Here is a 55,410-nt window from a genome sequence, read left to right as displayed (position 1 = left end):
GGTACGCGACGCGGTCGCCGGACGCGGCGGGGTGCCCGCCGGCTCGGCGCTCCTCGTACGCATCCCCGGCCCGGCCGGGGGGCGGGGCGGGGCGCTGGTATCCGCGGGGCTCCGCACCGGGGTACGCGACGCGGTCGCCGGACGCGGCGGGGTGCCCGCCGGCTCGGCGCTCCTCGTACGCATCCCCGGCCCGGCCGGGGGGCGGGGCGGGGCGCCGGTATCCGCGGGGTTCCGCACCGGGGTACGCGGCGCGGTCGCCGGACGTGGCGGAACGGTCGTCCTCGGCTCGGTGCCGGGGCGTGGGGGGACAGTCGTTGCCTTCGCCCGCGGCTCGGTGCCGCTCACGGGCGGTGGTGTGTCCGGAAAACGTGCCGAAGCGGCCGGAGGAGGCGGCATGTCCGGAGCCTGTCTCTGGTCGCCGGTCGGGCGGAGGTTCGGGAAGCGGGGCGCCGGCGGAGCGCCCGGGGCCGTCTCCCTGGGGCCGGAGCCGTCGGACGCTCGCGGACGGGGCGGTGCGCTCGCGGCGCCGGGTCCCGGCCGGGACCCGGCGATGCCGCGTCTGAACCACGCGCTGTCGGCGTCGCGCCTCGGCAGCGGCCCCGCGGTGTCGGAGTCGGAGTCGGAGTCGGAGTCTGTCCTCTCAGGGGCACGGTCGTTGTCGCGCCCGGGCAGCCCGCCCGCGCCGGCGCTTCTCCGTGAAGTACTCGCAGCACTCCCGGAGCCCTCAGCACCCTCAGAGCCGCTGGAGCCCTCAAAGCCACGAGAATCTCCCGAGCCACGCTCCAGCAAAGATTCCGCGCCCTCGGCCCGCTCGGCGGCGGTCTCGCCGTCGGGTCCCGACAACTCGCCCGTATCCGCCGGGTCCTCGGAGGGCCCTCGCTCCGCCGCGGCGGACGCCTGCGCCGAAGACGGCTCAGGCGCCGAACCGGGAGGCATCGGCGGGCGTGGAGGGATGGAGGCGCGGCGCGCTTCCGTGCTCATGCACCCCCCGTTTCCTCGACCCCGGGCGACCGGCCCGCCGAAGGAACCCTCCGGGACCGTCCCTGCTTGCGTGCGCGTCACTCTACGGGTTGACGCTGTGCGAGTGGGAACCAGTCGGCAGGCCCGGGGCATCTGCCCGGAACGTCCCCCTACCCTGCGGTAATCAGGTCTGGCAGGCTTCGCCCATGACAGCCCGTGCCGCAGACCGAGCCCGCTACGACCGGGCCACCGCTCACCTGGACGCACCCGTCGCGATCGTGGACCTGGAGGCCTTCGACGCCAACGCGGCGGACCTCGTACGGAGGGCGGCCGGCAAACCCGTACGGGTCGCCAGCAAGTCCGTACGCTGCCGGACGCTGCTCGAACGCGTCCTCGCCCGGGACGGTTTCGCCGGGATCATGTCCTACACGCTCGCCGAATCGCTGTGGCTGGCCCGCTCCGGGTTCGACGACGTGCTGCTCGCCTACCCGTCCGCCGACCGGAAGGCGTACGCGGAACTGACCGCCGACCCCAAGCTCGCGGCCGCCGTGACCGTGATGGTCGACGACCCGGCGCAGCTGAAGCTGATCGACGAGGCCCGCGACGGCGGACGCGAAGTGGTGCGCGTCTGCCTGGAGTTGGACACCTCGCTGAAGCTGCTCGGCGGCCGGGTCAGGATCGGCGCCCTCCGTTCGCCGCTGCACTCCCCGGCCCAACTCGCCGAGATGGCACGTACGGTGGCCCGCCGGCCCGGTTTCCGGCTCGTCGGGATCATGGCGTACGAGGGTCACATCGCGGGCGTCGGGGACGCGCTGCGAGGGCGGCCGCTGCGGTCGCGGGCGATCCGGCTGATGCAGGCCACCGCGCGCAAGGAGCTGGCCCAGCGCCGTGCGGACGTGGTCCGTGCGGTACGGGCCGTGGCGCCGGACCTGGAGTTCGTCAACGGCGGCGGCACGGGCAGCGTCCAGCACACCGCGGCCGAGGACTCCGTGACCGAGATCGCGGCCGGGTCGGGGCTGTACCAGCCGCGCCTCTTCGACAACTACACGTCGTTCAGCGGGCGTCCGGCCGCGCTCTTCGCGCAGCCCGTCGTGCGCAGGCCGGGCGTGGGTGTCGTGACCGTCCTCGGCGGCGGCTACCCGGCGTCGGGTGCCGCGGGCCCCGACCGGTCGCCCGTGCCGTACCTCCCCGAGGGGCTGCGGTACGACGTCCAGGAGGGGGCCGGCGAGGTGCAGACGCCGCTGCTCGGCTCGCCCGCCGACGATCTGCTGATCGGCGACAAGGTGTGGTTCCGGCACGCCAAGGCCGGGGAGCTGTGCGAGCGGTTCGAGGTGCTGCACCTCGTGGAGGGCGAGACCGTGACGGCGACGGTCCCGACGTACCGAGGGGAAGGGCACACCTTCCTGTAGCCCACGACTTCCTGTAGCCCACACCTTCCCGCAGCGGCAGGCTTTCGGGCCCTCGGTCCGCTAGGACGTGGGCCCGATGCTGCTGCCCACTCCGCCGCCCGTGCCCTCGTCGCCCACCGGCCGGATGCCCTTGGTGATCCGGTCCATGTCGGCGAGCGGCGGCCCGTCCTCACCCGCGTCGAAGACGAACCGCACCATGACCGGTGCCTCCGAGCCGACGCTGGACGGGAACGCCAGCGACTGGACGTAACCCCCGGGCCCCGCCTCGGTCCTGACCTGCCAGCGCACGAAGTACCCGGTGCGTCCGGCGACCGCGACCGGTCCCTGCTTGACGAGCTTGTGGGACGTGATGCCGTTGTACGGGCGGCGGTCGAGGCTGTCCCGGTCGTACGCCAGGTCCGCCGCGTCGGAGATGTCGCTCTTCGCGAGGGCCTCGGGGGACTTCTCGTCGTTCGCGGTGACCGTGCGCGAGATGACCTTGCCGTGGCGGCAGAGGCCGCTGTCGCCCGGGCAGTCGTAGGTGCCGGGCGTGGTCATCACGACGTCGTCCTCAGCGACGTACTTGGGCCGGGCCCAGCCGTCGAGGAGCGGCAGGGTGATGCCGTTGAGCTCGTCCACGACGACGGACGGGTCGTCGGCCGACGGCTCGGAGGTGGACTCCGCGGGCGAGGCCGGCGGCGCGGTCGGGGCAGTGCTGGTGGGCGCGGACGACGTGGGCGCCGGGTCGGTCTTCGCCGCCGGGTCGCCGTCGTCCCGGTTCAGGACGAAGGCGCCCGTGACGATCGCGGCGACCAGGACGGTGGCCGCGGTGGTGAGGGCGATCACCTTCGCGCGGCCGGAGCCGCCGCCGGCCGGAGCCGGGGCGAACTGCGGCTGCGTAAAGGGTTGTTGCGGCGGTTGTTGCGGCACCTCGGGCGTACGCCGGTGCTCGGTCCAGGCGGTCCCGTCCCACCAGCGCTCTGTGTGCGGGGCCGAGGGGTCCGGGTACCAGCCGGGCGGAGGCGTCATGCTCATCCCGGCACTCTAGGACGAGACCGGAAGGGGTGTCCTGGCCGAGGCGGCCTAGACGGGTGTGACGTACGCCCCCGCGATCCCGCCGTCCACCAGGAAGTCGGTGGCGTTCACGAACGAGGAGTCGTCGCTGGCCAGGAACGCGACCGCCGCGGCGATCTCCTCGGCCTCCGCGAACCGCCCGACGGGGATGTGTACGAGCCGGCGCGCGGCCCGCTCCGGGTCCTTGGCGAACAGTTCCTGGAGGAGCGGGGTGTTCACCGGGCCGGGGCAGAGGGCGTTGACCCGGATGCCTTCCCGCGCGAACTGCACGCCCAGCTCACGGGACATGGCCAGCACACCGCCCTTGGAGGCCGTGTACGAGATCTGCGAGGTCGCCGCGCCCATCCGTGCCACGAACGACGCGGTGTTGATGATCGAACCCTTGCCCTGGCGTCGCATGTACGGGATCGCGGCCTTGCAGCACAGGTACACAGACGTGAGGTTGACCTCCTGGACCCGCTTCCAGGCCTCCAGGCCCGTCTCCAGGATCGAGTCGTCGTCGGGCGGTGAGATGCCCGCGTTGTTGAAGGCGATGTCGACCGAGCCGTAGGTGTCGTACGCCGTCTTGAAGAGGCCCTCCACCTGCTCGGGGTCGGTGACGTCCACCTTGACGAAGATCCCGCCGATCTCCTCGGCGGCGACCTTGCCGCGGGTCTCGTCGACGTCTCCGCAGACGACGTGGGCGCCCTCGGAGGCGAGCCGGCGCGCGGTGGCGAGGCCGATGCCGCTGCCGGCGCCGGTGATGACGGCGGTGCGGCCGACGAGCCGACGGCAGATGTTCTCCTGCGGCTGAGACTGAGGCTGGGACTGGGTCACTGTGCGGGGCCCTCCGTGCTGATGAAGACGTTCTTGGTCTCGGTGAAGGCGGTGAGTGCGTCCGGGCCGAGTTCGCGGCCGAGCCCCGACTGCTTGTAGCCGCCGAAGGGGGTCCAGTAGCGGACGCTGGAGTGGGAGTTGACGGACAGGTTCCCGGCCCGGACGGCACCCGAGACGCGCAGCGCACGCCCCACGTCCCGGGTCCAGATGGAACCGGACAGCCCGTACTCGGTGGCGTTGGCGAGGCGGATCGCGTCGGCCTCGTCCTCGAAGGGGAGGACCACGGCGACCGGCCCGAAGACCTCCTCGACGGCCACGCGCGCGTGGGGCTCGATTCCGGTCAGGACGGTGGGCGGGAACCAGAAGCCGGGGCCTTCGGGAGCGTTGCCCCGGATGCCCTCCGTACTGTCGGTGGCCTCGGTGACGTACGTCCGAACGCGCTCCAGCTGGGGCCTGGAGATCAGCGGACCCATCCCGGTCTTCTCGTCGGCCGGGTCACCGACGACGACGGACTCGATCGCCGGGGCGAGGAGTTCGAGGAAGCGGTCGTACGCCGAGCGCTGGACGAGGATGCGGGTGCGGGCGCAGCAGTCCTGGCCCGCGTTGTCGAGGAAGGACATGGGGGTGGCGGCCGCGGCGGCCTCGATGTCGGCGTCGGCGAAGACGATGTTGGGGCTCTTGCCGCCGAGTTCGAGGGTGACGGGCTTGAGGAGCGCCGACCCCTTCGCCAACACCTGTTTGCCCACGGCCGTTGACCCCGTGAAGACGATCTTCGCGACCCCGGAATGCTCGACGAGCGCATTACCGGCCACAGCCCCCGCACCCGGCAGCACCTGGAACAGATACTCCGGAAGACCGGCCTCCAGGGCGAGTTCGGCCAGCCGCAGAGCCGTCAGCGGGGTCGTCTCGGCGGGCTTCAGGATGACCGCGTTACCGGCCGCGAGTGCCGGAGCCGTACCCCACGCGGCGATCGGCATCGGGAAGTTCCACGGCGCGATCACCCCCACGACCCCGAGGGGTTCGAGGATCGTGACGTCAAGACCACCCGCGACCGGAATCTGCCGCCCGGTCAGCCGCTCCACTCCCCCGGCCGCGTAGTCGAGCAGATCACGGACGTTGCCCGCCTCCCAGCGGGCGTTGCCGATGGTGTGCCCGGCCTCGCGGACCTCCAGCAGGGCGAGCTCCTCCAGATGCTCGTCGACGACGACGGCGAACCGGCGGAGCAGCCGGGCACGCTCACCCGGCGCGAGAGCGGCCCACCTGGCCTGCGCCTTGCCGGCCCGCACAACAGCGGCATCCACATCCGCCGCGGTGGCACCGGGAACGGTGGCGACGACCTCTTCGGTGGCCGGATTGAGTACCTGGAGTTCGTACCCATCCGACAGCGACTGGGACTGCGACAACGAAGAACCCCTCACATGCGTTCGAAGGAGCGGCGGAGCTCCCAGTCGGTCACCGCGGCGTCGAAGGCGGCCAGCTCGACGCGCGCCATGTTGCGGTAGTGCGCGACCACCTCGTCCCCGAAGGCGGCCTTGGCGATGGGACTGTTCTCCCAGAGCTCGGCGGCTTCACGCAGGGTGGTGGGGACCTGCTCGTATCCCGCGGTGTACGCGTTCCCCGTGCACGCCTCCGGCAGCTCCAGCTTCTGCTCGATCCCGTACAGCCCGGCCGCGACCAGACCGGCGACGGCCAGGTGCGGGTTGACGTCACCGCCGGGCAGCCGGTTCTCGAAGCGCATCGAGCGGCCGTGGCCGACCACCCGGAGCGCGCAGGTGCGGTTGTCGTACCCCCAGGCGACGGCGGTCGGCGCGAACGACCCCGGCTGGAACCTCTTGTACGAGTTGATGTTGGGCGCGTACAGCAGGGAGAAGTCCCGGAGCGCGAGGAGCTGCCCGGCGAGGAAGTGCCGCATGACGTCCGACATGCCACCGGGACCGGCCCCGGCCATGACGTTCGTACCGTCCTTGTCCGTGAGCGAGAGGTGGATGTGGCAGGAGTTGCCCTCGCGCTCGTTGTACTTCGCCATGAAGGTGAGCGAGACGCCCTCCTGGGCGGCGATCTCCTTGGCACCGGTCTTGTAGATGGCGTGCTGGTCGCAGGTGACCAGGGCCTCGTCGTACTTGAAGACGATCTCGTGCTGCCCGGGATTGCACTCGCCCTTGGCGGACTCGACGATCAGACCGGCACCGGTCATGTCGTTGCGGATGCGCCGGAGCAGGGGCTCGATACGCCCGGTCCCGAGCACCGAGTAGTCGATGTTGTACTGGTTGACCGGCGTGAGAGCGCGATAGTTCGCGTCCCAGGCCTGCTCGTACGTGTCCTTGAAGACGATGAACTCCAGCTCGGTCCCCACCTGGGCGGTGAAGCCGTGCTCGGCGAGCCGCTCCAGCTGGCGGCGGAGGATCTGCCGGGGTGCGGCGACGACGGGCGAGCCGTTGTCCCAGGCGAGGTCGGCGACGAGCATGGCCGTGCCGGCGTTCCACGGGACCCGGCGCAGCGTGCTGAGATCCGGATGCATGGCGAAGTCGCCGTACCCCCGCTCCCAGCTGGACATCTCGTACCCGTCGACCGTGTTCATCTCGGTGTCGACCGCGAGCAGGTAGTTGCAGCCCTCCGTACCGTGGTGCAGGACCTCGTCGAGGAAGAAGCGTGCGGCGAACCGCTTGCCCTGGAGCCGCCCCTGCATGTCGGGGAAGGCCAGGACTACCGTGTCGATCTCGCCGCTCGCGACCAGGGCGTGCAGCTCCTCGACGCTGAGGGGTGGTGTGCGGTCTGCCACGGGAAAGGCCTCCTTGGGTCAGCCGAGAGCCATAAGGTATGTCCCAGAACCATTGCTTGGGAAGGGGGTGCAACCAGATGCCGCAGGCCGACGCGGACCCGCGGGCTCCGCAGGTGGACGACCGGCTGACGCCGGTGCTGCGGCCGGTGCGGGCGGGCAACGGCTTCGAGGAGGCCCTGGAGCAGATTCTTCAGATCGTCCGGCTCGGCCTGGTTCCGGGAGGCGAACGGCTGCCGTCGGAGCGGGAGTTGGCCGACCGGCTGGGCATCAGCCGCGTCACGCTGCGCGAGGTGCTGAAAGTCCTGCAGGACCAGGGCCTGGTCGAGTCCCGGCGCGGGCGGTACGGCGGCACGTTCGTGCTCCCGAAGACCGAGACGCACGGCGAGGACGAACTGCGCCGCCGCATCGAGAAGGTCGACGTCGAGGACGTCCTGCGCTTCCGCGAGGTGCTGGAGACGGGCGCGGCCGGGCTGTGCGCCCAGCACGGCCTCGATGACGAGCAGGCACGACGACTGCGGGACGCCCTCGCGCGCACCCGCGACGCGCCGCTCGCCGACTACCGGCGCCTGGACACGATGCTGCACCTCACTCTCGCCGAACTGTGCGGCTCCCCGACACTGAGCGCCCAGTACGCGGCCGTACGGGCGACCGTCAACGATCTCCTGGACTGCATTCCGCTGCTCGTCCGGAACCTGGAGCACTCGCAGCACCAGCACACGGCCCTGGTGGAGGCCGTGCTCGACGGGGACGCCGACGGGGCTCGGGCGATGATGCGCGAGCACTGCGCGGGGACGGCCGCACTGCTGCGCGGCTTCCTCACCTGACGCGCCGCCGCACCCGGGCGCCTCGGAAGCCGTGCGGCACCGCGCGGCTCCGCGACGCTGGAAATGATTAATGGTCGCGTAACGCGCGGGTATTGCTTTCTGGCCATCCGGCCCGCAAAGGTATGGCTCCGTTCCATTGCTTTTCGCTGCGCCACCGGGAGCCCTCCAGGTGCCCCGGGCCGCTTCCGCCCGCGCATCCGCCGCCTGTGGGGAGTCGTCCATGTCCGTCGAATCAACCAAGCCCCCCGCCGCCCAGGAGGGGGACGACTATCTGGACCGCAGGACCCTGCGCCGAGGCAGCGCCGGCTGGCTGCTGCTGACCGGCCTCGGCGTCGCGTACGTCGTCTCCGGCGACTTCTCCGGCTGGAACTTCGGACTCGCCGAGGGCGGCTTCGGCGGCCTCGGGATCGCCATGGTCCTGATGGGCCTGATGTACACGTGCATGGTCTTCGCGCTCGCCGAGCTGTCCTCCGTCCTGCCGACGGCGGGCGGCGGCTACGGCTTCGCACGCCGGGCGCTCGGCCCCTTGGGCGGCTTCCTGACCGGCACCGCGATCCTCATCGAGTACGTCCTCGCGCCCGCCGCCATCTCGATCTTCATCGGCGACTACGTCGAGTCGCTCGGCCTGTTCGGGCTCACCTCCGGCTGGCCGGTGTACCTGGCCTGTTTCGTGATCTTCATCGGCATCCACCTGTGGGGCGTCGGCGAGGCGCTGCGCTTCAGCTTCGTCGTCACGGGGATCGCGGTGATCGCGCTGCTGGTGTTCGCGGTCGGCGCGCTCCCCGACTTCGACACGTCGAACCTCGACGACATCCCGGTGGACGCGAGTGCCTTCGGCTCCAGCTCCTGGCTTCCCATGGGTCTGCTGGGCATCTGGGCCGCCTTCCCGTTCGGCATGTGGTTCTTCCTCGGAGTCGAGGGCGTGCCGCTCGCGGCCGAGGAGACCAAGGACCCCGCCCGTACGCTGCCGAGGGCGATCCGCTGGTCGATGGGCATCCTGGTGGTCCTGGCGCTGCTCACCTTCTTCGCCGCCGCCGGGTCGCGCGGCTCGGCCGCGATCCAGGAGGCGGGCAACCCGCTCGTGGAGGCGCTCCAGCCGGACGGCGAGGCGACGACACTGAGCCGACTCGTCAACTACGCGGGTCTCGCGGGCCTGGTGGCCTCGTTCTTCTCGCTCATCTACGCGGGCTCGCGCCAGCTCTTCGCCCTCTCCCGGGCCGGCTACCTGCCCCGCTTCCTGTCCCTGACGAGCAGCCGCAAAGCCCCGTACCTGGGCCTGCTGGTGCCGGGCGCGATCGGCTTCGGGCTGGCCGCGGCGACGGGCGACGGCGCGCGCATGCTGAACGTGGCGGTCTTCGGCGCCACCATCTCGTACGCGCTCATGTCGCTCTCGCACATCGTGCTGCGCCGCCGCGAGCCGGGCCTTGAGCGGCCGTACCGTACGCCGGGCGGTGTACTGACGTCCTCGGTGGCGCTGGTGCTGGCGTGCTCCGCACTGGTGGCGACGTTCCTGGTGGACGTGACGGCGGCGTTCATCGCGCTCGGGGTCTACGTGGTCGCGGTCGCGTACTTCGGCCTCTACAGCCGCAAGCACCTGGTGGCGAAGGCGCCGGAGGAGGAGTTCGCGGCACTGGCGGCGGCCGAGGCAGAGTTGGAACGCAACTGAGTCGGCAGAAGGAGTTCATGGTGAGCGGCAGGCCGCTGATCGGAGTCAGTACGTACCTGGAGTCCGCGCGCTGGGGCGTGTGGGAGCTGGAGGCTGCCCTGCTGCCCGCCGGCTACCCGAGACTCGTGCAGGCGGCGGGCGGCCTGGCCGCGATGCTGCCGCCCGACGACCCCACGTACGCCGCCGAGACCGTCGCCCGGCTCGACGGCCTGGTGATCGCGGGCGGCCCCGACGTGGAGCCGTCCCGGTACTGCGCCGCACGCGACCCCCGCACGGGCCCGGAGGCACCCGAACGCGACGCCTGGGAACTCGCCCTGATCGACGCCGCGTTGGCCTCCGGCACGCCGCTCCTCGGCATCTGCCGCGGGATGCAGCTCCTGAACGTGGCACTCGGCGGGACGCTCGTGCAGCACATCGACAGCCATGTCGAGGCCGTGGGGGTTTTCGGACGGCACCCGGTGAAGCCGGTACCGGGCTCCCTGTACGCCGGACTCGTCCCGGAGGAGACATCGGTACCGACCTACCACCACCAGGCGATGGACCGCCTCGGCTCGGACCTCACACCTTCGGCATACGCGGCGGACGGCACGGTCGAGGCGATCGAACTCCCCGGACCCGGCTGGGCGTTGGGCGTGCAGTGGCACCCCGAGATGGGCGAGGACCTGCGTGTCATGCAGGCCCTGGTCCGAGCCGCTTCCTGAGCCAGGCGAGAGCGGCCTCACCCTGCGCCCGCTGGAAGGCCCTGAGGGTCGACAGGCCCGGCGGCGACGGTTGCCGCGAGTGCCGGACGAAGTAGCCCGCGAGAGCCGCCAGGGCGGACGTCACGCCGTCCGGGTCCGCGTCCCGGCCCAACGGGTGGGTGGTGAACAGCACTTCGGGGTCGGGGCCACCCTGGGCACGGACGCACGGCAGCATCACCAGGAGGTCGAACCACGGGGCGGCGAGCTGGGCGTGCGGCCAGTCCACGAAGAGGACGCGTGCGGGCGAGTCCGTGAGCAGGATGTTGTCCGCGCGGAGGTCACCGTGGGCCAGGGTATCGCCCGAGGCGAACTCGCCCCAGGGCGCCGCCAGTTCGGCGAGCCTGGGCAGGTTGCGTACGGTCCAGGGGTCGAGGCCCTCCCCCCTGTCGCCGGCGTCGAGCATCCTCCGCCAGCCAAGGAACTCGCCCGCGAGTTGCTCCGCGACGGGCGGGACGTCCACCGGGGACGGGGTGAGCACGCGGCTGAGCTCCGCCACCGCGCCCAGCACACGCCCCAACTCGCCCCTCTCCCAGGGGACACGAGGCTGACGCCCTTCGACGTCCTCGAAGACCAGCGCGACCCAGTTCCCGTCGTCGTACGTCCCGAGGAGCCTCGGTGCGGGGACTTCGGCCGGTAGCGCGGCGGCGTTTCTCGCCTCGCGTCGGTGCAGGCCGGGGCTGTGCGGGTTCGTCTCGGCGCTCACCGCCTTGACGAACGCGCGTCGGCCCGTGGCGGTCGTCACCCGGGCGGCCACGCCCGGCGAGAACCCGCCGGTCTGTGTGACCGCCTCCACAACCGGCGCGCCGATCACCTCCGCGACGGCGTCGCGCACCGCCCTGGGAAGGCCTTCCCACGGCGTACGGACGCCTGTCGCCGGCGGGGCTGTGGTGGTCATGCCCTGCATCGTGCGCTGGCGGTACGGCGCGGCGCCACCACATTTTGTGGCGGTTCCTTTCCCCCAACCCCACCCCTTCCCGAAACTGGAGGCTCCGCCCCCAGACCCCCGACCTCGAAGGGGTGGCTTGGACAGGGCGTTGGGTGCGGGTGGGTGGGGGCTTGTCGCGCCGTTCCCCGCGCCCCTAAAAGACTGGGGTGGCTTGGGATTGTTTGGACACTGCGGGGCGGTGGGGGCTGGGTGCGCAGTTCCCCGCGCCCCTAAAGGCGAAAAGACATCGGCCAACGGCCGTGAGGCGGGGTCGGGGTCTGCAGCGCAGGCCCCACTCAGCCGCTGTCGGCTCTCCGGCGTGAGGGGTCGTGTCGGGGTGTCCGATCGCCGCGGCAACCTGCCATGACCGAATATCCCAGAGCGGCGATCGGATACCCCGTCGCGGCACCGACCCCACCACCCACACACCCAGGGGCGCGAGGAACTGCGCGACCAGCCCCCACCGAACCCGCAGACAAACAACCGAAGCTAGAACCGAGTCAGCGTCAACAAATCTCGCGCAGGCCCCGTAGGCCGATGCCCCGTAGGCCACACCGCCCGCAACTCACGGCTCAAATGAACACCCTCCAGCGGAATCTCCACCAGCCGCCGAGCCGAGAGCTCCTCCCCGAGAGCCAGCTCACTCAGAACAGCCGGCCCCGCCCCAGACGCCGCGGACGCCTTCACCGCAGTCGTCGAGGAAAGCTCGATCAACGGCCGAGCCAACCCCCCGAGCGCAGCGTCCAGCACCTGCCGAGTACCAGACCCCTCCTCCCGCAGAATCAGCGGCGTACTCGCCAGCTCACCCCCCTCCAGCGCCCGCCGCCGCCGCGCCCACCGATGCCCGGGCGCGGTCACCACGATCAGCCGGTCACGCGCGATGACCACGGAGTCGAGCCCGGCCGGCACGGACACCCCCTCCACGAAACCGAGATCCGCCTCACCACCGAGCACCCGCTCGGCCACCACCGTCGAGTTGCCCGCCAGCAGCGACACCGCCGTGTCCGGACGCTGCGCGCGCAGCGCGATCAGCCACCCGGGCAGCAGATACTCGGCGATGGTCATACTCGCCGCGACCCGAAGCCGGGAGTCGCGACGATCCCGCAACGCCTGCGCCCCCGCATCGAACGCCTCCGCCGCCTCCACGACCCGCCGCGCCCAGTCCGTCACCAGCGCCCCCGCATCGGTGAGCCGCGACCCCCGAGGCGACCGGTCCACCAGAGCGACCCCCAGCTGCCGTTCCATCGACCGAATCCGGCTGCTGGCCGCGGGCTGCGTGATCCCGACCTCCCGAGCCGCCCGCCCCAGACTCCCGAGCCGCGCCACGGCAAGGAGCAACTCCAGCGCCCCCAACTCGGGCACCCGATGAGCCAGCCCTTTCCCCGACCCCGTCGACACCGACGCCGACGCCGCCTCATGAATCCCCTGGTCGTCAGCCCCGTCAGTCGTCCCGTCACTCACACTCATAAATCCAGCTTATGCCCCCATAGACCAACGCTCCCTGGCGGGCCCCCGGCCCAGCCACGACCGTGAAGTCATGCTCACCGCAGCCCACGCCCTCCAGGCCCCCCGCGCCGCCGCCGTCGTCCGCGTTCGCGCCGAAGGCGTCCGTCACCTCGGCCCCAACTGGTACGCCTCGGTGATGGGCACGGCGATCGTGGCCACGGCGGGCGCCGGCCTCCCGCTGGACATCCCGGGCGTCCGGACCGCCTGCACGGCGGTGTGGGCGCTCGCGCTGGCGACGCTCGTGGCCCTGCTCGCTGCCCGGACCGTGCACTGGACCCACCACCGAAACCAGGCCAGGGCCCACCTCCTGGACCCGGCCATGGCCCCGTTCTACGGCTGCCTCTCCATGGCCCTGCTGGCCGTCGGCGGCGGCGCCCTCGTCGTCGGCCGGGACTGGATCGGCCTCCGGGCGGCGGTCGTCCTGGACGCGGCCCTCTTCACGACAGGGACCCTGGTCGGGCTGGCCGCGGCCGTGGTCGTCCCGTACCTGATGATCGTGCGCCACCGCCCGGAGCCGGCCCAGGCGACCCCCGTCTGGCTGCTCCCCCTGGTCGCCCCCATGGTCTCCGCGGCGCTCGGCCCGTCGCTCGTACCGCACCTCCCGGCCGGCGAGGCCCGGCAGACCCTGCTCCTCGCCTGCTTCGCGATGTTCGGCCTCAGCCTGCTGGCCACGCTGGTGATGCTGCCCCTGATCTTCGCCCGCCTCGTCACGGGCGGCGCCCCGCTCCCCCTCGCGCTCACCCCGACGCTGTTCCTGGTCCTCGGGCCGCTCGGTCAGTCCACGACGGCCGTCGACAGGTTCGCCGTGGCCGCCCCGGGTGTCTTGCCCGCCCCGTACGACCAGGGCTTCGGCGTCCTGGCGGTGCTCTACGGCGTACCGGTGATGGGGTTCGCGATGCTCTGGCTGGCGCTCGCCGGCGCCATGGTCCTGCGCGCCCGCCGCCGGGGCATGCGCTTCGCGATGACCTGGTGGGCGTTCACCTTCCCGGTGGGCACGTGCGTGACGGGCGCCGAGGGGCTCGCACGGCACACCGGGCTCGTGGTCTACGACGGTCTCGCGGTCGCCCTGTACGCCCTGCTCCTGGCGGCCTGGGCGGTGGCCGCCGTCCACACGGCCCGCGGCCTGCTCAGCGGACGGCTGCTCGCAGCGCCTCGCCCAGCACCCGCGGGGCCTGCGCCAACGACGGGCCGTACCAGGTGAGATGGCGTCCGCCGACCAGGGCGACCGGCATCGTCGCCGGGAACGCCTCGGGGCCGTCCTCTCGGGTGAAGCGGTACGGCTCGTCGGGCAGCACCACCAAGTCCAGGTCGGCGGCGCGCAGTTCGTCGATCGGGACGCGGGGATAGCGTTCGGCGTGTGCCGCGTACGCGTTGTCGACGCCCAGCCGCGCCAGCACGTCCCCGGCGAAGGTGTCCCGCCCGAGCAGCATCCAGGGCCGCCGCCAGATCGGCACGGCCGCGCGCAGCCGTATCGAGGGCGAGGGGCGAGGCGGGTCCAGCCATGCTTCCTCGGCCTCGTCCAGCCACTGCGGCCGCCCCCGCACCCCGCACGCGCCGACCACCCGGTCCAGCTCGCGAAAGGCCTGCGGCACGTCCCGCACCTCGGTGACGAGTACTTCGAGTCCCGCTTCCCGCAGGGCGGTCAGGTCGGGCGCCCGGTTCTCCTCCTCGTTGGCGATCACCAGGTCGGGGGCGAGTCCGACGATCCGCTCGACGTCCGGATTCTTGGTGCCGCCGACGCGTACGACGTCGAGACCGGCCGGATGACTGCACCAGTCGGTCGCCCCGGCCAGGACCCCCGGCGCGGACACGGCGACGGCCTCGGTAAGGGACGGAACCAGCGACACCACCCTCATGGCCGGGATCCTACGCACCCGTACCCGCAGCTACACCCACACCCACGGCCGCGGCCGGGCGGATCACCGGCGCGGATCGTCCACGGCCTCGATGTGGTCCGCGACCTCGACGACCAGCACGCGCGTATCCGCCTCGGTGGCCCGCCACCGGTGCCGTACGCCACCTGTCAGATACAGCGTGTCGCCGCGCCCCAGCCGGTACGCGCGGCCCTCCGCCTCGACCTCGACGGTGCCGTCGGCGACGTACATCAACTCGTCGTTGCGGAGCTGGAACTCACGGCCCGCGTCGTGGTCTCCGGTGTACTCGACGGCGTGCAGCTGGTGGTGACCGCGCACCAGGGGGCGCACTCGGGGCTCGTGGGTGAACTCGGAGTCGTCGGAGCGCACGACGTCGACGCTGCGCGCCGGATCGGCGGCGGCCAGGAGTTCGACGCGAGTCGTGCCGAGGGCGTCGGCGACACGCTCCAGGGAGCGCACGCTGGGCCGTGCCCGCTCGTTCTCGACCTGGCTCAGGAACGGCACCGACAGACCGCTGCGCTCGGCGACGACAGCGAGGGTGAGCTCCAGTGCCCGGCGCCGCCGCCGGACGGCCGCGCCCACCCGAAGGGTCTCTTTGCTTTCGTCCATCGCTTCGGCTCCCCTCTGTGCGTCGTCGGTGCGTGAGGTTCGATGGCGGCGCGGTCGGTGTCCCTACGCGCCCATGTCTCGCGGGTTCCTGATGTGTTGAATGCACCCTACGGGTGTTCGGCAAACCGTTTCATGCGCCCGTCACATCGCTGTAAACATTGCCGCACCGTGTGCGCGACGCGCTGTCACAGTTCACGCCAGTAGATCAACTGGCCCGCCTCGCCCGGCGCCGACCCCTCGCGCGGGATGAACAGGCTGACCAGGAGCGCCGGACGCCCGTCGGGGTCGGTGACCAGAGCGGCCGAGGGGTTGGCGAAGGCCCGGCTGCCGCCGTGGGTGCGCGGGAGCAGGCGGTCGGCGCGGCCGCTGCCCGGGTCGTATGCATAGGTACGCCAGGTTCCGAATTCGTTCCGCCACTGCTGTCCTTCGACGAGAACCAGCCGCTCGCCGCCGAGCTCCAGGAGGGAGCGGTCGCCTATGTTGCCGGCGGTTCCCCAGACCTCGAGAGCCTGGTCGAGCCGCTGATCGCGCTCGGCGTGCCAGGTCGTGAAGTCCGTCAGGGTGGCGCGCAGTTGGCGGTCCGTGTCGCACTCGGCCCGGTAGTGGCCGGTGAGTTCGACCGTGTCGCCGCGCGCGGAGACGATGTCCGGGGTGCCCTCGGAGCAGCGAGAGAGGGTGCGGGGCGCGTCGTACGCGCGGGCGGCCCGGCCGGCGAGCAGCGCGTCGAGGTCCGGGTAGCCGCGAACGGCGATGTGGTTGGCCGGATCCCGCTCGTACGCGAGGACATAGCCGCCCCTGTCGTCCGCGGCGAGCGAGGGCTGGCTGCTGCCGGCTCCGAAGTCCTGGCGGCGGGTCCAGGTGCGCAGGTCCGTGGAGGTGGCGAGGGCCGCGTGGAAGCGGCCGTCGGCCAGGGTCGTGTGGTAGACGGCGAGATACCTGCCGTCGGGCGCCTGTGTGATCTCCGCGGTGTCCATGGTGCGGCCCGTGTCGTCCGTCGCCGCGTACCGGTGGCCGTCGGCCTCGCGTACGTCCCCGGCCAGGTCGGCGAAGCGGCCGGTGGCGGCGGAGGCGGGTTTCGCGTCCGTGTGCGGCAGTCCGGGGAACGCCACCAGGGCGGCCGCGAGCGTCAGCAGGACGGCGGCGAGGAGCTTCGGGTGCGTGATCACGGACAGCGGGGTCTCACTGGAGCGGGCGACGGGGCGGAGTCGAGCGTACGAACGACCGGGCGCCCACGGGTACGCGGCGAGAGGTGGGCTTCGCCACACAGGAACCACCCGGGTCCTTGCGGCGAGGCCCACTCCTCGTATCCACCTGTCCGCCGTCACGCGCGCGTGGTGGCCCATTATGGGAAATGGGCCACCACTGGAGGCGGATTTCCTGCGGTCCTACTGCGGTCCTACTGCGGAGTCATCCGCTCCACCATCTCCGGGTGCTCCTTCAGCCACGCCGCGACGGCTTCCTCTTCCTTGCCCTGGCCGCGGTCCTTGATCTCGCTCTCCAGGGTGCCGAGTTCGTCCTCGCTCATCTTGAAGTTCTTGATCCACTTGGTGAGCTGCGGATACTGGTCCGGGAACTTCTTGCTGGAGATGGTGCGGATCGTGTTGCCCTCACCGAACAGCTTCTTCTCGTCCGCCAGCTTGGTGAGCTCGTACTCGCTGTAGGCCCAGTGCGGGGACCACAGGGTGACGGCGACCGGCTCCTTCTTGGCGTACGCGCGCTTCAGCTCGGCGAGCATCGCGGGCGTGGAGCCGTCGACGACGTTGTACTCCTTGTCGAGGCCGTAGCCCGGCAGGACCTTCGTCTTGAGCAGGTTCATCTCGCCGGTGCCCGGTTCGATGCCGATGATCCTGCCGCCGAAGGTGTCGGCCTTGCCCTTGAGGTCGGCCAGGGACTTGACGTCCTTCACGTACGAGGGCACGGAGACTTCCAGGGAGGTCGGCTGGTACCAGGTGCCGAGGTCCGTGAGGTTGTTCTTGTGCTTGTCCCAGTAGTTCGCCTGGGCGTACGGCAGCCAGGCGTCGAAGTTGAGGTCGATGTCACCGGTGGCCAGGCCCGCGTAGACCGGGCCGACGTCCATCTGCTTGAGGTTCAGCGTGTAGCCGCGCCGGGCCAGGACGTTCTTCCACAGGTAGGTGACCGCGATGTCCTCGTCCCACGGGAACCAGGCGACGTCCACCGGGCGCTTCGTCTCGGCGGCGGCCTTGGAGCTCTTGACCGGGGCCAGCTTGTCGACGACGCCCGGGTTCTGCTTCAGCCAGGCACGCACGGCGTCCGGCTGCTTGCCCTTGCCGGCCTTGTTGATCTCCGATTCGAGGCCGGTGAGCTGCTTCTCGGTCATCTTGAAGTTCTTGAGCCACTCGCCGACGGCCGGGTTGTCCTGGGCGAAGCCCTTGCGGGCGACCGTGTGCACTTCGTCGCCCTTGCCCCAGGCGCCCTTCGGGTCCTTGAGCTTCTTCAGCTTGTAGTCGCTGTACGCCCAGTGCGGCGACCAGAGCGTGACGACGACGGGCTCCTGCTTGGCGTACGCGCGCTTCAGCTCGGCCAGCATCGCGGGCGTGGAGCTGTCGACGACCTTGTACTCCTTGTCGAGGCCGTACTCCTTGAGGACCGTGCTCTTGAGCATGCCCATCATCCCGGCGCCGGGCTCGATGCCGGTGATCTTGCCGCCGAACTCGCTCGCCTTGCCCTTGAGGTCCTCCAGGGAGTCGACGCCCTTCATGTAGGAGGGCACGCTCAGCTCCAGGGACGTCGGGCCGTACCAGGAGCCCAGGTCGTCGAGCTGCTTGCCGTACTTCTTCCAGTACTGCTCGTGGGTGGTCGGCAACCAGGCGTCCGTCTGGAAGTCGATGTCGCCCTGGGCGAGCGAGGTGTAGATCGGGCCGGCCTCCATCTGCTTGGTGTCGACCTCGAAGCCGCGCTCCTCCAGGATCTCCTTCCAGAGGAAGGTGGAGGCGACGCCCTCGTCCCAGGGGATGTAGCCGATGGTGATCTTCTTGCCCTGGCCGACGTTCTTCGTGTCGCCCGCGGTGGCGGTCGCGTCGTCGGTGCTGCCGAAGACGCCCATGCCGCCGGCGACCAGCGCGAGCACGACCACGCCGACCATCGCCACGGCGGGCCGGGGGCAGTAGGACCAGATCTTCAGACCCTGCGCGGCACGCAGCTTGGCGGCGGCGCGGCGGCCGAGCGGCGAGACCTGGGTGCCCAGCGCGCTGGTCATGCGGTCCAGGTAGATCGCCAGGATGACGATGGCGACTCCGGCCTCGGCGCCCAGGCCCACGTTCAGCTGGCCGATGGCCTCGTTCACGTCGCCACCGAGGCCGCCGGTGCCGACCATGCCCGCGATGGCGGCCATGGAGAGGCCCAGCATGATGACCTGGTTGACACCGGCCATGATCGTGGGCAGCGCCAGCGGCAGCTGGACGCGCAGCAGGGTGTTGCCGGGCGTGGTGCCGAACGCGTCGGCGGCCTCGACCAGTTCCTTGTCGACCTGGCGGATGCCCAGCTCCGTCATACGGACGCCTGGGGCCAGCGCGAAGACCAGGGTCGCCACCAGGCCCGCGGGGGCGCCGGTGCCGAAGAACAGGAGCGCCGGGATCAGGTAGACCATCGCGGGCAGCGTCTGCATGAAGTCGAGCACCGGGCGCACGAGCCCGCTGACCCGGTCGGAGCGCGCCGCCCAGATGCCCACGGGCACCGAGACGACGAGCGCGATCACCGTCGCCACGACGATGAGCGACAGGGTCTCCATCGCGTTCTCCCACAGTTCGAGGGAGTCGATGAAGGCGAATCCGGCGAAGGTGAGGACACCGGCCCAGGCGCCGCGCAGCCAGAACGCGATCACGGCGAAGATGCCCGCGAGGAGGAGGGGTTCCGGGGCCTGGAGGACATCGTTGATGCCGTCGTACGAGCCCTGGAAGACGGTCTTGAGGAAGTCGAAGAGCCAGCCCATGTGGTCGAGCAGCCAGTCGACCGTGTCGTTGACCCAGTCGCCGAAGGGGATCCTAGGCACCGGCCTTCACCGCCTTGACAACCTTGTCGCGAGGCGTGTCGCAGGGCACGGGTTCGCCCTGCTCCTCCCCCAGGAAGCCGATGAGCCGGCGCCGGGGGACGACGCCGACCAGCTCGCCCTTCTTGTCGACGACCGCGACGGGGTGCGTGAGCCGGGCGCTGATCGCGCACAGATCGCCGAACGACGTGTCGGGCCCGGCGGTCTCGCACCCGCAGTCCGCCTCGTCGCCGCGCAGCTCCGTGTCCATGACGGACGCCGCGGTGAGCACCCGGGAGCGGTCGACGTCCTGTGTGAAGGAGGCGACGTAGTCGTTCGCGGGGCGGACGAGGATGTCCTCGCCGGTGCCGATCTGGACGATGCGGCCGTCGCGCATCATGGCGATGCGGTCGCCCAGGCGCATGGCCTCGTTGAGGTCGTGGGTGATGAAGACGATGGTCTTCTTGAGCTTCTTCTGGAGCTCGATCAGCTGGTCCTGCATGTCGCGCCGGATCAACGGGTCGAGCGCGCTGAAGGACTCGTCCATGAGGAGCAGGTCGGCGTCGGTGGCGAGCGCCCGGGCGAGGCCCACGCGCTGCTGCATGCCGCCGGACAGCTCGTCGGGCCAGGACTTCTCCCAGCCGGCGAGCCCGACCAGTTCCAGCGCCTCGGTCGCCCGCCTCTTGCGTTCGCCGCTCGGCACGCCCTGGACCTCCAGGCCGTAGGCGGCGTTCTCGCGGACGCTGCGGTGCGGGAAGAGCGCGAAGTGCTGGAAGACCATGCTGATCTTCTTCGAGCGGACCTCGCGCAGTTCACGGTCGCTCAGCGCGGTCAGGTCCTGGCCGTCGAAGCGCACGTGTCCCGCGGTGGGTTCGAGAAGTCCGTTGAGCATGCGCAGCAGGGTGGACTTGCCGGAGCCGGACAGACCCATGACGACGAAGGTCTGGCCCGGTTCGACCTCGAAGGACGCGTCGATCACCGCGGCGGTGGTGCCGTCGGCGCGCAGTTCCTCGCGGTCGGCTCCCTGGCGGAGTCGTTCGACCGCCTCTTCGGGTCGTCTGCCGAACACCTTGTAGAGCTGTTCGGCTTGCAGCCTGGATGACACATGAACCTCTCGGGTCGAACGAAATCGGCCCGCCTCCCCCGCCGGCGGGCCGTGGAGCGACGCGGGTTCCGCCCGCTTCTCCGGCCCGCATTTGTCAGCTGTGGTTGAAAGTGCGACCGGGTTCGCTCCGGGGCGGCGCCTGCCCGTGCCCGAGTGGCGCAAACGCGACCGTGGCCCAGTTCACACGGTGTTTACGTCTGGCCGGTAAGGGCACTCGCATTCGCCCACTGTCCGCGCCGAACTGTGACTGTCAGTGGCGTACGGCATGATGCGAAGCGTGACGCAGCAGACGCAGCAGCCCCGCCGAATCATGCTCCTCGACACCGCCTCGCTGTACTTCCGCGCCTATTTCGGCGTCCCGGAATCGGTGAAGGCCCCGGACGGCACGCCGGTGAACGCCGTGCGCGGCCTGCTCGAGTTCATCGACCGCCTGGTGAGGGACCATCAGCCGGACGATCTCGTGGCGTGCATGGACGCGGACTGGCGGCCGCAGTGGCGGGTCGACCTGATCCCCTCCTACAAGGCGCATCGCGTCGCCGCGGAGACCGAGGTCGGCCCGGACGAGGAGGAGGTGCCCGACACCCTCTCCCCCCAGGTGCCGGTCATCGAGGACGTCCTGGACGCGCTGGGCATCGCGCGCGTGGGCGTCGAGGGGTACGAGGCGGACGATGTGATCGGCACGTTCACCGGCCGCGCCACCGGCCCGGTGGACATCGTCACCGGCGACCGTGACCTGTACCAACTGGTCGACGACAAGCGGGAAGTGCGCGTGCTGTACCCGCTCAAGGGCGTGGGCTCGCTGCAGGTCACCGACGAGGCGTGGCTGCGCGCGAAGTACGGGGTCGACGGGCCGGGGTACGCGGATCTGGCGCTGCTGCGCGGCGACCCGAGCGACGGACTTCCCGGCGTGCCGGGCATCGGCGAGAAGACGGCTGCCAAGTTGCTGGCCGAGTACGGCGACCTGGCGGGGATCATGGCGGCGGTCGACGACCCGGGGGCCAGGCTCACACCGTCGCAGCGCAAGCGGCTCGACGAGTCCCGGCCGTACCTCGCCGTCGCGCCCACGGTCGTCCGGGTGGCCGGAGACGTCCCCCTGCCGGACGTGGCCACGGCGCTGCCGCACGCGCCGCGCGATCCGGCGGCCCTGGACGAACTCGGGGCGCGCTGGGGTCTGGGCGGCTCGCTGGCGCGGCTGTTGTCGACGCTGGGGTCCTGAGAGGGACACTGGGGCCTGAGGGGTGCGCCGGCCTGTGCCGGAGCGGTCCTCGGCTTCTTCCGGGGTGATTCTCAGCCGCTTCCGAAGTGATCCACGACTCTTCTGCGTTTTCGCCGGGGGAGGTTCTGGGCTTTTCGAGCGAGGGGTGTTAACTAGGGGGAGGTGCTAACTTAGGTAAGCCTTAGCGAACTTATTCGGGAGGCCGTTATGGCAGAGCGTCCGGCACGCAAGTTGCCCAAGCCCCACTCCGCGGAGGTCATCCGCACGGAGCGGCTGACTCCCCACATGCAGCGCGTGGTACTCGGCGGTGAGGGCCTCGCCGAGTTCACCGCGGGCACCAGCACCGACCATTACGTGAAGCTGCTGTTCGGCGCCGAGGGAGTGACGTATCCGGAGCCCTTCGACATGGGCCGGATCCGCGAGGAGTTCCCTCGCGAGCAGTGGCCCGTCACGCGTACGTACACGGTGCGCGCCTGGGACCCGGAGCTGCGCGAGCTGACGCTCGACTTCGTGATCCACGGCGACGAGGGGCTGGCCGGGCCGTGGGCGATGCGGGTTCAGGCGGGCGAGGTCGTGCGGTTCCTCGGCCCCGGCGGGGCGTACGCTCCCGATCCGGCGGCGGACTGGCATCTGCTGGCCGGTGACGAGAGTGCGCTGCCGGCGATCGCGGCGTCGCTGGAGGCGCTGCCCGATGGCGCTGTGGCGCGCGCCTTCATCGAGGTGGCGGGTCCGGAGGAGGAGCAGAAGATCGCGTCCGATGTGGATGTGGTCTGGGTGCACCGTGGGGATCGACCGATCGGTGAGGCGCTGGTCGAGGCTGTTCGGGGTCTTTCGTTCCCTGAGGGTCGGGTGCACGCGTTCGTGCACGGCGAGGCGGGGTTCGTGAAGGAGCTGCGGCGGCTGCTGCGGGTTGAGCACGCTGTGGCGCGGGAGGATCTGTCCATCTCGGGGTACTGGCGGCTCGGTCACAACGAGGATGGCTGGCAGGCGGCTAAGCGGGACTGGAACGCGCGGGTGGAGGCCGAGCAGGAGCCTTCGGCGTCCTGAGCCGTTTGTCTGCGGGTTCGGTGGGGGCTTGTCGCGCAGTTCCTCGCGCCCCTGGGGTGGTGGGTGGTGGGGTCGGTGCCGCGACGGGATATCCGATCGCCGCTCTGGGATATTCGGTCATGGCACGTTGCCGCGGCGATCGGACACCCCGACACGACCCCTCACGCCGGAGGCCGACAGCGGCTGAGTGGGGCCTGCGCTGCAGACCCCGCCCGGCCCTTGCTCTTTTGTCTTTTCGCTTTTAGGGGCGCGGGGAACTGCGCACCCAGCCCCCACCGGCCCGCAGTGTGAACACCGTCCCAAGACCCCCCGTCTTTCGTCTTTTCAGGGGCGCGGGGAACTGCGCGACCGGCCCACACCCACCCGCGCCCACGTATGAAGGGCCCCTAGACCGACCGCTGGTACGCCCTGAACGTGCGGGTCGACAGCCATACCGCTGCCACCGCCAGGGCAAGGAGCGCCCCGCCCCAAGTGAGCACCGCGCCCCGGTCGGGGTCGTCGGCCATCGCCGAGCGGCCCGCGACCAGGGCCCAGTCGAGCGGGTTGAAGTCGGCGACGTGGCGCATCCAGCCAGGTGTTTGGGACGGCGCCATGAAGGCCGAGGAGAGGAAGGTCAGCGGCAGCAGCAGGAACGTGTTGATGCCGATGATCGACTCCCGCTGGCGAACCAGCATGCCCAGCGCGTTCGAGAACGCGCCGAAAACCGTGCCGAGCAGCGACGCCGCGACGACCAGCACCACCAGACCCCCGACCCCGCCCGGATAGTCCGCACCACCGAGCTTGCCGAGCAGGATGATCAGTACGGACTGGACGGCCGTGGTCAGCGCCTGCTGCACGACGTTGGCGTTCATCAGGGCGCCCCGGCTGACCGGAGTGACCAGGAAACGGTTGAGCGTGCCCCGCTCGATCTCCTCCAGCGTGCCCATGCCCGCCCACATGTTGGAGCTGAGGGCGCTCATCACGACGATGCCCGGCACGAGGTAGTCCAGATAGGTGCCCGTGCCGAAGCCGCCGATTTCGACAACCTCCTTGAAGAGGCTGCCGAACAGGAACAGCCAGATCACCGGCTGGATGAGCATCATCACGACGTACGCGGGCTGGCGGAGCACCGCCCCCAGTTGACGTTGCGTCATGTACCAGGTCTGGGTGAGGGTGTCGGTGCTCATCGGGCGCCTCCAGCGAGAGCGAGAGAGCCGGCTTCCGCGGCCGCCTCGGCCTCGGCGTAGCGGCGGCCCGCATAGCGCAGGTAGACGTCGTCGAGCGACGGGCGGGCGACGGTCGCGGCGGCGACACCGACCCCGGCGCGCTCCAGCGTGCCGAGCAGCGCGGGCACGGCGGCGGGCCCGTCCTCGGCGCGCACGCTGACGCGGCGGCCGTCGAAGAGTGCCTCGTGCACGCCCGGCAGTGCGGTCAGGGCACCCGTGAGAAGCGTACGACCGGCTTCGCCGACCGCCTCGCGCAGTTCCAAGTGGACCGCGTCGCCGCGGAGTTCGCCCTTGAGGGCGTTCGGGGTGCCCTCCACGACGACATGGCCGCGGTCGACGATGGCTATGTGATCGGCGAGGCGGTCGGCCTCTTCGAGGTAGTGGGTGGTGAGCAGGATGGTCAGGCCCTCGTCGTCGGCGAGGCGGGCGATCTCGTCCCACATCGCGGTGCGTGCCTCGGGGTCGAGGCCGGTCGTCGGCTCGTCGAGGAAGAGGATCTCGGGCCGGTGGACCAGGCCGAGCGCCACATCGAGGCGGCGCTGCATGCCTCCCGAGTAGCCCTTGACCTGGCGGCCCGCCGCGTCCGTGAGGTCGAAGCGGGCCAGCAGCCCGGCCACCCGTTGCTGGAGGGCGGCGCCTCGCAACCCGTAGAGCCTGCCCTGGAGTTGGAGGTTCTCGCGGCCGGTGGCCACCGGGTCGGCGCCGGACTTCTGGGCGACCACACCGATCGCGCGGCGCACCCTGTCCGGGTGCCGCAGGACGTCGTGGCCCGCGACGGTCGCGGTGCCCGAGTCGGGGCGGGCGAGGGTGGTGAGGATCTTGACGGTGGTGGACTTGCCGGCGCCGTTCGGGCCGAGGAGCCCGAAGACGGTGCCTGCCTCGACGGTGATGTCCATGCCGCTGAGGGCGGTGACCTCACCGGGATAGGTCTTGATCAGCTGACGCGCCTGCACTGCGGGCGCACGGGTGCTCATGACGACTGCTCTCCTGGGTGAGCGGATGACGACCGATCCGCGTGAAGAGCGCCGGGCTATCCTGGGTGTGCCGCACCTCGATCGCCTGGCCTGCTTCACCGCGGGTCCGGTCCGGGGTTCGAGACCCTGGCAGGGCTGCTCCAACAGCTCTGCCGGGGTCTTTCCTGTGTCGCTGCCTCTTCGGGACCTGCTGTCCCGCTGTCGCTACTTCTCGAAGTGACGGGCCTCCAACTCCTGGAACTCCGGCGGCATTTCGCCCGTCTCCTGGAACGTCCGCCACTCCTTGACGCCGGTGAGGGTGCCCTCCCGCAACTCCTTCAGAAAGCCGCGGAGCCACTCCACCTGCGCCTCGACCATGTGCAGCTGATACTCGGTCTCCACGAGGAAGACCCTGGGCAGCGTCTCGTACAGCTTCTCCAGGCCGCCCCTCGTGCTCGCGGCCCGTACCTCCAGCCGGTTGAGCCGCTCTTCGAGCAGGCGCGTCACCTCGTCCGGGTGGAGGACCCCCACCAGCGAGAGCGCGGTCTCGAAGATCGGGTACTCCTGGGCCGGTACGGCGAGCAGGTCGGACAGCCACTCCGTCGCCTCCTCGCGCCCGGCGTCCGTGATGCCGTAGAGGGTGCGCTCGGGGCGGTTGCCCTGCCGCTGCACCTCGGCGACCTGCACGAAGCCATGCTTTTCGAGGTTCTGCACGACGGTGTAGAGCGAGCCGTAGTTGATCTTGGTGGTGGTGTCCTTGCCGCGCCGGCGGAGTGTCTGCGCGATCTCGTACGGATGCATCGGCCGCTCCGTGAGCAACACCATCACGGCCAGCGCCAGCGGGTTGCCGAGCTTCCTGCGCCTGCTTGCCACCAGCACCACCTCGCTACCGAATATTCGTAGCCGAACATATCGCGAGCCATGGCGACCGTCAATACACACGATATATCTCGACTGGGCCCCGACCGCAAGGGCGTGAGAACTTCGGCCCGTGCCGGATACGGAGGCGACACGCGAGCGAAACAGGCGATCCCTAATTTCTGTCAACCGACAGGAATTCGCTCCCCTGACACCGCTCCCTGTGCCGAAGGCAGGTGCCGCAGTGACGACGACCGCCCCCTCCGACGTCCGCCCCGATCCACCGGAGTCCCCCGACGACCGTTCCCTCACGGAGTTCGGCTACCGCCAGGAACTGCACCGCAGCCTCGGCCGCTACGCCTCGTTCGCCGCCGGCTTCTCCTTCATCTCCGTCCTGACGACCGTCTTCCAGTTCTTCGCCTTCGGCTACGCGTTCGGCGGGCCGGTGTTCTTCTGGACCTGGCCCGCCGTCCTGATCGGCCAGTTGCTGGTCGCCGCGTGCTTCGCGGAACTGGCCGCCCGCTACCCGATCTCGGGTGCCATCTACCAGTGGTCGTCCCGGCTCTCCAATCTCACCTTCGGCTGGTTCGCCGGCTGGATCATGGTGATCGGGCAGGTCGTGGTGGTCGCGGCGGCGGCGCTGGCGCTGCAGATGGTGCTGCCGGCGATCTGGTCCGGCTTCCAGCTGATCGGCGACGACCCGACGCCCACCTCCGCGAGCGGCGCGGCCAACGCGGCCGTCTTCGGCGTGGTCCTGTTGGTCCTGACGACCTTCGTGAACGTCATCGACAACCGCGTGATGTCGCTGATCAACCGCATCGGCGTCACCGCGGAGATCATCGGCGCCGTCCTGATCATCGTGCTCCTGCTCACCCACTCCGAGCGGACCCCCGGCATCACCTTCCACACCGGAACGGCCGCCCAGTCGGGCCTGGTCGGGGCGCTGCTGGTGGGTTCGTTCGCGGCGGCGTACGTGATGATCGGCTTCGACAGCGCGGGCGAGATGAGCGAGGAGACCCGCAATCCACGGCGTGTCGCACCGCGCACCATCCTCACCGCACTCGGCGCGGCGGGCCTGCTCGGCGGTCTGATCATCCTGGCCGGTCTGCTGGCCGCGCCCAGCCTCACCAACGGCCGGCTCGGCGTCGAGGGACTGAGTTACGTCCTGACGAGCAGCCTGGGCGACGGCGTGGGCCGGGCACTGCTCGCCGACGTGGTGGTCGCCATCGCGGTGGCGGTCCTCGCCATCCAGACGGCGGCCTGCCGGATGCTGTTCTCCATGGCCCGCGACGGCCAGCTGCCGTTCTCGGGGCGGCTCGCGAAGGTCAACCCCCGCACCGGTATGCCGAGCGCCCCCGCCATCGTCGTCGGCGTCCTCGCCGCCGCCCTGCTGCTCCTCAACTTCGCCTCGCCCGAGGCCTTCCTGGCCATCGGCACCACCTGCATCGTGATGCTGTACCTGGCGTACGCGATGGTCACCGGGCCGCTGCTGGTGAAGCGACTGCGCGGACAGTTCCCCGGGACCAACGGAACGGACGGGACGGACGCCGTCGACGAGGAGGGCCGCCCCCTGTTCTCCCTGGGCCGCTGGGGCATCCCCGTCAACGCCCTCGCCCTGCTCTACGGCCTGTTCATGTCGGTCAACCTGGCCTGGCCACGGGCCGAGGTCTACGACCCGGCGGGCGGGCACTGGTACTTCCAGTGGTTCACCGTGCTGTTCCTCGGAATCACCCTCGTCCTGGGCGGCGCGTACCGGGTGTACAAGGCCCGGGCGGCGGTGGCGGAGGCTCCCGCGTACGCCGCCTGACCGCAAGCCCCCTGCGTACCCTTGACCAGGTGAGACGCAAGCCCCGGATTCCGGACTCCCCCCTGCCGCAGCGCGACGGGGTGGATCCGGTGCGGGTGCGGTTGCCCGCCGAGGGCGCGTGGGGGACCGTACGGGAGCATCTGGTGGAGCGGCTCGCGGCGGGCGCCGGGGTGATCGACGGGATGCTCGACGCGGGGCTGATCGTCGGGGCCGACGGACATCCTGTGGCGCCCGACGCGGTGTACGTGCCGGGGATGTTCGTGTGGTTCCACCGGGAGCTGCCGGACGAGGTGCCGGTGCCGTTCCCGCTGGAGGTCGTGTACCGGGACGGGCACATCGTCGTCGTCGACAAGCCGCACTTCCTCGCCACCACGCCGCGTGGCAGCCATGTCGCCCAGACGGCTCTGGCGCGGCTGCGGCGGGAGCTGGGCATCCCGGCGCTCGGGGCCGCACACCGGCTCGACCGGCTCACCGCCGGGCTCGTGCTGTTCACCGTGCGGCCCGAGGAGCGGGGCGCGTACCAGTCGCTGTTCCGCGACCGGCTCGTACGCAAGGAGTACGAGGCGGTGGCTCCGTACCGGGAGGCGCTGGAGCTGCCGTGCACCGTCCGCAGCCGGATCGAGAAGGAGCGGGGTGTGCTGACCGCCCGGGAGGTGCCGGGTGAGCCGAACGCGGTGAGCCGGGTCGAGCTGGCCGAGCGGCGGGGCGACCGGGCGCGTTACCGGCTGCTGCCCAGCACCGGCCAGACCCATCAACTGCGGGTGCACATGAACGCGTTGGGCGTCCCGATCCTCGGCGACCCGCTGTACCCGGTGGTGACCGGCCCCGTGCCGGCCGGTGACTTCCGGCGACCGCTCCAACTGCTGGCGCGGGTGCTGGAGTTCACCGATCCGGTCACGGGGCACCGGCATGCGTTCCGTAGCGGACGGACGCTTCTGGCGTGGTCCGCGTACGACGACTGGGCCGGCGGTCGGCAGTAGCCGCAGGCGGCCGGCTCGGTCAGTAGCCGCGCCACCAGCGGACGAAACGCTGCCAGGCGCCCGGCGCGCGTCCCGGTTCGAGGGCGGGAGCCGGGGTTTCCGGCTGGGGGACGGCGGGCCGCGGCGCCGGGGAGGGCTTCGGGGTCGGCGTGGAGACCTCCCAGTCCGGACGCGGCCGGGGAATGGCACTCACTCCGGGCCGCTCCATGACGTCCTGCGGCGACGCCGGCTGGAAGCTCACCGGGAGTTCCACCAGGTGCCGTGAGGAGATCGACGCGGTCCACCGCAACTCGTGTTCCTCGACGGCGAGTTGGACGTCCGGCAGCCGCATCAGGAGTGCGTCGACGCCGGTGTCGGCGATGGCGCGGCCGATGTCCTGGCCGGGGCACTCGTGCGGGCCGCCGCCGAAGGCGAGGTGCGAGCGGTTGCCCCGCATGTTCGCCTTGAGGTCCGGGCGGACGTGCGGGTCGATGTTGCCCGGCGCGATCCCGAAGAACAGTCCGTCACCCTTGCGGATCCGCTGGCCGCCCAACTCCGTGTCCTGCTTGGCGAAGTAGCCGAGTACGGCGCTGAACGGCGGCTCGTCCCACAGGGACTGCTCGACCGCCTGGGGCACGGTCATCTGGCCGCCGTTGAGCTGGGCGCGGAAGCCCGGGTCGGTGAGGACCACCCGCAGCACGTTGGCGAGGAGGTTCGCCGTGGCCTCGTACGCGGCGAGCAGGACGAGGCGGAGATGCTGGCCGACCTCCTCGTCGGTGAGCCCGGCCGGGTGGTTGATGAGGTGGCTGGTGAAGTCCTGGGCGGGCTCGGCCCGGCGGCGGACGGTGAGCCGCATCAGGACGCTCATGACGTACTCGTTGCTGGCGATCGCCGTCTCGGTGCCCTTGAGCAGGTCGCGGGTCGCGTGCACCAGGCGGTCGTCGTACTCCTCGGGCATGCCGAGGATCTCGCACAGCACGGCCATCGGCAGCCGCTCGGCGAACTGGCTGACCAGGTCGGCGGCGCCCCGCTCACAGAACCGGTTGACCAGGTCCTGGGTCCAGTGGTTGATGTGACGGCGCAGGTCACGGGCGTTGATGGTCGACATGGCGCCCATCACCGCCCCGCGCAGCCGCTGGTGTTCGTCGCCCTCGGCATGGGAGCAGATGGGCTGCCAGGCGATGAGCGGCATCAGCGGGTGCTCGGGCCCCGCCGTGCCGTCCAGGACAGCGGTCCAGACGCGGCTGTCCCGGGTGTACAGCGAGGGGCTGCTGACCATGTGGAGGTTCTCGCCGTGTCCGAGCACCATCCAGAAGGGCACGTCGTTGTGGAGCAGCACCGGCGCGACAGTGCCGTGTTCGGCGCGGAGTTTCTCGTACAGGGTCCCCAGGTCCTCCGCCTCGGGTCCGTACAGGCGGCGCAGTCCGCCGGGGCCCGTGCCGTGGGCGGGGCAGCTCGGCGGCGGGCCGGACAGGGGGTCGTCCGTGCCGGTTCGGGAGTGGGATTCAGGCGTCACGGTTGTCGCTCCGAAAGCTGAAGTGGTTCCGTTGTCTTGGGAGTTGGGTCATGAGGTCGGCATCGAGGCCGGGTCAGGTCTTCGCCGATGCCATGGCGATCGAGTGCAGGAAGCGCATCAGGGTCATCAGGACGTCCCGGCTGGAGGCCCTGCGGCGCGCGTCGCACTTCACCATCGGGATCTCCTCGGACAGGTCGAGCGCCGCGCGCAGGTCGTCCATGGGGTAACGGGGCCCGTCCGGGAAGTCGTTGACGGCGACGACGAAGGGCACTCCGCGTTCCTCCAGGCGCCCGATGACGTCGAAGCTGACCTCCAGGCGCCGGGTGTCGATCAGGACGACCGCGCCCAGGGCGCCCTCGAAGAGGCCGTTCCACAGGAACCAGAAGCGTTCCTGGCCGGGGGTGCCGAACAGGTACAGCACCAGCTGCTCGGTGATGCTGATGCGGCCGAAGTCCATCGCCACGGTGGTGGCCGTCTTGGTCTCGGAGCCGTAGTTGTCGTCGACACCGATGCCGGCCTGGGTCATGGTCTCTTCGGTGGTCAGCGGCCTGATCTCGCTGACGGAGCCCACCATCGTCGTCTTGCCGACCCCGAACCCGCCCACGATCACGATCTTCACCGCGGCCGTGGCCGTCTGCGGGAGGTGGTCCTCGTCGCGAGGCCCGGTGATCGTGTCAGAGTTTTTGAAGTCCATGCATCACCGCTTCGAGGAGGGAACGGTCGGGCAGCTCCGCGCGGACGATCGGGGCGCGCGCCTGTACCAGTTCAGCCGTCAGCAGCTCGGTCAGCAGTACGGTCACCACGCTGAACGGCAGATTGAGATAGGCCGAGAGTTCGGCCACGGACATGGGGGCCCGGCAGAGCCGGAGCAGCGCCGACTGTTCCGGCTGGGCGGTGGGCGGCGCGTCGGCGTCCGCCACGATTAAGGTCACCAGGTCGAGTTCGGCACGGTCGCCGCCCTCGACCTGGCCGGTGACGACGTACAGCCGCTCCGGCTCGCCCCCCTGGCCCTGGCCACCCTGGCCTTCCGCGGGGGGCGGGGGTTTCTCCTTCGGCGCCTCCTTCGGGAAGCGCCGTCGTCGTTGTGGAGGACTCATACGGTCTGCCCGTTCCGCCGGGGCGGACTCGTGAGGTGGGCACCGATCCGTACGACCATGTCGCGCATGCGGTTGCTCATGAGCGCGGCGTCCACGTGCTCCTCGGCCAGTACGGCGAGGTAGGCGTTCGGGCCCGCGGCCATCATGTAGAAGTAGCCGCCGTGCATCTCGATGATCACCATGCGCATCTTGCCGTCGGTGTCGGGGATCTCGGAGGCGACGGCCCCGGCCAGGCTCTGCAGTCCGGCGCAGGCCGCGGCGATGCGGTCGGCGCCGTCGGGGTCGCCGCCGTACCGGGCGATGCGCAGGCCGTCCGCGGAGAGCACGACGACCTGCCGGGTCCCGTACACCCCGTCGGACAGCTCCTTGAGCATCCAGTCGAAGTTGGCTCGCTGCTGGATCACGTGAGGTCCCCCTCGTCGTCGGCCTCCGGGCCGGCCGGGCTGTTCGTCGCTCCGGGCTTCTGCTTCTGGTCGTCGTCTCCGCCCTTGAGACCGGACATGAACGCCTCGACCCACAGCCCGGGTTCCTTCTCGTCCTTCTTCTTCTCCGGGTCGGGCTGCTGCGTGGACGACCGGGTCCAGTCGATGACGGGCCGGCCCTCGCGGCGCGCGGTCTCCGCCTCCTCCGCCGCCGCACGGGCTTCGAGCACCCGCTGGCTGTAGGGGACCTTGACCCGGCTGCGGCGCTGCGGCAGGCCGTTGGCCGTCCACTCGGTGACCTCGGGAATGTCGTCCTCGTCCATGCCTTCCGGCGTGGGGATACGGGGTCCGGTGGTGGGGCGGCGCTTCTTCTCCGCGCGCTTGGGTCCCTTGACCCCGTCGAAGTCGACCTTGGGCACGGAGGCGGCGCCGATGCCGTGGGCGAGACCGGGGGCCTCCTCCTCGGTGAGCATCTTGCGCGGTACGACGAGTACGGCGCGCACCCCGCCGTACGCGGACTGCCGCAGGGAGACCTGCATGTTGTACATCGCGGTGAGGCGGCCGACGACGGCCATGCCGAGCCGCGGGTCCTCACCGAGGTGGTTGAGGTCGGCGCCGGCCTGCGCCTGCGCGAGCATGTTCTCGGTCCGGGTGCGGGCCTCCTCGCTGAGGCTGACGCCGGCGTCCTCGATCTCGATGGCGACACCGGTCTGCACCTCGACGGCGGTGACGTGCACCTTGGTGTGCGGCGGCGAGTAGCGGGTGGCGTTGTCGAGGAGTTCGGCGGCCGCGTGGATGATCGGCTCGACGGAGATCCCGTTGACGTTGACCTTGGCGATCGAGTGCAGCTCGATGCGCCGGTACTCCAGAATCCGGGACATCGCGCCGCGCAACACGCTGTAGAGCGGTACGGGCCTGGGCCACTGGCGGCCCGGGCGGCCGCCGCCGAGGACGGCGATGGAGTCGGCCAGGCGGCCGATCAGCGCGGTGCCGTGGTCGATGCGCAGCAGGTCGTCGAAGACCTCGGGGTTGCGCCCGTGGTCCTCCTCCATCTCGCGCAGTTCCTTGTTCTGCTGGTGGACGATCGCCTGGACGCGTCGGGCGATGTTGACGAAGGAACGCTGCGCGGCCTCGCGCTGCAGTCCTTCGTGGTCCACGATCTTCAGCACTTCGAGCAGCAACGCGCGCTGGGTGGCGGGGAGATCGCGGTTGCCGGGGTCGTTGTCGACGGTCAGCCGGATCGCGTCCGCGGGCGACTTGCCCGCGCGCATCCGCCACAGGACGGCGGGCAGCAACTCCTCGTGGAGGTGGACGATCTCGGCGTCGTGGTTGGCGATGCGCCGCTGCATGAGTTCCGTCTGGCGTGCGTGCTCGGCGCGCGCCGCACGGATGACACGGCCGCGGCGGACCGCTTCGGCGGCCGTCGCGATCACGAGAAGCGTCGCGACGGCACCGCACCAGCCGACGGCGACCCGGGCCGGCTGCGTCACCACGGCGACGGCGGCCCCGGTCGCCGCGGCCATCACTATGGCCGGCAGCAGCAACACGCGCGCGTAGGGAACTTCACGGCCACCGGGAGGCGATTGAACACTCACCATGTATGCCCTCTGAGACAAATCGACTGGAGGTCTGGGGGGGAGGTGGAGGTAACTGGATCTTCAGAACATCGGGGAACAAGCGCACGAATACACCTCAACTCGGTGCGCTGCGGGCGAGCTTAGTCCGACCGGATCATCGCTGTGTCATATTCAGCAAGCACCTGAAATCGCCCTCGCGACAGGAGTACGCTCTGCATCATTTACACGCTGTGCGGTCATTCGAACACAGTGCGTCACAGCGTACGAACGCGCGAAACCCCTGGCCAGACGGGGTGAGACAGTGCTCGCGGTGCGGCTTCCGGCTCAGATTCCGGCGATGCGCAGGGCCGCGTCGGCGGTGGCCTCGGCGAACGCCGAGACGGGCCGCTCCGGGTCGGAGCGGTGCACGAGGATCACGCCCTCGATGAGACCGAAGAGCAGGTCCGTCCGCAGATCGAGCTCACTCTTGACGAGCGCGCCGCCCGCCTCGGTCGCGGCGAGCAACTGCCGGTAGGCGTCCTTGAGTTCGGCCCGTACGGCATGGAAGCCGGCGAAGCGCTCCGAGCGGACCTCGGGCAGCAGATAGAGCCCGCCGAGGTTGTACGAACCACCGCAGAGCAGCGCGACGTCCGTGCGGCACAGATCCCACAGCCGGTCTTCGGCGGGGGTGACGTCCTCGGCGAGAAGTTGACGGGCGAAGGTCAGGGAGGGCGTGACGGTGGACTCCAGGAGCTCGGCCAGGAGCTCCTCCTTGCCGGACACGTAGTGGTACATGGAGGCCTGCCGCATGCCCGCCCGCTCGGCGACGGCGCGGGTGGTCGTGGCCGCGTAACCGCGCGTCGTGAACAGGTCCGCGGCGGCCGCGAGCAGCTCGTCGCGCGGCGAGAGCCCGCTGTCCGGCCGCTGCTCGGCGCGCGGCCTGCCGACCCGTCGTCCGCTGGAACCCATGCGTTCGATCCTCGCACACCACCCCGCGGGACGATCTCGCCCGCCGGTCACACCCTCGCCACCCGCCCGGCGGGCGGACCCGCGCCCACCGCGGCGAAGAGGGCCCCCACCCGAGCCGAGCGAGGCCGGTTCGATGGTGGTGGCGCGCATGGCGTCCGGGCCCCGTAAGGGGCGCGGGGAACTGCGCGACCAGCCCTCACTGGCCCGCAGGCGAATCACGGCCCTCCCAGCGGAGCGCACCCGTGAGGGATCGGTAACCGCCCCGCAACACACGGGCAACCACCGCGACCCGTCCGGCTCCTAATTTCTGTCGAGCGACAGAAATACACGACCTGCCGCACACCGATGACCCACCACTGCCGAGCCGGAGGTCCCGCGATGGCGACAGCGACCACTTATGGAGCCCGAGCGCACGCCCGCGCCCAGGAGGGCACCCGGGCCGAGGCCATGCCCGTCGTCCCGGCGAGCAGCTGGCCGGCGCCGCCCTGCGAGGCGGGCCACCTGGTGTGGGCGGAGACCGTGGCGGGCGGCAACTACACCCACAAGGTGCTGGCCCGCGGCACGGAGCTGCGGCTGACCGACCTCCGGGGCGAGGCCTGCGCACACCTGCTCCTGTTCGCCGCCGACCGGCCGTGGGAGCGCCTGAACGTGGCCGACACGGTCAAGGTCCAGTGGAACGCCTACCTCGGGGAGGGCCAGCTACTCCTCTCCGACCAGGGCCGCGTCCTCGCCTCGGTGATCGCCGACACCTCCGGACGGCACGACGCACTGGCCGGCACCTCCAGCCTCGTACGGAACACCGAGCGGTACGGCGACGGGACACCGCAGTCCGCGTCCCCGGCCGGGCGCGAGCTGTTCAAGCTGGCGGCCGCCAAGAACGGTCTCGCGCCGCGCGACCTGCCGCCGTCGCTCTCCTTCTTCCAGGGCGTGGAGGTACGCGAGGACGGCGCCCTGGACTTCACCGGCTCGGCCGGTCCCGGCACGAGCGTGACGCTCCGCGCCGAGCAGGACGTCACGGTGCTGCTGGCCAACGTGCCGCACCCCGCCGACCCGCGCGACACCTACACGAGCACCGCGCTGGAGGTACTGGCCTGGCGCGCCGAGGCCACCCGGTCCGGCGATCCGCTGTGGGAGGCCACACCCGAAGGCCACCGCGCCTTCCTCAACACCGCCGAGTTCCTCGCCACGAGGGGGATCGCATGACCGAGCAGACCATCCGGCGGACCACCGTCCCGGCCCGGGCCGCCTGGTCGGCCGTCGTCCGCGCCGGCGAGACGCTCACCATCACCGACCTGCACGGCAACCAGGCCGTGGACTTCCTGGTGTACGACGCCGGGGACACGGCCGTGCGCTACAGCGCGCCCGACACCATCCACGCCCAGGGCAACATCTTCCTCACCACGGGCAGCGTGCTGCTGTCCAACGAGCACACCCCGCTGATGACCGTGGTCGCGGACGACGTCGGCCGGCACGACACGGTCGGCGGCGCCTGCTCCAAGGAGTCGAACACCCTCCGGTACGGGCACCACACCTGGTCGCAGCACGCCTGCGTGGAGAACTTCCTCGCGGAGGGCGCCAAGTACGGCCTCGGGAAGCGCGACCTCGTCTCGAACATCAACTGGTACATGAACGTGCCGGTCGAGAAGGACGGCACGCTCGGCATCGTCGACGGCCTCTCGGCCCCGGGCCTGAAGCTGTCGCTGCGCGCCGAGCGCGATGTACTCGTGCTGGTCTCCAACTGCCCTCAGATCAACAACCCTTGCAACGGCTTCGACCCGACGGCCGTGGAGATGACGATCAGTCAGGCGGGTGCCGAATGAGCGACGAGGGCACGGGCTTCGACACGCTTCTCGTGGCCAACCGGGGCGAGATCGCGGTCCGGATCATCCGTACGGCCCGGGAGCTGGGCCTGCGGACGGTCGCGGTCCACTCCGACGCCGACCGCTCGGCGCCGCACGTGCGGCTCGCCGACGAGGCCGTACGGCTCGGTCCCGCGCCCGCCAAGGAGTCGTATCTCGACGCGGATCTCGTCCTGAGGGCCGCGAAGGACACCGGGGCCGGGGCGATCCACCCGGGCTACGGCTTCCTCTCCGAGGACGCGGCGTTCGCGCGGCGCTGCCAGGACGCGGGGATCGTGTTCGTGGGGCCGACGCCGGAGCAGCTGGAGCTGTTCGGGGCGAAGCACACGGCCCGGGCGGCGGCCGAGGCGGCCGGCGTGCCGCTGGCGCCGGGCACCGGACTGCTCGCGGACTGCGACGAGGCGCTGCGGCAGGCCGGCCGCATCGGCTACCCGGTGATGCTCAAGGCGACCGGCGGCGGAGGCGGCATAGGCATGTCGGCCTGCCGCTCCGCCGCCGAACTGACCGACGCCTGGGAGCGGGTGCAGCGCGTCGCCGCCGCCTCCTTCTCCTCGGCCGGGGTCTTCCTGGAACGGCTCGTCGAGCACGCCCGCCATGTCGAGGTGCAGGTCTTCGGCGACGGCGAGGGCAGGGTCGTCACCTTCGGGGACCGCGACTGCTCCCTCCAGCGCCGCAACCAGAAGGTCCTGGAGGAGGCCCCGGCACCGGGTCTTCCTCCCCGCATACGCGAGCAACTGGCCACCGCCGCCCGCGACTTGTGCGCGAGTGTGGACTACCGCTCGGCCGGGACCGTCGAGTTCGTCTACGACGCGGCCCGCGAGGAGGCGTACTTCCTGGAGGTCAACACCCGTCTCCAGGTGGAACATCCGGTCACCGAGGAGATCTACGGGGTCGACCTGGTCGGCTGGATGCTGCGGCTCGCCCGCGGCGACTCCGACGTCGTACGCGACCCGGGAGCCCCGCGCGGTCACGCCGTCGAGGCACGGGTGTACGCCGAGGACCCCTCGCGCGAACACCGGCCCAGCGCGGGCCTGTTGACGCGGGTCGAGTTCCCGCAGGGCGTCCGCGTGGACGGCTGGGTCGAGACGGGCACCGAGGTCACCACGTCGTACGACCCGATGCTGGCGAAGGTCATCGCGTACGGCTCCGACCGGGCGCACGCGCTGGAGCGGCTTGACGAGGCGCTGGCCAGGACGCGGGTCGACGGCATCGAGACGAACCTCGGCCTGGTGCGGGCGGCGCTTTCGGACCGGGACTTCCGGGCGGCCACACATTCCACCACCACTCTCACCGGGGTGAGTGATCCGACGCCGCGGATCGAGGTCGTGTCCGGCGGCACGCTGACGACGGTCCAGGACTGGCCCGGGCGGACCGGCTACTGGCAGGTGGGCGTGCCGCCCTGCGGCCCGATGGACGACCTGTCGTTCCGGCTCGGGAACCGGGCGCTGGGCAACGGCGAGGGTGCTCCCGGGCTCGAATGCACCTTGCAGGGCCCGACGTTGAGGTTCACGCATCCGACGACGGTGTGCGTCACGGGTGCTCCGGCGCCGGTGACGGTCGACGGAACGGCCGTCGCGCAGTGGGAGCCGGTGACGGTGCCCGCGGGCGGCGTTCTGGCGGTCGGAGCACCCGCCGAGCACGGACTGCGGACGTACGTACTCTTCGCGAGCGGCGGCCTGGATGTGCCGGCCTTCCTGGGGAGCGCCTCGACGTTCACGCTGGGCCGGTTCGGCGGGCACGGCGGGCGCGCACTGCGGAGGGGGGACGTGCTGCACGGCGGTGGCTCGGTGCCCTCGGGTGCGCCGGTGCCGACGGACGAGCGGCCGGTGTTCGGCGCCGAGTGGCGGGTCGGCGCGCTCGAAGGCCCGCACGCCGCACCGGAGTTCTTCACCGAGGACGACATCCGCGACTTCTACGCGGCCGAGTGGAAGGTGCACTTCAACTCGGCGCGCACGGGCGTACGACTGGTCGGTCCCAAGCCCCGCTGGGCGCGCACCGACGGCGGTGAGGCGGGCCTGCACCCCTCCAACATCCATGACACGCCCTACTCGGTCGGCGCCGTCGACTACACGGGCGACATGCCGGTGCTGCTCGGCCCGGACGGGCCCTCGCTCGGCGGGTTCGTGTGCCCGGCGACGGTCGCGAAGGGCCAGCGGTGGAAGCTGGGCCAACTGCGGCCCGGGGACACCGTGCGCTTCGTACCGGTGACGGTTGACGCGGCCGGGGAACTGCGGCGCAGGCCTGCTCTCGCCCCGGTCGCCGACCGTACGGAGATCAGCGACGGTGGCGTACTGGCCCGGGACGCCGACGTGACGTACCGCCGCAGTGGTGACGACAACCTGCTCGTCGAGTTCGGGACCATGCAACTGGACCTGGCCCTGCGGATGCGGGTGCACGCGCTGATGGAGACGGTGGTGGCGGCCGGGCTGCCCGGCATCACGGACATCACCCCCGGCATCCGCTCGCTCCAGATCCAGACGGATCCCGACGAGCTCCCACAGCCCGAACTCCTCGCCCTGGTAAGGGAGATCGTCGCCTCCCTGCCACCCGCCGACGAGTTGGTGGTCCCGTCCCGCACGGTCCACCTCCCCCTCTCCTGGGACGACCCGGCGACCCGCGAGGCCATCGCCCGCTACATGGCGGGCGTGCGCGACGACGCCCCCTGGTGCCCGTGGAACATCGAGTTCATCCGCCGCGTCAACGGTCTCGACTCGGTGGACGACGTGTACCGGACGGTCTTCGACGCCGAATACCTGGTCCTGGGCCTGGGCGACGTCTACCTGGGTGCACCGGTGGCGACGCCCCTCGATCCCCGCCACCGTCTCGTCACGACGAAGTACAACCCGGCGCGCACCTGGACGGCCGAGAACTCGGTCGGCATCGGCGGGGCGTACCTCTGCGTCTACGGCATGGAGGGGCCCGGCGGCTACCAGTTCGTGGGCCGTACGACGCAGGTGTGGTCCGGGTGGCAGCAGCGAGGGGCGTTCGAGTCGGGCTCGCCCTGGCTGCTGCGGTTCTTCGACCGCGTGAAGTGGTATCCGGTGGACGCGGACGAGCTGCTGGAGCTGCGGTCCGACATCATCTCGGGCCGTTTCGTCCCCCGGATCGAGGAGGGCACCTTTTCGCTCGCCTCGTACCAGGCGTTCCTCGCCGAGAACTCCGACTCCATCGCCGACTTCCGCGCCCGCCAGGGCACCGCCTTCTCCGCCGAACGGGACGCGTGGGAGGCCGCGGGCGAGTTCACCCGCGCGGATGCGGCCTCGGCTCCGGTGACGGCACCCGTGGAGGTTACGGTGCCCCCCGGCGGCCGTCTCGTGGAGGCCGAATTCGCCGCGTCCGTATGGCAGTTGAACGTCCAGGTCGGCGACACGGTAACCACCGGCCAGCCCTTGCTGGCCCTGGAGGCCATGAAGATGGAGTCCCGGGTGCCTTCGCCGATGGACGGCGTGGTCGTAGAGCTGCTGACCAAGCCAGGCGCCCAGGTGGAGGCGGGCACGGCCTTGGTGGTGGTGGGACCGATGACTCCCTGACCCCGCATCCTGGCCCGCCCGCGCCGTCTGTAAGCAAGCCCCGCCGTCCGTCGGCAGACCCCACCGTCCGTCGGCAAGCCCCGCCGTCTGTCGGCAGGCACCGCCGTCTGTCGGCAGGCGTTCCGCAGGGCGGAACGGGTGGGCACAGACGACCACCGGCCCGCACGCGACAACGAAACCCCAGCCGAGGAGCACAGATGTCGACCCAGACCAAGGACCACGTCCTGACCCGCGTCCGCCTGGCATACGCCCGAATCGACGCCGCGGACCGCCCCGAGGTCTGGATCGACCTGCGCCCCCAGACCGAGGTGGAAGAGGAAGCCCGAGCCATAGACACCCGCCTCGCCGCAGGCGAACACCTCCCCCTGGCCGGCAGGCTGTTCGCAGCGAAGGGCAACATCGACGTAGCCGGCCTCCCCACCACCGCCGGCTGCCCTTCCTACGCATACCGGCCGGAGGCCGACGCCCCGGTCGTCGCCCGCCTCCGCCAGGCCGGCGCCATCGCACTGGGCACCACGAACCTGGACCAGTTCGCCACCGGCCTGGTCGGCACCCGCTCCCCCCACGGCCCGGTCCGCAACGCCCACGACCCCCGGCGAATCAGCGGCGGCTCCAGCTCGGGAAGCGCCGTCGCCGTGGCCCTCGGCATCGTGGACCTCGCCCTCGGCACGGACACCGCGGGCAGCGGCCGCGTCCCGGCCGCCTTCAACGGCATCGTCGGCCTGAAGCCCACCCGGGGCCTCGTCCCCACCGACGGCGTGGTCCCGGCCTGCGCCTCCCTCGACTGCGTGACGGTCTTCGCCCGCACCCTCCCGGAGGCGGAACAGGCCCTGGCCCACATGACGTCCCCGCCCGCCCGCGACCTCCCGCCCCTCCCCCAGCGCACCCCGGGCCCCTGGCGCATCGCAGTCCCGCCCCGGGAACAGCTCGGCGAACTCGACGAGGGTTGGGCGGCGGCGTACGAATCAGCCGCCGCCCAACTGCAAGCAGCGGGCGCCGAGTTGCGCACCCTCGACCTCGCCCCGTTCACCGAGGCCGCCGCGATGCTCTACGAAGGCGCCTTCGTGGCCGAGCGCTACACCGCCGTGGGGAGCTTTGTCGACAAGTTGCTCTCCGAAGGCGGGGCGGGCCTGGACCCCACGGTCGCCGGCATCATCACCCGCGCCCGTGACCTCCCGGCGCACCAGCTCTTCGCCGACCAGGACCGGCTGGCGGCCCTGCGCACCCGCGCGCTGGCGGAACTCGGCGACGCGGACGCCCTGCTCCTGCCGACCGCCCCCGGCCACCCCACACTCGCCGAGGTCGCCGCCGACCCGCTGGGCACCAACGCCCGGCTCGGCCGGTTCACCAACTCCACGAACCTCTTCGATCTGGCCGCCGTCGCCGTTCCGGCGGGCGAGGTGGCCGGGCTCCCCTTCGGCGTGATGCTGATCGGCCCGGCCTTCACCGACGAGCGCCTCACCCTGATCGCCCGCACCCTGGAAGCGCCCGCGACCCGGATCGCCGTGGTCGGCGCGCACCTGTCGGGCCAGCCACTCAACGGTCAACTGCTCACACTGGGCGCCCGGTTGGAACGTACGACCGAGACCGCCCCCGTCTACCGACTACACGCCCTGTCCACCGAGCCCGCCAAGCCGGGCCTGGTCCACGTGGGCGAGGGCGGAGCCGGGGCCGCGATCGAGGCCGAGGTGTGGCGGATCCCCGCCGAAGGACTGGGCCGCCTGCTCACCGCGCTCCCCCGGCCGATGGCGCTCGGCCGGATCACCCTGGCCGACGGCAGCGACGTACCCGGATTCCTGTGCGAGCCGGGCGCGCTCGACGGCGCACGGGACATCACGGCGTACGGGGGCTGGCGCTCCTACCTGGAGTCGCTCACCAACTGAGGCCGACTGAGGCCGGCTGATGGCTGCCGTCGGCCACGGCTCGCCCCGTCCCCCACCGCGATCCGTGCCTTGTCAGCTGCCCGGCCCGTCAGCGCAGGAAGGCCAGCGCCTCCCGCTCGAAACGCGCAGCGCGCTCGAACTGCGGCAGGTGCCCGGTGTCGTGGAACTCCACCAGGCGCGCGCCGGGGATCGCGGCGGCCGCCCGCTTCCCCAGGACCGGGTAGTTCCCGAGCTTCGCCCGGTCCTCGGGGGCGGCGTACGTCTTGCCGATCGCAGTGCGGTCCTCCTGCCCGATGACGAGCAGCACCGGAACGCGCAGTTCCGGCAGGTCTGCCACCACCGGCTGGTGGTACGCCATTTGGTAGGTGAGGGCCGCCGCCATGGCCCAGCGCGGGTACTCACCGCTGAGCGTGACCCGGTAGCGGATCTCGACGTTGCGCTCGTACGCGGCGCGCCAGCGCACCACGTACGCCCGGTAGAAGGCGCGGATGGCGGTGAGGTCGTTGTTGGCCAGCTCGTCGGCGAAGAGCCGCTCGGTGGGCAACGCCGGGACGAGCTCGCGGTAGTCCTCCAGGCCGACCGGATTGGCGAGGACCAGCTTTCGCGTGCGGTCCCGGTGCCGGAGGGCGAAGCGGACGCCGAGCATGCCGCCCATGGAGTGGCCGACGACATCGGCGCGTTCGATGCCCAGGTGGTCGAGAAGCGCGACCGTGTTCGCGGCGAGCAACTCGAAGCTGTAGCGCTCAAGGGCGGGTTTCGAGGACCGCCCGAAGCCGATCTGGTCGGGAACGACGACACGGTGCCCGGCGGCGGCGAACGCCCGCGCGGTGGGCTCCCACGCCCCGCCGTCGAAGTTCTTCCCGTGCAGCAGCAGAACCGTCCGCCCGGACCTGACTCCCTCGGGCGCGATGTCGACGTATGCCATGTTCACGGTCTCGCCCTCGACCACGAGCCGCAGGAACCGCACCGGAAAGGGCGTCGGAAAACCCTCCATGGCGATGCCGAGCGGCTCGTCGTAGTCGGGCGCGGGCTCCGCGGCCCGCACCCCGGGCTCCGTGGCGCGGGCTGTGGCAGGGACTCCCGCCCCCACCACAGCGACCGTTCCCGCAGCGAGTAACTTCCGGCGCGTGGTCATCCGATCCCTCCGGCGCACTAGCACGTCAGTACGGCCATTGTGCATCAACAGCACTGTGTGGCACGGGAGTTGCCACCCGCCCGGGCACTCTCGTCAGGCACGCCGGTCAGGCGTGCCCATCAGTCGTGCCCGTCAGCCGACCGAGCTGTACGCGACCACCCCGCGCAGCAGCTGGTCGACTGCCTTGCGCGCGTTCTTCGCCACCGTCGAACTCGGCGCCCCGGCGACCGGCGCCGCCGCCGAGATCTGCCCCAGTACGTCGATGACCTGCTTGCACCAGCGCACGAAGTCACCGGCGGGCATCTCGGCCTCCCGCAGGACCTCGTCGAGCCCCTTGCCGGAGGCCCACTCGTACGCGGCCCAGGCGAAGCCCAGGTCGGGCTCGCGCTGTCCGACGCCCTCGGTCTGGGTGATGCGGAAGTCCTCCTCCAGGGCGTCGAGCCGGCCCCAGATGCGGACCATCTCGCCGAGTGCGGCCTTCGCCTTGCCCGACGGCAGCTTCGGCGCCATCGCGTCGTCGGCGGCCCTGGACTCGTACACCAACGCCGAGACGCACGCGGCCAGTTCGGCCGGTCCGAGGCCCTCCCAGACTCCTTCGCGCAGGCACTCGCTCGACAGCAGGTCCATCTCGCCGTACAGCCGGGCGAGCCGCTTGCCGTGCTCGGTGACCTCGTCGGCGCGCAGATAGTCCAGATCGGTCAGGAGCGCGACGATGCGGTCGAAGGTGCGGGCGATGGTGTTCGTCCGACCCTCGATACGGCCTTCCAACTGCGCGGTGTCGCGTCGCAGCCGGTGGTAGCGCTCGGCCCAACGGGCGTGGTCCTCCCGGTCGTTGCACCCATGGCAGGGGTGCGCCCGGATCGCCGTGCGCAGCCGGGCGATCTCGCGGTCGTCAGCGGCCTCGGCCCGCCGCTTGCGGTGCCGGTCGGGCACGACGTGCCCGGCCTTGGTGCGCAGTGCCGAGGCGAGGTCGCGGCGCGACTGCGGCGAGCGCGCGTTGAAGGACTTCGGGATGCGCATCCGGTCCAGGGCCTCGACGGGCACCGGGAAGTCGATCGACGCGAGTCGCTTGACCTGCCGCTCGGCGGTGAGCACGAGCGGGCGCGGGCCGTCGTGGTGCTCGAACCCGCGATGTCCGTTGGACCGCCCCGCGGGCAGCCCCGGGTCGAGGACCAGCGCGAGACCCGCGAACTTGCCGGTCGGGACGTGGATGATGTCGCCCGGCTTGAGCTTCTCCAGCGCGACGGCCGCCTCGGCCCGCCGCTGCGACGCGCCCTGCTTGGCCAGCTCGGTCTCGCGGTCCTTGAGTTCGCGACGCAGGCGCGCGTACTCCTCGAAGTCCCCCAGGTGGCAGGTCATGGACTCCTTGTAGCCTTCCAGACCCTCCTCGTTGCGCTGCACCTGCCGGGAGATCCCGACGACCGACTTGTCGGCCTGGAACTGCGCGAAGGACGTTTCGAGGAGTTCGCGCGAGCGGTGCCGCCCGAACTGCTCGACGAGGTTCACCGCCATGTTGTACGACGGCTTGAAGCTGGAGCGCAGCGGGTACGTGCGCGTGCCGGCGAGTCCCGCCAGGTGGTCGGGATCGATGCCGCGCTGCCACAACACCACGGCGTGGCCCTCGACATCGATGCCGCGGCGGCCGGCCCGGCCCGTGAGCTGGGTGTACTCGCCGGGGGTGATGTCGGCGTGCTGCTCGCCGTTCCACTTGACGAGCTTCTCCAACACCACCGAGCGGGCGGGCATGTTGATACCGAGCGCGAGGGTCTCGGTGGCGAACACGGCCTTGACCAGGCCGCGTACGAAGAGTTCCTCGACGACTTCCTTGAACGTCGGCAGCATGCCCGCGTGGTGGGCCGCGATGCCGCGCTCCAGGCCTTCCAGGAACTCGTAGTAGCCCAGGACGTGGAGGTCCTCGGTCGGGATGGAGGCCGTGCGCTCCTCTACTAGGGCACGCACCTTCTCCCGGGACTCCTCGTCGTTCAGCCGCAGGCCCGCGAACATGCACTGCTGGACGGCGGCCTCGCAGGCCGCGCGGCTGAAGATGAACGTGATGGCGGGCAGCAGCCCTTCGGCGTCGAGCCGCTCGATGACCTCGGGCCGCCCCGGCGTCCACACCCGTGATCTCTGCCGCCGCTCACGCTCGCGGTCGGCGTCGCGCATGGCGCGGCCCCGTCTGCGGTCCTGGTACGACGGACGGCTGGCCTCCATGCGCGCCAGGCGCGAGAGGTCGGGGTTGACGGCCTTCTTGTGGCCCTCGCCCTCCTCGAAGAGGTCGTACATCCGGCGCCCGGCGAGCACGTGCTGGAACAGCGGCACGGGCCGGTGCTCGGAGACGATCACCTCCGTGTCGCCGCGCACGGTGTCCAGCCAGTCGCCGAACTCCTCCGCGTTCGACACCGTCGCCGACAGCGACACCAGGGTCACCGACTCCGGGAGGTGGATGATCACTTCCTCCCAGACGGCGCCGCGGAAGCGGTCCGAGAGGTAGTGCACCTCGTCCATGACGACGTACCCGAGTCCCAGGAGCGTCTGCGAGCCCGCGTACAGCATGTTGCGCAACACCTCGGTGGTCATCACGACCACCGGTGCTTCGGAGTTGACGCTGTTGTCGCCGGTGAGCAGGCCCACCTTGTCCGCGCCGTAACGCCGGCACAGATCGGCGTACTTCTGGTTCGAGAGTGCCTTGATGGGCGTCGTGTAGAAGCACTTCTTGCCCTGCTGGAGGGCGAGGTGGACGGCGAACTCGCCGACGATCGTCTTGCCCGACCCGGTGGGCGCCGCCACCAGCACACCCTTGCCCGCCTCGAGCGCCTGGCAGGACTCGATCTGGAAGGGGTCGAGACCGAAGTCGTACATCTCGCGGAAGTCCGCGAGCGCGGTGGCCTGCTCGACAGCCCGCTTGCGTGCTGCCGCGTACCGCTCGGCCGGTGAGAGATCCTCTGTCATCGTGCTTTCGAGACTACCGGCCGCCACTGACAACAGGACGATCATTATCCGATCGGAGCCGGTGGATCCGGAATCCGCCCAGCTCAGGGGCGCATACCGCAGGATCGTGGACAGCGCTCAGGGACCGGCGACCCGCACCGCGCCCCGTATGCATTCGGCGGTCAGCGGCAGCGGCCCGAGCGGCTCTCCGTCCGCATACCCAGTAACTCCCTCCGCGAAGAGTTCGATCTTCGCGGCGCGGTGGACGGTGATCGTGGGGTGGTCGAGATGGGTCCCTTTGTAGACCTGGGGAAAGACCCGGAGCAGTGACCTGCGGGTGCAGTCCCCGACCACGGTGACGTCGAAGAGCCCGTCGGTGAGATCCGCGCCCGCGCAGATCTTCATGCCGCCGCCGTACGAGGGCCCGTTGCCGACGGCCACGAGCGTCGCCCCGATCTCCCGGACCTCGCCGTCGTCCAGGGTGATCCGGTACGGGAACGGCTTGAACGCAGCGAGTTCGGCGAGCATGGCGAGGTCGTACTTGAAGCGGCCGCTGGGCCACCGCATGCGATTGCCGCGGTCGTTGACGCGGGAGTCGAAGCCGGAGGCGAGGACCGTGCCGAACCAGGTGCCGCCCACCCGCCCCAGGTCGATGTCGCGCAGCCGGGCGCCCTTGAGCGCCTCGCCGATCACCCGCCCCGCGGCCGCCGGATCGCGTACGGGCAGTCCCAGTGCCCGGGCGAAGTCGTTCCCGGTGCCGACGGCGACCAGGCCGAGCGGTGTGCGGGTCCCGGCGACGGCCTGGAGCGCCAGGTTCGCCATGCCGTCGCCGCCGACGGCCACCAGAGCACCCGTGCCGCCCTCGACGGCGGCACACGCGCGCGTGAGGGCGTCCTCGGCGTTCTCCCCGAGGACCGTGCGTACGGAGAATCCGGCGGCCCGCAACGCCGAAGCGGCCGGCTGCGCCGCGCGGGCGCCCCGGCCGCGTCCCGCGGTGGGGTTGACGAAAAGGGTGATCTCGCTGGTCACGGCCGGACCCTACAAGGTCGCCCGGCGCCGTCAGGTGACGTCGTCGTAACCGTTGACCCGGTCCGGTTGCCGTTCACGGTCGGTGTCCGCCTGCGCGGGCAGCGCCCGGGTGGCCGACACGGACTCGATCTCGCCGATGTCCTCGGGCGTGAGGTCGAGTTCGGAGGCCTCGTCGTCGTCCGGACCCTCGGCCTCGCGACGAGCCCTGCGGCGGTCGTTCAGCAGCGAGAAGCCGGTGGCCGCGAAGTACAGGATCCAGATCGGCCCGGCGAGCGCCATCATCGTCAGCGGGTCCGTGCTGGGCGTGGCGACCGCGGCGAACACCGTGATGCCCATGATCATGCCGCGCCACCAGCCGGCCATGCGCTTGCCGGTGATCACCCCGGTCATGTTGAGCATCACCAGGAGCAGCGGCAGCTCGAAGGAGAGGCCGAAGACGAGCACCATGCGCGTGACGAGGTCCAGCAGGTCGTCCAGCGGCAGCAGGTTGTCGACACCGAACGGCGTGAACTCGATCAGGACCTTCGCGGTGGTGGGGAGCACCGCGTAGGCGAAGTAGCCGCCACCGAGGAAGAGCGGGACACCCGTCGCGACGAACGCGTAGGCGTACTTCTTCTCACTCCGGTGCAGACCGGGCGCGACGAAGGCCCAGAGCTGGTAGAGCCAGACCGGCGAGGCGAAGACGACGCCCGCCATGAGGGACACCTTCAGCGCCAGAGTGAAGGGCGCGATCAGACCGTTGATGGTGATCTGCGCGCAGGGGTCGGTGTCCCGGGACTGCTTCGCCAGCTCCTCGAAGGACTCCGAACAGCCGACCGATTTGAGCACCGGCTCGGTGAAGAAGTTGATGATGTCGTTGTAGAAGAAGGCAGCGACGACCGTGATCGCGACAATGGCCAGCAGAGCCTTCGCGAGCCGGTTGCGGAGCTCACGAAGGTGCTCCACGAGGGGCATCCGCCCCTCGGGATCCTTCTCTTCGCTCTTGCGGGCAGACTTGAGCAACCCACGTTCCCATCTCGTGCAGGGGGCCGGAGGTCACCGGCCCTGCGTCAGCGCTTGGTCGTGTCCGTCGGCTCACTGACCGGGCGGGAGCTGGTCACGTCACCGGGCGCGGCCTGGATGGTGCGCTGCACCGGGGGCTGCTGGTCGTCGTGCGGCGGAGCGGCCGCGGCGGCGCTGTCGTCCTTGCCCTCGGTCTTCATCGCCTTGGCCTCGCTCTTGAGGATGCGGGCGGACTTGCCCAGCGAGCGAGCCATGTCCGGAAGCTTCTTCGCGCCGAACAGCAGGATGATGACGACGAGGATGAGAATGATCTCGGGAGCGCCGAGCCTTCCGAACATAAGCTTTTACCTTCTCACCGAGGCGGCGTGGTTTGGGTTGCTGCCCGACCGGTCGGACGTCTGTCCGAGGATCGTGCTGACAGCGATCGTAACGCTCAGGGGTAAACGCGAGGCAATCCCTGTGCGTACTCCCAGTTTGCGACCCGCGCCTCATTCTCCGGGCCGCGCCCAGCAGCGTACCTGGCCATCCTGCGAAGTTGACAGGTCAGAGTGACTCAAAGCGCACAGCCAGGGCCCCTCAGAGGGCGTCCGCGGAGCGGGCCGCACTCATGGACGCCCGCTCCAGGTCGTCGGCCGCGCGGTTGATCCGGCGCGCGGATTCGGTCACTTGCCTGCCCAGCCGCTCGGCCTCCAGGAAGACCCGGACGGCGAGCACGCCGAGGACGGCGATTCCCAGGAAACCCACAGCGATCGCGAGCATCGGCCAGAACATGTGCCGACCCTAGCCCCTAGACCGCCGAGTGCAGACGCAGGGCCCGCACCCCTCCGCCGGTGAGGAGCTCGACGATGCGCTCCCCGGCCGGCTTGCGCACCGCCGCAGCGCACTCCGGGCAGGTGAAAGAGTAGAAAGTGGTCCGATGTGTGGCGCCGACGACCAGCCGCAGGGCGCTCGCGGTGAGCTCGAAGCCGGCCCGGCAGTCGGGGCACGCGGCCTTGAACACCACGGGATCCACTCTCGTCATCCCGGCGAAGGCGGATTCCACGGACATCTCACTCGTCCCAGCCATCGACGACCCGCTCAAAGACCCTGCTCCTGCCTGTCGTACAGCCCGTCATGAACTCCGTGCGGCCCGTCGTCCGGACGCTCCGCTCCGCCGTCACCGCCGGGCGGAGAGCCGAGTCCGCCTCCCAGAGGCGCTCCAGGGACGCCCTGCGGCCGGTCCTGCGGGTCGTACACGCCCTGCGGCCCGTCGTAAGCCGTGAGCGCCTCACGGGCCGCCTGCCGGGCGCTGTCCGCCACCTCCGGCGGCGAGACGATCCGGCCGTCCCGTCCCAGCCGCAGCGCGAGGCGGCGCAGCGAGGCCGGGTCGGGGGCGCGCAGGGAGATGCGCAGTCCGCCGTCCGGCAGCTCGTCGGCGCTGTCGTGCGGGTAGTACTCGGCGACCCAGCGCCCGCCGGGGCCGACCTCCACGACCACCTCGGGGTCCTCCGCGGCGGGCTGCACGAGCCCCTCCGAGAGGTCCCGCAGTTCGACCTCGGGCGGCGCGGACGGTTCGTCGAGGATCTTGATCTCGGCGACCCGGTCGAGCCGGAAGGTGCGCCGTGCCTCGGAGCGGCGGCACCACGCCTCCACGTACGTGTGCCCGACGCTGACCAGGCGGATCGGGTCGATCTCGCGCTCGGTGAGCTCGTCCCGCGAAGGTGAGTAGTAGCGGATCCACAGTCGGCGCCGCTCGGAGATCGCCCGGTCGACGTCGGCGAAGACCCCGCCCTCGGACTCGAAGGTGACCGACAGCCGGGCGCTGGCGCCCGCCGCCTCGCCCGAGGCGGCCTCCACCTTCGCGGTGGCCCGCAGCAGCGCCTGGCGGTCGCTCTCGCGCAGCCCGGGCAGGGTGGACACGGCCCGCGCGGCCACCAGCAGCGCGGTCGCCTCGTCGGCGGCGATCCGCAGCGGCTCGGCCGCCTCAGCGGCGAGGGCGCCCGGGTTGCGCCACCAGATCCGGTCGCCGTCGGTGTCGATGTCGAGCAGATCGCCGCCCCGGAAGCTGGTTCCGCACAGCGGCAGCACGTCGAGGTCGGAGATCAGCTCGTCCTCGGTGATCCCGAAGGCCCGGGCGACGTCCTCGACGCGCGCGCCGGGACGCTCGCGCAGATACGTCACCAGGGAGAGCATCCGCCGGGTCTGGTCGATCGCGTTCGTGGGCTTGGCCGGTTTTCCTGCCACTTTCCTACGTTCCCCTCAGCCCTTGGCCACAGCGCGTAGCCGGTCCACGACGTCGGCCCGCAGCTCGGCGGGTTCCAGGACCACCACGTCGGGCCCGAACTCGACGAGCCAGGCGTCCAGGCCGTGCCCGTACGGAATCTCCAACTCGTCCCACCCGTCACCGAGTTCCCGTACCGAGGCGGCCTTCGCGCGCAGCGGATAGCCCGAGCCCGACCGCAGCCGGATCAGCGCGGAGCGGTCGGCGATGTCCCCCGCCCAGCTCGCGACGGTCTCGCGCACGGTGACGACGTCGGGTACCTCGACCGAGTACTTTCCGCTGCGGGTACGGACCTTGCCGGTGATCCGGGACAACCGGAAGACCCGCTCGGCCTGGCGGTCGCGGTCCCAGCCGGCGAGGTACCAGTGGCCGCGCCAGCACTCCAGGGCCCACGGCTCGACATGGCGCGGCTCGGGACGGGCCGCGGTCGCCTTGCGGTAGTCGAAGGAGACCGGGCGGCGGTCGCGGCAGGCGAGCATCAGCGGCTCGAAGGCGGCCTCGTGCACGGGAATCCGGGGTTCCAGCGCACCATGGGACTCGTACGGGTCGACGTCCTCGGGCAGGCCCGCGGCGCGCAGCTTCTGCAGGGCGCCGCTCGCCGCGCCCGCGAGGCGGGCCTGCTGCCAGACCTTGGCGGCGAGGCCCAGTGCGGCGGCCTCCTCGGCGTCGAGGGTGATGGGCGGCAGCCGGTTGCTGTCACGGCGGGCCAGGTACCCGACCTCGCCGTCGAGGTTCTCCACCGTCTCGATGACCAGGCCGAGTTCGCGCAGATCGTCCTTGTCGCGCTCGAACATCCGGTTGAAGGAATCGTCCGAGCTCGCCTCCAGATAGGCCTCGATGGACTCACGGAGCTCGCGCTTGCTGAGCGGCCGCCGGGTCCCGAGCAGACACAGCGCCAGGTTCATCAGCCGCTCTGCCTTGGCAATGGCCATCGATGCCCTTCCCATATGGTGCTTCCGACCGATGACCGTACCGCCCCGGGGTGTCGTGGCAAAAGCCGAGGGCCCATGCCCGGACAGGCATGGGCCCCAGGTGATCGGGTTCGGTCGAACCGCGATCACACGGCGGACGAGGACCGGACGTGACGTGGCCCTCTCGTTCGATGAATCAGACCGAGACCAGGTCGCAGACGAAGATCAGCGTCTCGCCCGGGCCGATACGACCGCCGGCGCCGCGGTCGCCGTAGGCGAGGTGCGCGGGGATGATCAGCTGCCGACGGCCGCCGACCTTCATGCCCTGCACGCCCTGGTCCCAGCCCGAGATGACCTGGCCGACACCCAGCTGGAACTTGAGCGGCGTACCGCGGTTCCAGGACGAGTCGAACTCCTCGCCGGTGGAGAAGGCCACACCGACGTAGTGGACGGAGACGCTGTCGCCCGCCTTGGCGACCTCTCCGTCGCCCTCCCAGATGTCCTTGATCTCGAGGTCCGCCGGGGGCTCGCCACCGGGGAAGTCGATCTCGGGCTTCTCGATGCTCACTTCATCACTCCTTGTTGCATGGTCTGCACCCCGGACATTCTCACAGACACCGCGGTCATGCCGCGCCGAGGATGTCCACCACGAAGACCAGCGTGTTCTTCGCCAGCTCGCTGTCGGGGCTGGCGCCGTAGCCGAGAGCGGGCGGGATCACCAGCAGGACCCGGTCGCCCACGTTCTTGCCGACGAGGCCCTGGTCCCAGCCGACGACCACGGAACCGGTGCCGATCTGGAAGGCGGTGGCGCCACCGTGGTCCCAGGAGGAGTCGAACTTCTTGCCGTCCTCCCACTTGACGCCGGTGTACTGGGCGATGAGCCCCTGGCCGGCCTCGACCTTCTTGCCGCTGCCCTTGATCAGCACCTGCTGCTTCAGGTCCTTGGGGGCCTTGGTGTTCTCGGGGATGGTGATGGTCGCGGCCTTCTGCGACGGGGCCTTCACCGTGGGCAGGCCCTTCTCGGAGGCCGCCTGCTCCCCCTTGGCCTCCGCCTTGGCATCGACGGTCGCGGCGCCGACGGCGTCGACGACCCAGACGAGCACGTCCTTCGCGGCGATGCCGGAGGACGTGTTCAGCCCCTGGCCGATCAGCTCGCCCGCGGTGCCCTGCACCAGCGTGCGGCTGCCCGGCTTCTTCCCCTTCACGGCGTCCAGGACCTTGGCGGGCAGCTGCTGGCTCTGCTTGCCGATCTGGTCCACCGACTGCCGCCGGGGCGTCTTGCCGTCGGCGGGCGCCGCCCAGGTACCGCCCAGAGCCTCGGCGCCGCCCCACTTCTCGACGGTCCAGTCCAGCCGGACGAAGTCGGAGGCCTTGACGGCGGATCCGCTGCCCTCCAGGACCGTCTTGGTCTCGGTCTTGGCGGACGGTTCCCCGTCCTTCGGCACGGAGATCTCGGGCTTGGCCCCGAACTTCCCCTTGACCTCGGCGACTCCGGCCGCCGCATCGCCGTTGCTCTCGTCGTCCGATCCGCACGCGGCGGTCAACAACAGGGCGGGAACGGCCAGGAACGCCGCGACACGTCGTTTCACGTTGTAGTTCATCAGTCCAACTGGGGGTCGGGGGTGGGGGGCATTGCCGGCCACTCTACGACGCACACGCACCAAGTACGGATCGACTCAGGACACGCCGACGCCACGGCCGGTTTTCCGGCCGGGGCGAATCCTGGACACGCAGCGCCCGCGGGCGGACCCGTCAGGAGGCCGAGTTCGCGGACAGCGAGCGGAACACCGAGAATGCCCGATGCCCGGAGGCAGAAGCACCTCCGGGCATCGGGCATCGGGCGTCCTGGCCGACCGACCCGAGACCGGGCCGGCCCGCCGACTCACATTCCGGCGATGAGCTTCTCCACCCGGTCGTCGACGGAACGGAACGGGTCCTTGCACAGCACGGTGCGCTGCGCCTGGTCGTTGAGCTTCAGATGGACCCAGTCGACGGTGAAATCGCGGCGCTGTTCCTGCGCGCGCCGGATGAAGTCACCGCGCAACCGGGCCCGAGTGGTCTGCGGCGGCACGGACTTGCCCTCGAAGATCTTCAAGTCGTTGCAGATCCGGGCCGCTTGGCCCTTCTTCTCGAGCAGGTAGTAGAGACCTCGGCGACGGTGGATGTCGTGGTAGGCGAGGTCTATCTGCGCGACGCGCGGGTTCGACATCGTCATGTTGTGCTTGGCGCGGTACCGCTCGATGAGCTGGTACTTCATCACCCAGTCGATTTCGGTGCCGATCCGGTCGAGATCCTCCGCCTCGATCGAGTCGAGCACGCGGCCCCACAGTTCGAGGACCTGCTCGACGGTGCCGGTGCGGATGCCGCGGCGGTCGACGAAGTCCACGGCCTTCTCGTAGTACTCGCGCTGCACCTCCAGCGCCGAGGCCTCACGGCCGCTGGCCAGCCGCACCTTGCGGCGGCCCGTGAGGTCGTGGCTGACCTCGCGGATGGCCCGGATCGGGTTCTCCAGGGTCAGGTCGCGCATCACCGTGCCCGCCTCGATCATGCGCAGCACGAGGTCGGTGGCACCGACCTTGAGGAGCATGGTCGTCTCGGACATGTTCGAGTCGCCGACGATGACATGCAGCCTGCGGTAGCGCTCGGCGTCCGCGTGCGGCTCGTCCCTGGTGTTGATGATCGGCCGGGAGCGGGTCGTCGCCGAGGAGACGCCCTCCCAGATGTGTTCGGCCCGCTGGCTGACGCAGTACACCGCGCCTCGCGGGGTCTGCAGCACCTTGCCGGCGCCGCAGAGGAGCTGCCTGGTGACGAGGAAGGGGATGAGGATGTCCGCGAGCCGGGAGAACTCCCCGTGGCGGGCCACCAGATAGTTCTCGTGGCAGCCGTAGGAGTTGCCCGCCGAGTCGGTGTTGTTCTTGAAGAGGTAGACGTCGCCCGCGATTCCTTCCTCGTGCAGGCGTCGTTCGGCGTCTACCAGGAGTCCTTCCAGAATGCGCTCGCCGGCCTTGTCGTGGGTGACGAGTTCCGTCACGTTGTCACATTCAGGAGTGGCGTATTCCGGATGTGATCCCACGTCGAGATAGAGGCGGGCACCGTTTCGCAGAAAGACGTTGCTGCTTCGGCCCCATGACACGACACGGCGGAAGAGGTACCGCGCCACCTCGTCGGGAGACAGGCGTCGCTGTCCCCTGAACGTACACGTGACGCCGTACTCGTTCTCCAGCCCGAAAATGCGGCGGTCCATGACTGAACATTACGCCTGATGGCCTGTGCTGAAACGGGGTTCGGTGGCACCGTTTCGATCATTTTCCGAACTTCCCTCAACCACCGCACCGCCGCCGGTAGCTGCGAGGACCCGCCCCGTGGCCAGCAGAACAAGCAGCGCGACACCGCCCGCCACGCCCGGCACGGCGAAGCCCCGGGCGGCTCCGCCCCACTCGACGACCGGCCCCGCGAGGCCCGTTCCGACGGACATCCCCACTGTGAACGTCGTCACAAGCCAGGAGAACGCCTCGGTGACCGTGCCCCTCGGCGCGTGCCGGTCCACGATGAGGAACGAACAGGCGAGACAGGGCGCGAGGAACACCCCGGCGAGCGCCACGAGCGCCGTCATGGCGACCGCGTCCGGCACGAGCATCAGCGGCAGATAACACACCGCCAGAAGTGCGACGAGCACGCGCAGTCGCCGCTCCGGCGCACCGCTCCACTGCCGCGCCCCGTACACCGTGCCGCCGACGAGCGCGCCAAGACCGATCGCCGCCATCAGCCAGCCGTACGTCGCGTCGCCGCCGTGGTCGTCCGCGTACGAGATACCCGCGACCGTGATGGATCCGAGGGCGATACCGACAAAAAGGCACACGCCGAGCAGGGCGACGAGTCCCGGCGAGCGCAACGCGCCGAGCCAGTGCGCCTCGCGCGGCGACGAACGCCACGCGCGCGAGGGCGACGAGACGACCACGGAGAGCGCACCCAGGACACCGATGATGTTCAGGAGGATCAGCGCGGCCTGCGCGGACCACACCGACACGCACAGGGTGACGAGCAACGGGCCCACGGTGAACATGATTTCCTGCGCGACGGCGTCCATCGCGTACGCCGTGTGCACCTGGCCCTCCTTACGGAGGACGACGGGCCACAGCGCCCGCAGACCGCCCTCCAAGGGCGGCGTGAAGAGTCCCGCGACGGCTACGAGGACGTAGGCGAGCGGCAGCGGCTCGGTGCCGGTGAAGGCGAAGACGCCCATACCGAGGGCCGAGACGAGCGCGGCGGGCAGCTGGACCCGCGGCTGCCCGTAGAGGTCCACCAGGCGGCCAAGCAGCGGCTGCCCCGCGGCGTTGGCCACGCCGTAGACCGCGGCGAGCGCTCCGGCGAGGCTGTAGGTGCCGCCCTCCGCGCGGACGAAGAACACGATGGCGATGGCGGCGGTGGCGTTCGGCAGCCGGCCCACCAGGGTGCCGGCCAGCAGCCGCGCGGCGTGCCTCGTCCTGAGGATCTCCAGGTAACCCACGGCTGTGCCCCGCCTCTCTCGCCTCCGAGACACCTCGGGTTTCCCGCCCGAAGCGTCGTAGGCATCGCAAGTGTTACGTATAACGTCCCGCGTCATACGTACCATGTGCGCTGTCCGAGAGTCCAGAGAAAGACAGGTCGCCGGTGGCAGCAGGCAGCCCCCGCCCCACGAGCCGTGACGTCGCCCAGGCCGCGGGGGTCTCCCAGGCGGCCGTCTCCCTGGTGCTGGGCGACAAATGGCGCGGCCGGGTCTCCGAACGGACCGCCGAGCGCGTACGGGAGGCCGCACGGGAACTCGGCTACCGGCCGAACCTCGCAGCCCGCAACCTGCGCCTCGGCCGCACCCGCACCGTGCTCCTCGTGGTGCCGGCGCTCACCACCGAGTTCTTCGCCGGCGTCTACACCGGCGCGGCCAGAGTGGCCGCCGAGCACGGCTTCGGAGTGGTCCTCTACCCGTCACCCGAGGGCATCGGTCCCGCCCGCGACCCCTTCGCCTCCGCGCGGGCCGCCC

At 70.8% G+C, this 55,410-nt stretch carries 47 protein-coding genes and 1 pseudogene (1 of these 48 cut by a window edge); 14 read left to right on the top strand and 34 right to left on the bottom strand.

The features are described 5' to 3' along the window. Window positions 1-568: pseudogene (locus AB0I18_RS18760) on the bottom strand (hypothetical protein); the annotation flags it as partial. Window positions 569-1,166: 598 nt separating this feature from the next. On the opposite strand from AB0I18_RS18760, the gene AB0I18_RS18755 reads away from it, so the two are divergent. Then, window positions 1,167-2,369, top strand: coding sequence for an amino acid deaminase/aldolase (locus AB0I18_RS18755; RefSeq protein WP_363106605.1), 1,203 nt, complete (start codon window positions 1,167-1,169; stop codon window positions 2,367-2,369). 60 nt (window positions 2,370-2,429) lie between these two features. Here the strand turns inward: AB0I18_RS18755 and AB0I18_RS18750 are convergent, their stop codons facing one another. From AB0I18_RS18750 to AB0I18_RS18735, 4 genes are read right to left on the bottom strand one after another with little or no spacing between them, the layout of a single operon-like run. Then, entirely contained in the window at window positions 2,430-3,377 is a 948-nt protein-coding gene (locus AB0I18_RS18750) for a DUF2510 domain-containing protein (protein WP_363106610.1), read from the bottom strand. A 54-nt stretch (window positions 3,378-3,431) separates the two neighbouring features. Beyond that, a complete protein-coding gene (locus AB0I18_RS18745) occupies window positions 3,432-4,238 on the bottom strand; it encodes a 3-oxoacyl-ACP reductase (RefSeq protein ID WP_363106604.1) in 807 nt (268 codons plus the stop codon). Continuing rightward, entirely contained in the window at window positions 4,235-5,641 is a 1,407-nt protein-coding gene (locus tag AB0I18_RS18740; protein WP_363106603.1) for an aldehyde dehydrogenase family protein, read from the bottom strand. The genes AB0I18_RS18745 and AB0I18_RS18740 overlap by 4 nt, the downstream gene beginning before the upstream one ends. An 11-nt stretch (window positions 5,642-5,652) precedes the next feature. Beyond that, a complete protein-coding gene (locus tag AB0I18_RS18735; RefSeq protein WP_363106602.1) occupies window positions 5,653-7,017 on the bottom strand; it encodes a glutamine synthetase family protein in 1,365 nt (454 codons plus the stop codon). A 77-nt stretch (window positions 7,018-7,094) separates the two neighbouring features. Between AB0I18_RS18735 and AB0I18_RS18730 the strand changes: the two genes are divergently transcribed. The 3 genes from AB0I18_RS18730 (at window position 7,095) to AB0I18_RS18720 (ending at window position 10,208) form a co-directional block, all read left to right on the top strand. Continuing rightward, the gene (locus AB0I18_RS18730) at window positions 7,095-7,841 is read left to right on the top strand and encodes an FCD domain-containing protein (protein WP_363106601.1); all 747 of its coding nucleotides are present in this window, start codon (window positions 7,095-7,097) and stop codon (window positions 7,839-7,841) included. Window positions 7,842-8,061: 220 nt separating this feature from the next. Beyond that, window positions 8,062-9,507, top strand: coding sequence for an ethanolamine permease (gene eat, locus AB0I18_RS18725; protein WP_363106600.1), 1,446 nt, complete (start codon window positions 8,062-8,064; stop codon window positions 9,505-9,507). Window positions 9,508-9,524: 17 nt separating this feature from the next. After that, window positions 9,525-10,208: a gamma-glutamyl-gamma-aminobutyrate hydrolase family protein gene (locus AB0I18_RS18720; protein ID WP_363106599.1), complete on the top strand. Its 684-nt coding sequence runs from the start codon at window positions 9,525-9,527 to the stop codon at window positions 10,206-10,208. Here the strand turns inward: AB0I18_RS18720 and AB0I18_RS18715 are convergent. Beyond that, window positions 10,177-11,142, bottom strand: a complete 966-nt coding sequence (locus tag AB0I18_RS18715; protein WP_363106598.1) for an aminoglycoside phosphotransferase family protein — start codon at window positions 11,140-11,142, stop codon at window positions 10,177-10,179. The two genes, AB0I18_RS18720 and AB0I18_RS18715, sit on opposite strands and share 32 nt — an antisense overlap. Window positions 11,143-11,661: 519 nt before the next feature. Then, a complete protein-coding gene (locus AB0I18_RS18710) occupies window positions 11,662-12,570 on the bottom strand; it encodes a LysR family transcriptional regulator (protein WP_363106609.1) in 909 nt (302 codons plus the stop codon). A 139-nt stretch (window positions 12,571-12,709) separates the two neighbouring features. On the opposite strand from AB0I18_RS18710, the gene AB0I18_RS18705 reads away from it, so the two are divergent. After that, window positions 12,710-13,879: a TDT family transporter gene (locus AB0I18_RS18705; RefSeq protein ID WP_363106597.1), complete on the top strand. Its 1,170-nt coding sequence runs from the start codon at window positions 12,710-12,712 to the stop codon at window positions 13,877-13,879. Here the strand turns inward: AB0I18_RS18705 and AB0I18_RS18700 are convergent. The 5 genes from AB0I18_RS18700 to AB0I18_RS18680 all read right to left on the bottom strand — a co-directional run bounded on the left by AB0I18_RS18700 (window position 13,806) and on the right by AB0I18_RS18680 (window position 20,251). Beyond that, window positions 13,806-14,534, bottom strand: coding sequence for a helical backbone metal receptor (locus tag AB0I18_RS18700; RefSeq protein ID WP_363106596.1), 729 nt, complete (start codon window positions 14,532-14,534; stop codon window positions 13,806-13,808). The two genes, AB0I18_RS18705 and AB0I18_RS18700, sit on opposite strands and share 74 nt — an antisense overlap. Before the next feature lie 63 nt (window positions 14,535-14,597). Continuing rightward, entirely contained in the window at window positions 14,598-15,161 is a 564-nt protein-coding gene (locus AB0I18_RS18695) for a helix-turn-helix domain-containing protein (protein ID WP_363106595.1), read from the bottom strand. A 185-nt stretch (window positions 15,162-15,346) separates the two neighbouring features. Then, window positions 15,347-16,327, bottom strand: coding sequence for a hypothetical protein (locus AB0I18_RS18690; protein WP_363106594.1), 981 nt, complete (start codon window positions 16,325-16,327; stop codon window positions 15,347-15,349). Window positions 16,328-16,557: 230 nt separating this feature from the next. Then, complete coding sequence (locus AB0I18_RS18685) at window positions 16,558-19,170, bottom strand: ABC transporter permease/substrate binding protein (protein ID WP_363106593.1); 2,613 nt, start codon at window positions 19,168-19,170, stop codon at window positions 16,558-16,560. Next, a complete protein-coding gene (locus tag AB0I18_RS18680; protein ID WP_363106592.1) occupies window positions 19,163-20,251 on the bottom strand; it encodes a betaine/proline/choline family ABC transporter ATP-binding protein in 1,089 nt (362 codons plus the stop codon). Before AB0I18_RS18680 ends, AB0I18_RS18685 begins: the two co-directional genes overlap by 8 nt. A 268-nt stretch (window positions 20,252-20,519) precedes the next feature. Here AB0I18_RS18680 and AB0I18_RS18675 point away from each other — a divergent pair, with 268 nt between their 5' ends. Both AB0I18_RS18675 and AB0I18_RS18670 read left to right on the top strand, forming a co-directional pair. Beyond that, on the top strand, window positions 20,520-21,467 hold the full coding sequence (locus AB0I18_RS18675; RefSeq protein WP_363106608.1) for a 5'-3' exonuclease: 948 nt from the start codon (window positions 20,520-20,522) through the stop codon (window positions 21,465-21,467). 207 nt (window positions 21,468-21,674) lie between these two features. After that, complete coding sequence (locus tag AB0I18_RS18670) at window positions 21,675-22,514, top strand: siderophore-interacting protein (RefSeq protein ID WP_363106591.1); 840 nt, start codon at window positions 21,675-21,677, stop codon at window positions 22,512-22,514. A 386-nt stretch (window positions 22,515-22,900) separates the two neighbouring features. On the opposite strand, the gene AB0I18_RS18665 is transcribed toward AB0I18_RS18670, so the two are convergent. The 3 genes from AB0I18_RS18665 to AB0I18_RS18655 all read right to left on the bottom strand — a co-directional run bounded on the left by AB0I18_RS18665 (window position 22,901) and on the right by AB0I18_RS18655 (window position 25,545). Beyond that, window positions 22,901-23,680 (bottom strand): ABC transporter permease, encoded by a 780-nt coding sequence (locus tag AB0I18_RS18665; protein ID WP_363106590.1) that lies wholly within the window; start codon window positions 23,678-23,680, stop codon window positions 22,901-22,903. Next, entirely contained in the window at window positions 23,677-24,693 is a 1,017-nt protein-coding gene (locus tag AB0I18_RS18660; protein ID WP_363106589.1) for an ATP-binding cassette domain-containing protein, read from the bottom strand. Before AB0I18_RS18660 ends, AB0I18_RS18665 begins: the two co-directional genes overlap by 4 nt. A gap of 204 nt (window positions 24,694-24,897) precedes the next feature. After that, window positions 24,898-25,545, bottom strand: coding sequence for a PadR family transcriptional regulator (locus AB0I18_RS18655; RefSeq protein ID WP_363106588.1), 648 nt, complete (start codon window positions 25,543-25,545; stop codon window positions 24,898-24,900). Window positions 25,546-25,774: 229 nt separating this feature from the next. Here AB0I18_RS18655 and AB0I18_RS18650 point away from each other — a divergent pair, with 229 nt between their 5' ends. Then, window positions 25,775-27,337, top strand: coding sequence for an amino acid permease (locus AB0I18_RS18650; RefSeq protein WP_363106587.1), 1,563 nt, complete (start codon window positions 25,775-25,777; stop codon window positions 27,335-27,337). A 29-nt stretch (window positions 27,338-27,366) separates the two neighbouring features. Then, window positions 27,367-28,317 (top strand): RluA family pseudouridine synthase, encoded by a 951-nt coding sequence (locus AB0I18_RS18645; RefSeq protein ID WP_363106586.1) that lies wholly within the window; start codon window positions 27,367-27,369, stop codon window positions 28,315-28,317. 19 nt (window positions 28,318-28,336) lie between these two features. Here AB0I18_RS18645 and AB0I18_RS18640 read toward each other — a convergent pair whose 3' ends face one another. The 6 genes from AB0I18_RS18640 to AB0I18_RS18615 form a co-directional block, all read right to left on the bottom strand. Continuing rightward, the gene (locus tag AB0I18_RS18640) at window positions 28,337-29,812 is read right to left on the bottom strand and encodes a cytochrome P450 (RefSeq protein ID WP_363106585.1); all 1,476 of its coding nucleotides are present in this window, start codon (window positions 29,810-29,812) and stop codon (window positions 28,337-28,339) included. A gap of 73 nt (window positions 29,813-29,885) precedes the next feature. Continuing rightward, window positions 29,886-30,506 carry an ATP/GTP-binding protein gene (locus tag AB0I18_RS18635; RefSeq protein ID WP_363106584.1) on the bottom strand — a complete coding sequence of 207 codons (621 nt, stop codon included), beginning with the start codon at window positions 30,504-30,506 and terminating at the stop codon, window positions 29,886-29,888. After that, window positions 30,487-30,909 (bottom strand): DUF742 domain-containing protein, encoded by a 423-nt coding sequence (locus AB0I18_RS18630; protein WP_363106583.1) that lies wholly within the window; start codon window positions 30,907-30,909, stop codon window positions 30,487-30,489. Before AB0I18_RS18630 ends, AB0I18_RS18635 begins: the two co-directional genes overlap by 20 nt. Next, window positions 30,906-31,313, bottom strand: a complete 408-nt coding sequence (locus tag AB0I18_RS18625) for a roadblock/LC7 domain-containing protein (protein ID WP_363106582.1) — start codon at window positions 31,311-31,313, stop codon at window positions 30,906-30,908. Before AB0I18_RS18625 ends, AB0I18_RS18630 begins: the two co-directional genes overlap by 4 nt. Beyond that, window positions 31,310-32,929, bottom strand: a complete 1,620-nt coding sequence (locus tag AB0I18_RS18620) for an ATP-binding protein (RefSeq protein ID WP_363106581.1) — start codon at window positions 32,927-32,929, stop codon at window positions 31,310-31,312. The genes AB0I18_RS18625 and AB0I18_RS18620 overlap by 4 nt, the downstream gene beginning before the upstream one ends. 303 nt (window positions 32,930-33,232) lie before the next feature. Further along, window positions 33,233-33,856 carry a helix-turn-helix domain-containing protein gene (locus AB0I18_RS18615; protein WP_363106580.1) on the bottom strand — a complete coding sequence of 208 codons (624 nt, stop codon included), beginning with the start codon at window positions 33,854-33,856 and terminating at the stop codon, window positions 33,233-33,235. Window positions 33,857-34,234: 378 nt separating this feature from the next. Here AB0I18_RS18615 and AB0I18_RS18610 point away from each other — a divergent pair, with 378 nt between their 5' ends. From AB0I18_RS18610 to atzF, 4 genes are all read left to right on the top strand, one after another. After that, window positions 34,235-35,059, top strand: coding sequence for an urea amidolyase associated protein UAAP1 (locus tag AB0I18_RS18610; RefSeq protein ID WP_363106579.1), 825 nt, complete (start codon window positions 34,235-34,237; stop codon window positions 35,057-35,059). Beyond that, window positions 35,056-35,676 (top strand): urea amidolyase associated protein UAAP2, encoded by a 621-nt coding sequence (locus tag AB0I18_RS18605; protein WP_363106578.1) that lies wholly within the window; start codon window positions 35,056-35,058, stop codon window positions 35,674-35,676. The genes AB0I18_RS18610 and AB0I18_RS18605 overlap by 4 nt, the downstream gene beginning before the upstream one ends. Further along, on the top strand, window positions 35,673-39,245 hold the full coding sequence (uca, locus tag AB0I18_RS18600; RefSeq protein ID WP_363106577.1) for an urea carboxylase: 3,573 nt from the start codon (window positions 35,673-35,675) through the stop codon (window positions 39,243-39,245). The genes AB0I18_RS18605 and uca overlap by 4 nt, the downstream gene beginning before the upstream one ends. Before the next feature lie 197 nt (window positions 39,246-39,442). After that, entirely contained in the window at window positions 39,443-41,128 is a 1,686-nt protein-coding gene (atzF, locus tag AB0I18_RS18595; protein ID WP_363106576.1) for an allophanate hydrolase, read from the top strand. 88 nt (window positions 41,129-41,216) lie between these two features. Here atzF and AB0I18_RS18590 read toward each other — a convergent pair whose 3' ends face one another. The 13 genes from AB0I18_RS18590 to AB0I18_RS18530 all read right to left on the bottom strand — a co-directional run bounded on the left by AB0I18_RS18590 (window position 41,217) and on the right by AB0I18_RS18530 (window position 54,900). Then, window positions 41,217-42,173: an alpha/beta hydrolase gene (locus tag AB0I18_RS18590; RefSeq protein ID WP_363106575.1), complete on the bottom strand. Its 957-nt coding sequence runs from the start codon at window positions 42,171-42,173 to the stop codon at window positions 41,217-41,219. Window positions 42,174-42,395: 222 nt separating this feature from the next. Continuing rightward, a complete protein-coding gene (locus AB0I18_RS18585; protein ID WP_363106574.1) occupies window positions 42,396-45,257 on the bottom strand; it encodes a DEAD/DEAH box helicase in 2,862 nt (953 codons plus the stop codon). Window positions 45,258-45,329: 72 nt separating this feature from the next. Then, window positions 45,330-46,220, bottom strand: a complete 891-nt coding sequence (locus AB0I18_RS18580) for a diacylglycerol kinase (RefSeq protein WP_363106573.1) — start codon at window positions 46,218-46,220, stop codon at window positions 45,330-45,332. Between the two features lie 30 nt (window positions 46,221-46,250). Next, the gene (gene tatC, locus AB0I18_RS18575) at window positions 46,251-47,222 is read right to left on the bottom strand and encodes a twin-arginine translocase subunit TatC (RefSeq protein WP_363106572.1); all 972 of its coding nucleotides are present in this window, start codon (window positions 47,220-47,222) and stop codon (window positions 46,251-46,253) included. A gap of 47 nt (window positions 47,223-47,269) precedes the next feature. Continuing rightward, the gene (tatA, locus tag AB0I18_RS18570) at window positions 47,270-47,560 is read right to left on the bottom strand and encodes a Sec-independent protein translocase subunit TatA (protein ID WP_363106571.1); all 291 of its coding nucleotides are present in this window, start codon (window positions 47,558-47,560) and stop codon (window positions 47,270-47,272) included. Window positions 47,561-47,798: 238 nt separating this feature from the next. After that, window positions 47,799-47,993: a hypothetical protein gene (locus tag AB0I18_RS18565; RefSeq protein ID WP_363106570.1), complete on the bottom strand. Its 195-nt coding sequence runs from the start codon at window positions 47,991-47,993 to the stop codon at window positions 47,799-47,801. Between the two features lie 16 nt (window positions 47,994-48,009). Then, window positions 48,010-48,270, bottom strand: a complete 261-nt coding sequence (locus AB0I18_RS18560; protein ID WP_363106569.1) for a hypothetical protein — start codon at window positions 48,268-48,270, stop codon at window positions 48,010-48,012. Window positions 48,271-48,299: 29 nt separating this feature from the next. Beyond that, window positions 48,300-49,445, bottom strand: coding sequence for a WYL domain-containing protein (locus AB0I18_RS18555; RefSeq protein ID WP_363106568.1), 1,146 nt, complete (start codon window positions 49,443-49,445; stop codon window positions 48,300-48,302). Between the two features lie 15 nt (window positions 49,446-49,460). After that, window positions 49,461-50,414: a WYL domain-containing protein gene (locus AB0I18_RS18550; protein ID WP_363106567.1), complete on the bottom strand. Its 954-nt coding sequence runs from the start codon at window positions 50,412-50,414 to the stop codon at window positions 49,461-49,463. Between the two features lie 175 nt (window positions 50,415-50,589). Next, complete coding sequence (locus AB0I18_RS18545) at window positions 50,590-50,961, bottom strand: FKBP-type peptidyl-prolyl cis-trans isomerase (protein WP_363106566.1); 372 nt, start codon at window positions 50,959-50,961, stop codon at window positions 50,590-50,592. Between the two features lie 55 nt (window positions 50,962-51,016). Further along, a complete protein-coding gene (locus tag AB0I18_RS18540) occupies window positions 51,017-51,994 on the bottom strand; it encodes an FKBP-type peptidyl-prolyl cis-trans isomerase (protein WP_363106565.1) in 978 nt (325 codons plus the stop codon). 281 nt (window positions 51,995-52,275) lie between these two features. Continuing rightward, on the bottom strand, window positions 52,276-53,637 hold the full coding sequence (pafA, locus tag AB0I18_RS18535; RefSeq protein WP_363106564.1) for a Pup--protein ligase: 1,362 nt from the start codon (window positions 53,635-53,637) through the stop codon (window positions 52,276-52,278). Between the two features lie 9 nt (window positions 53,638-53,646). Then, window positions 53,647-54,900, bottom strand: a complete 1,254-nt coding sequence (locus AB0I18_RS18530; protein WP_363106563.1) for an MFS transporter — start codon at window positions 54,898-54,900, stop codon at window positions 53,647-53,649. A gap of 143 nt (window positions 54,901-55,043) precedes the next feature. Here AB0I18_RS18530 and AB0I18_RS18525 point away from each other — a divergent pair, with 143 nt between their 5' ends. After that, window positions 55,044-55,410 carry the 5' portion of a LacI family DNA-binding transcriptional regulator gene (locus AB0I18_RS18525; protein WP_363106562.1) on the top strand. It continues 650 nt past the right edge of the window, so only the first 367 of its 1,017 coding nucleotides appear in the window; it begins with the start codon at window positions 55,044-55,046; its stop codon lies beyond the right edge, outside the window.

The organism is Streptomyces sp. NPDC050704 (genome assembly GCF_040654355.1).
Taxonomy (GTDB): domain Bacteria; phylum Actinomycetota; class Actinomycetes; order Streptomycetales; family Streptomycetaceae; genus Streptomyces.
Note: the sequence above shows the minus strand (reverse complement) of the source record. Positions and strands in the feature narration are given on the sequence as shown.

Excerpts from the sequence above, each read along its gene's own strand:
- AB0I18_RS18755 (WP_363106605.1), top strand. The coding sequence starts at position 1,167 with ATGACAGCCCGTGCCGCAGACCGAGCCCGCTACGACCGGGCCACCGCT.
- AB0I18_RS18750 (WP_363106610.1), bottom strand. The coding sequence starts at position 3,377 with ATGACGCCTCCGCCCGGCTGGTACCCGGACCCCTCGGCCCCGCACACA.
- AB0I18_RS18730 (WP_363106601.1), top strand. The coding sequence starts at position 7,095 with ATGCCGCAGGCCGACGCGGACCCGCGGGCTCCGCAGGTGGACGACCGG.
- eat (WP_363106600.1), top strand. The coding sequence starts at position 8,062 with ATGTCCGTCGAATCAACCAAGCCCCCCGCCGCCCAGGAGGGGGACGAC.
- AB0I18_RS18720 (WP_363106599.1), top strand. The coding sequence starts at position 9,525 with ATGGTGAGCGGCAGGCCGCTGATCGGAGTCAGTACGTACCTGGAGTCC.
- AB0I18_RS18715 (WP_363106598.1), bottom strand. The coding sequence starts at position 11,142 with ATGACCACCACAGCCCCGCCGGCGACAGGCGTCCGTACGCCGTGGGAA.
- AB0I18_RS18705 (WP_363106597.1), top strand. The coding sequence starts at position 12,710 with ATGCTCACCGCAGCCCACGCCCTCCAGGCCCCCCGCGCCGCCGCCGTC.
- AB0I18_RS18700 (WP_363106596.1), bottom strand. The coding sequence starts at position 14,534 with ATGAGGGTGGTGTCGCTGGTTCCGTCCCTTACCGAGGCCGTCGCCGTG.
- AB0I18_RS18695 (WP_363106595.1), bottom strand. The coding sequence starts at position 15,161 with ATGGACGAAAGCAAAGAGACCCTTCGGGTGGGCGCGGCCGTCCGGCGG.
- AB0I18_RS18675 (WP_363106608.1), top strand. The coding sequence starts at position 20,520 with ATGCGAAGCGTGACGCAGCAGACGCAGCAGCCCCGCCGAATCATGCTC.
- AB0I18_RS18670 (WP_363106591.1), top strand. The coding sequence starts at position 21,675 with ATGGCAGAGCGTCCGGCACGCAAGTTGCCCAAGCCCCACTCCGCGGAG.
- AB0I18_RS18665 (WP_363106590.1), bottom strand. The coding sequence starts at position 23,680 with ATGAGCACCGACACCCTCACCCAGACCTGGTACATGACGCAACGTCAA.
- AB0I18_RS18660 (WP_363106589.1), bottom strand. The coding sequence starts at position 24,693 with ATGAGCACCCGTGCGCCCGCAGTGCAGGCGCGTCAGCTGATCAAGACC.
- AB0I18_RS18635 (WP_363106584.1), bottom strand. The coding sequence starts at position 30,506 with ATGGACTTCAAAAACTCTGACACGATCACCGGGCCTCGCGACGAGGAC.
- AB0I18_RS18630 (WP_363106583.1), bottom strand. The coding sequence starts at position 30,909 with ATGAGTCCTCCACAACGACGACGGCGCTTCCCGAAGGAGGCGCCGAAG.
- AB0I18_RS18620 (WP_363106581.1), bottom strand. The coding sequence starts at position 32,929 with ATGGTGAGTGTTCAATCGCCTCCCGGTGGCCGTGAAGTTCCCTACGCG.
- AB0I18_RS18615 (WP_363106580.1), bottom strand. The coding sequence starts at position 33,856 with ATGGGTTCCAGCGGACGACGGGTCGGCAGGCCGCGCGCCGAGCAGCGG.
- AB0I18_RS18610 (WP_363106579.1), top strand. The coding sequence starts at position 34,235 with ATGGCGACAGCGACCACTTATGGAGCCCGAGCGCACGCCCGCGCCCAG.
- AB0I18_RS18605 (WP_363106578.1), top strand. The coding sequence starts at position 35,056 with ATGACCGAGCAGACCATCCGGCGGACCACCGTCCCGGCCCGGGCCGCC.
- uca (WP_363106577.1), top strand. The coding sequence starts at position 35,673 with ATGAGCGACGAGGGCACGGGCTTCGACACGCTTCTCGTGGCCAACCGG.
- atzF (WP_363106576.1), top strand. The coding sequence starts at position 39,443 with ATGTCGACCCAGACCAAGGACCACGTCCTGACCCGCGTCCGCCTGGCA.
- AB0I18_RS18585 (WP_363106574.1), bottom strand. The coding sequence starts at position 45,257 with ATGATCGTCCTGTTGTCAGTGGCGGCCGGTAGTCTCGAAAGCACGATG.
- tatA (WP_363106571.1), bottom strand. The coding sequence starts at position 47,560 with ATGTTCGGAAGGCTCGGCGCTCCCGAGATCATTCTCATCCTCGTCGTC.
- AB0I18_RS18565 (WP_363106570.1), bottom strand. The coding sequence starts at position 47,993 with ATGTTCTGGCCGATGCTCGCGATCGCTGTGGGTTTCCTGGGAATCGCC.
- AB0I18_RS18560 (WP_363106569.1), bottom strand. The coding sequence starts at position 48,270 with ATGTCCGTGGAATCCGCCTTCGCCGGGATGACGAGAGTGGATCCCGTG.
- AB0I18_RS18550 (WP_363106567.1), bottom strand. The coding sequence starts at position 50,414 with ATGGCCATTGCCAAGGCAGAGCGGCTGATGAACCTGGCGCTGTGTCTG.
- AB0I18_RS18540 (WP_363106565.1), bottom strand. The coding sequence starts at position 51,994 with ATGAACTACAACGTGAAACGACGTGTCGCGGCGTTCCTGGCCGTTCCC.
- pafA (WP_363106564.1), bottom strand. The coding sequence starts at position 53,637 with ATGGACCGCCGCATTTTCGGGCTGGAGAACGAGTACGGCGTCACGTGT.